49 protein-coding genes, 7 tRNA genes and 1 pseudogene (1 of these 57 only partly in view) are annotated in these 56,046 nt (G+C 64.8%); 24 read left to right on the plus strand and 33 right to left on the minus strand.

Annotated elements, in window-relative coordinates; all coding sequences use genetic code 11:
• Positions 1-188 (minus strand): hypothetical protein (locus ACX17K_RS07595; protein WP_493774346.1); only part of this gene is annotated, 188 nt, incomplete at its 3' end.
• A 736-nt stretch (positions 189-924) separates the two neighbouring features.
• Positions 925-3,207: pseudogene (rnr, locus tag ACX17K_RS07600) on the minus strand (ribonuclease R); the annotation flags it as partial.
• A gap of 73 nt (positions 3,208-3,280) precedes the next feature.
• On the opposite strand from rnr, the gene ACX17K_RS07605 reads away from it, so the two are divergent.
• The 4 genes from ACX17K_RS07605 (at position 3,281) to ACX17K_RS07620 (ending at position 3,772) form a co-directional block, all read left to right on the plus strand.
• Positions 3,281-3,367 (plus strand) — tRNA-Leu (locus tag ACX17K_RS07605).
• A gap of 51 nt (positions 3,368-3,418) precedes the next feature.
• A tRNA-Leu gene (locus tag ACX17K_RS07610) sits at positions 3,419-3,505 on the plus strand.
• A 32-nt stretch (positions 3,506-3,537) separates the two neighbouring features.
• Positions 3,538-3,624 (plus strand) — tRNA-Leu (locus ACX17K_RS07615).
• A 61-nt stretch (positions 3,625-3,685) separates the two neighbouring features.
• Positions 3,686-3,772: transfer RNA gene (locus ACX17K_RS07620), tRNA-Leu, on the plus strand.
• Between the two features lie 45 nt (positions 3,773-3,817).
• Here ACX17K_RS07620 and ACX17K_RS07625 read toward each other — a convergent pair.
• Both ACX17K_RS07625 and ACX17K_RS07630 read right to left on the minus strand, forming a co-directional pair.
• Positions 3,818-5,218 (minus strand): sensor histidine kinase, encoded by a 1,401-nt coding sequence (locus tag ACX17K_RS07625; protein ID WP_493774347.1) that lies wholly within the window; start codon positions 5,216-5,218, stop codon positions 3,818-3,820.
• Positions 5,211-5,891 (minus strand): response regulator, encoded by a 681-nt coding sequence (locus ACX17K_RS07630; RefSeq protein ID WP_493774348.1) that lies wholly within the window; start codon positions 5,889-5,891, stop codon positions 5,211-5,213. The genes ACX17K_RS07625 and ACX17K_RS07630 overlap by 8 nt, the downstream gene beginning before the upstream one ends.
• Before the next feature lie 120 nt (positions 5,892-6,011).
• Here ACX17K_RS07630 and ACX17K_RS07635 point away from each other — a divergent pair, with 120 nt between their 5' ends.
• From ACX17K_RS07635 to ACX17K_RS07645, 3 genes are all read left to right on the plus strand, one after another.
• Positions 6,012-7,097: an ABC transporter substrate-binding protein gene (locus ACX17K_RS07635; protein ID WP_493774349.1), complete on the plus strand. Its 1,086-nt coding sequence runs from the start codon at positions 6,012-6,014 to the stop codon at positions 7,095-7,097.
• Positions 7,098-7,163: 66 nt separating this feature from the next.
• Entirely contained in the window at positions 7,164-8,906 is a 1,743-nt protein-coding gene (locus tag ACX17K_RS07640) for an ABC transporter permease (protein ID WP_493774350.1), read from the plus strand.
• Entirely contained in the window at positions 8,899-9,978 is a 1,080-nt protein-coding gene (locus tag ACX17K_RS07645) for an ABC transporter ATP-binding protein (protein WP_493774351.1), read from the plus strand. Before ACX17K_RS07640 ends, ACX17K_RS07645 begins: the two co-directional genes overlap by 8 nt.
• A 47-nt stretch (positions 9,979-10,025) precedes the next feature.
• Here ACX17K_RS07645 and ACX17K_RS07650 read toward each other — a convergent pair whose 3' ends face one another.
• Both ACX17K_RS07650 and ACX17K_RS07655 read right to left on the minus strand, forming a co-directional pair.
• Positions 10,026-11,423 (minus strand): DHA2 family efflux MFS transporter permease subunit, encoded by a 1,398-nt coding sequence (locus tag ACX17K_RS07650; RefSeq protein ID WP_493774352.1) that lies wholly within the window; start codon positions 11,421-11,423, stop codon positions 10,026-10,028.
• A gap of 130 nt (positions 11,424-11,553) precedes the next feature.
• Positions 11,554-13,656 (minus strand): acid phosphatase, encoded by a 2,103-nt coding sequence (locus ACX17K_RS07655; RefSeq protein WP_493774353.1) that lies wholly within the window; start codon positions 13,654-13,656, stop codon positions 11,554-11,556.
• A 171-nt stretch (positions 13,657-13,827) separates the two neighbouring features.
• Between ACX17K_RS07655 and ACX17K_RS07660 the strand changes: the two genes are divergently transcribed.
• From ACX17K_RS07660 to ACX17K_RS07670, 3 genes are all read left to right on the plus strand, one after another.
• Complete coding sequence (locus ACX17K_RS07660; protein ID WP_493774354.1) at positions 13,828-15,069, plus strand: cytochrome-c peroxidase; 1,242 nt, start codon at positions 13,828-13,830, stop codon at positions 15,067-15,069.
• A gap of 62 nt (positions 15,070-15,131) precedes the next feature.
• The gene (locus ACX17K_RS07665) at positions 15,132-15,485 is read left to right on the plus strand and encodes a VOC family protein (RefSeq protein ID WP_347751903.1); all 354 of its coding nucleotides are present in this window, start codon (positions 15,132-15,134) and stop codon (positions 15,483-15,485) included.
• A 188-nt stretch (positions 15,486-15,673) separates the two neighbouring features.
• Positions 15,674-17,371 (plus strand): alkaline phosphatase D family protein, encoded by a 1,698-nt coding sequence (locus ACX17K_RS07670; RefSeq protein WP_493774355.1) that lies wholly within the window; start codon positions 15,674-15,676, stop codon positions 17,369-17,371.
• A gap of 74 nt (positions 17,372-17,445) precedes the next feature.
• Here ACX17K_RS07670 and ACX17K_RS07675 read toward each other — a convergent pair whose 3' ends face one another.
• The 15 genes from ACX17K_RS07675 to ndk all read right to left on the minus strand — a co-directional run bounded on the left by ACX17K_RS07675 (position 17,446) and on the right by ndk (position 32,794).
• Positions 17,446-18,741 (minus strand): adenylosuccinate synthase, encoded by a 1,296-nt coding sequence (locus ACX17K_RS07675; RefSeq protein ID WP_343479697.1) that lies wholly within the window; start codon positions 18,739-18,741, stop codon positions 17,446-17,448.
• A gap of 39 nt (positions 18,742-18,780) precedes the next feature.
• Entirely contained in the window at positions 18,781-19,932 is a 1,152-nt protein-coding gene (locus tag ACX17K_RS07680) for an ATP phosphoribosyltransferase regulatory subunit (protein WP_493774356.1), read from the minus strand.
• A gap of 97 nt (positions 19,933-20,029) precedes the next feature.
• Positions 20,030-20,914 carry a protease modulator HflC gene (gene hflC, locus ACX17K_RS07685; RefSeq protein WP_493774357.1) on the minus strand — a complete coding sequence of 295 codons (885 nt, stop codon included), beginning with the start codon at positions 20,912-20,914 and terminating at the stop codon, positions 20,030-20,032.
• Positions 20,911-22,137 carry an FtsH protease activity modulator HflK gene (gene hflK / locus ACX17K_RS07690; RefSeq protein WP_493774358.1) on the minus strand — a complete coding sequence of 409 codons (1,227 nt, stop codon included), beginning with the start codon at positions 22,135-22,137 and terminating at the stop codon, positions 20,911-20,913. The genes hflC and hflK overlap by 4 nt, the downstream gene beginning before the upstream one ends.
• Positions 22,124-23,254: a ribosome rescue GTPase HflX gene (hflX, locus tag ACX17K_RS07695; protein ID WP_046158347.1), complete on the minus strand. Its 1,131-nt coding sequence runs from the start codon at positions 23,252-23,254 to the stop codon at positions 22,124-22,126. Before hflX ends, hflK begins: the two co-directional genes overlap by 14 nt.
• A 99-nt stretch (positions 23,255-23,353) precedes the next feature.
• Positions 23,354-23,614 (minus strand): RNA chaperone Hfq, encoded by a 261-nt coding sequence (gene hfq / locus ACX17K_RS07700; RefSeq protein WP_011137080.1) that lies wholly within the window; start codon positions 23,612-23,614, stop codon positions 23,354-23,356.
• 91 nt (positions 23,615-23,705) lie between these two features.
• Positions 23,706-25,115: a ribosome biogenesis GTPase Der gene (gene der / locus ACX17K_RS07705; RefSeq protein WP_046166829.1), complete on the minus strand. Its 1,410-nt coding sequence runs from the start codon at positions 25,113-25,115 to the stop codon at positions 23,706-23,708.
• A 10-nt stretch (positions 25,116-25,125) separates the two neighbouring features.
• Positions 25,126-26,265: an outer membrane protein assembly factor BamB gene (bamB, locus tag ACX17K_RS07710; RefSeq protein ID WP_115617886.1), complete on the minus strand. Its 1,140-nt coding sequence runs from the start codon at positions 26,263-26,265 to the stop codon at positions 25,126-25,128.
• 4 nt (positions 26,266-26,269) lie between these two features.
• On the minus strand, positions 26,270-26,899 hold the full coding sequence (locus ACX17K_RS07715; protein ID WP_493774359.1) for a YfgM family protein: 630 nt from the start codon (positions 26,897-26,899) through the stop codon (positions 26,270-26,272).
• A gap of 17 nt (positions 26,900-26,916) precedes the next feature.
• Positions 26,917-28,188, minus strand: coding sequence for a histidine--tRNA ligase (gene hisS / locus ACX17K_RS07720; protein WP_070979509.1), 1,272 nt, complete (start codon positions 28,186-28,188; stop codon positions 26,917-26,919).
• Positions 28,189-28,223: 35 nt separating this feature from the next.
• The gene (ispG, locus tag ACX17K_RS07725; RefSeq protein WP_493774360.1) at positions 28,224-29,507 is read right to left on the minus strand and encodes a flavodoxin-dependent (E)-4-hydroxy-3-methylbut-2-enyl-diphosphate synthase; all 1,284 of its coding nucleotides are present in this window, start codon (positions 29,505-29,507) and stop codon (positions 28,224-28,226) included.
• Positions 29,508-29,520: 13 nt separating this feature from the next.
• Entirely contained in the window at positions 29,521-30,459 is a 939-nt protein-coding gene (locus tag ACX17K_RS07730) for a RodZ domain-containing protein (RefSeq protein ID WP_493774361.1), read from the minus strand.
• A gap of 2 nt (positions 30,460-30,461) precedes the next feature.
• Complete coding sequence (gene pilW, locus ACX17K_RS07735; RefSeq protein WP_231151302.1) at positions 30,462-31,175, minus strand: type IV pilus biogenesis/stability protein PilW; 714 nt, start codon at positions 31,173-31,175, stop codon at positions 30,462-30,464.
• Between the two features lie 32 nt (positions 31,176-31,207).
• Positions 31,208-32,302: a dual-specificity RNA methyltransferase RlmN gene (rlmN, locus tag ACX17K_RS07740; RefSeq protein ID WP_114059974.1), complete on the minus strand. Its 1,095-nt coding sequence runs from the start codon at positions 32,300-32,302 to the stop codon at positions 31,208-31,210.
• A gap of 66 nt (positions 32,303-32,368) precedes the next feature.
• Positions 32,369-32,794 (minus strand): nucleoside-diphosphate kinase, encoded by a 426-nt coding sequence (ndk, locus tag ACX17K_RS07745; protein WP_011137089.1) that lies wholly within the window; start codon positions 32,792-32,794, stop codon positions 32,369-32,371.
• A gap of 132 nt (positions 32,795-32,926) precedes the next feature.
• On the opposite strand from ndk, the gene ACX17K_RS07750 reads away from it, so the two are divergent.
• Together ACX17K_RS07750 and ACX17K_RS07755 are read left to right on the plus strand one after the other, a co-directional pair.
• Complete coding sequence (locus ACX17K_RS07750; protein WP_493774362.1) at positions 32,927-33,787, plus strand: SPOR domain-containing protein; 861 nt, start codon at positions 32,927-32,929, stop codon at positions 33,785-33,787.
• A gap of 557 nt (positions 33,788-34,344) precedes the next feature.
• A complete protein-coding gene (locus ACX17K_RS07755) occupies positions 34,345-35,268 on the plus strand; it encodes a LysR family transcriptional regulator (protein ID WP_493774363.1) in 924 nt (307 codons plus the stop codon).
• A gap of 7 nt (positions 35,269-35,275) precedes the next feature.
• Here ACX17K_RS07755 and ACX17K_RS07760 read toward each other — a convergent pair whose 3' ends face one another.
• Positions 35,276-36,475: a cyanate transporter gene (locus ACX17K_RS07760; RefSeq protein ID WP_493774364.1), complete on the minus strand. Its 1,200-nt coding sequence runs from the start codon at positions 36,473-36,475 to the stop codon at positions 35,276-35,278.
• A 532-nt stretch (positions 36,476-37,007) separates the two neighbouring features.
• Here ACX17K_RS07760 and ACX17K_RS07765 point away from each other — a divergent pair.
• From ACX17K_RS07765 to ACX17K_RS07790, 6 genes are read left to right on the plus strand one after another with little or no spacing between them, the layout of a single operon-like run.
• A complete protein-coding gene (locus tag ACX17K_RS07765; RefSeq protein WP_493774365.1) occupies positions 37,008-37,622 on the plus strand; it encodes a thermostable hemolysin in 615 nt (204 codons plus the stop codon).
• Positions 37,619-39,205 carry an AMP-binding protein gene (locus tag ACX17K_RS07770; protein WP_493774366.1) on the plus strand — a complete coding sequence of 529 codons (1,587 nt, stop codon included), beginning with the start codon at positions 37,619-37,621 and terminating at the stop codon, positions 39,203-39,205. Before ACX17K_RS07765 ends, ACX17K_RS07770 begins: the two co-directional genes overlap by 4 nt.
• A complete protein-coding gene (locus ACX17K_RS07775) occupies positions 39,177-40,061 on the plus strand; it encodes a TauD/TfdA family dioxygenase (protein ID WP_493774367.1) in 885 nt (294 codons plus the stop codon). The genes ACX17K_RS07770 and ACX17K_RS07775 overlap by 29 nt, the downstream gene beginning before the upstream one ends.
• Before the next feature lie 10 nt (positions 40,062-40,071).
• Complete coding sequence (locus ACX17K_RS07780; protein ID WP_493774368.1) at positions 40,072-41,217, plus strand: aminotransferase class III-fold pyridoxal phosphate-dependent enzyme; 1,146 nt, start codon at positions 40,072-40,074, stop codon at positions 41,215-41,217.
• The gene (locus ACX17K_RS07785; RefSeq protein WP_493774369.1) at positions 41,198-42,526 is read left to right on the plus strand and encodes an aspartate aminotransferase family protein; all 1,329 of its coding nucleotides are present in this window, start codon (positions 41,198-41,200) and stop codon (positions 42,524-42,526) included. Before ACX17K_RS07780 ends, ACX17K_RS07785 begins: the two co-directional genes overlap by 20 nt.
• Before the next feature lie 8 nt (positions 42,527-42,534).
• Positions 42,535-43,935 (plus strand): amidase, encoded by a 1,401-nt coding sequence (locus ACX17K_RS07790; protein ID WP_493774370.1) that lies wholly within the window; start codon positions 42,535-42,537, stop codon positions 43,933-43,935.
• A gap of 148 nt (positions 43,936-44,083) precedes the next feature.
• Here the strand turns inward: ACX17K_RS07790 and ACX17K_RS07795 are convergent.
• From ACX17K_RS07795 to ACX17K_RS07805, 3 genes are all read right to left on the minus strand, one after another.
• A tRNA-Thr gene (locus tag ACX17K_RS07795) sits at positions 44,084-44,159 on the minus strand.
• A 62-nt stretch (positions 44,160-44,221) separates the two neighbouring features.
• Positions 44,222-44,298: transfer RNA gene (locus ACX17K_RS07800), tRNA-Pro, on the minus strand.
• A 77-nt stretch (positions 44,299-44,375) separates the two neighbouring features.
• Positions 44,376-44,452: transfer RNA gene (locus ACX17K_RS07805), tRNA-Pro, on the minus strand.
• 96 nt (positions 44,453-44,548) lie between these two features.
• Between ACX17K_RS07805 and ACX17K_RS07810 the strand changes: the two genes are divergently transcribed.
• The 4 genes from ACX17K_RS07810 to ACX17K_RS07825 all read left to right on the plus strand — a co-directional run bounded on the left by ACX17K_RS07810 (position 44,549) and on the right by ACX17K_RS07825 (position 48,435).
• Positions 44,549-45,544: a recombination-associated protein RdgC gene (locus ACX17K_RS07810; protein WP_347371203.1), complete on the plus strand. Its 996-nt coding sequence runs from the start codon at positions 44,549-44,551 to the stop codon at positions 45,542-45,544.
• A 269-nt stretch (positions 45,545-45,813) separates the two neighbouring features.
• The gene (locus tag ACX17K_RS07815) at positions 45,814-47,259 is read left to right on the plus strand and encodes a catalase (protein WP_493774371.1); all 1,446 of its coding nucleotides are present in this window, start codon (positions 45,814-45,816) and stop codon (positions 47,257-47,259) included.
• Between the two features lie 111 nt (positions 47,260-47,370).
• Positions 47,371-47,547, plus strand: coding sequence for a hypothetical protein (locus tag ACX17K_RS07820; RefSeq protein ID WP_493774372.1), 177 nt, complete (start codon positions 47,371-47,373; stop codon positions 47,545-47,547).
• 108 nt (positions 47,548-47,655) lie between these two features.
• Complete coding sequence (locus ACX17K_RS07825) at positions 47,656-48,435, plus strand: DODA-type extradiol aromatic ring-opening family dioxygenase (RefSeq protein ID WP_493774373.1); 780 nt, start codon at positions 47,656-47,658, stop codon at positions 48,433-48,435.
• A 10-nt stretch (positions 48,436-48,445) separates the two neighbouring features.
• Here ACX17K_RS07825 and ACX17K_RS07830 read toward each other — a convergent pair whose 3' ends face one another.
• From ACX17K_RS07830 to ACX17K_RS07845, 4 genes are all read right to left on the minus strand, one after another.
• A complete protein-coding gene (locus tag ACX17K_RS07830) occupies positions 48,446-49,396 on the minus strand; it encodes a dihydroorotate oxidase (RefSeq protein WP_493774374.1) in 951 nt (316 codons plus the stop codon).
• Between the two features lie 142 nt (positions 49,397-49,538).
• Entirely contained in the window at positions 49,539-50,006 is a 468-nt protein-coding gene (gene bfr, locus ACX17K_RS07835) for a bacterioferritin (protein ID WP_046158145.1), read from the minus strand.
• Between the two features lie 47 nt (positions 50,007-50,053).
• Positions 50,054-51,823 (minus strand): ferrous iron transport protein B, encoded by a 1,770-nt coding sequence (gene feoB, locus ACX17K_RS07840; protein WP_493774375.1) that lies wholly within the window; start codon positions 51,821-51,823, stop codon positions 50,054-50,056.
• Positions 51,820-52,050: a FeoA family protein gene (locus ACX17K_RS07845; protein WP_070979531.1), complete on the minus strand. Its 231-nt coding sequence runs from the start codon at positions 52,048-52,050 to the stop codon at positions 51,820-51,822. Before ACX17K_RS07845 ends, feoB begins: the two co-directional genes overlap by 4 nt.
• 226 nt (positions 52,051-52,276) lie before the next feature.
• On the opposite strand from ACX17K_RS07845, the gene dcd reads away from it, so the two are divergent.
• Both dcd and ACX17K_RS07855 read left to right on the plus strand, forming a co-directional pair.
• The gene (dcd, locus tag ACX17K_RS07850; protein WP_493774376.1) at positions 52,277-52,849 is read left to right on the plus strand and encodes a dCTP deaminase; all 573 of its coding nucleotides are present in this window, start codon (positions 52,277-52,279) and stop codon (positions 52,847-52,849) included.
• Between the two features lie 271 nt (positions 52,850-53,120).
• Positions 53,121-53,597 carry a glutathione peroxidase gene (locus ACX17K_RS07855; protein WP_493774377.1) on the plus strand — a complete coding sequence of 159 codons (477 nt, stop codon included), beginning with the start codon at positions 53,121-53,123 and terminating at the stop codon, positions 53,595-53,597.
• A 62-nt stretch (positions 53,598-53,659) separates the two neighbouring features.
• Here ACX17K_RS07855 and ACX17K_RS07860 read toward each other — a convergent pair whose 3' ends face one another.
• From ACX17K_RS07860 to ACX17K_RS07875, 4 genes are all read right to left on the minus strand, one after another.
• The gene (locus ACX17K_RS07860; protein ID WP_493774378.1) at positions 53,660-53,974 is read right to left on the minus strand and encodes a hypothetical protein; all 315 of its coding nucleotides are present in this window, start codon (positions 53,972-53,974) and stop codon (positions 53,660-53,662) included.
• 245 nt (positions 53,975-54,219) lie between these two features.
• Positions 54,220-55,251, minus strand: coding sequence for a histone deacetylase family protein (locus ACX17K_RS07865; protein ID WP_493774379.1), 1,032 nt, complete (start codon positions 55,249-55,251; stop codon positions 54,220-54,222).
• Positions 55,252-55,345: 94 nt separating this feature from the next.
• Positions 55,346-55,753, minus strand: a complete 408-nt coding sequence (locus tag ACX17K_RS07870) for a YchJ family protein (RefSeq protein WP_493774380.1) — start codon at positions 55,751-55,753, stop codon at positions 55,346-55,348.
• A protein-coding gene (locus ACX17K_RS07875) for a hypothetical protein (RefSeq protein ID WP_493774381.1) crosses the window boundary here: on the minus strand, positions 55,753-56,046 show its 3' portion. It continues 180 nt past the right edge of the window; the window shows 294 of its 474 coding nt (coding positions 181-474); the start codon falls outside the window, past its right edge; the stop codon is at positions 55,753-55,755. The genes ACX17K_RS07870 and ACX17K_RS07875 overlap by 1 nt, the downstream gene beginning before the upstream one ends.

The following is a 56,046-nucleotide window of genomic DNA, read 5'->3' on the forward strand; positions in this document are numbered from 1 at the left end:
TCGTCTTCACCGGAACCGTTTCGTTTCCGCTGTTTCGTTCGCTGCGTCAGCTGAGGAGGCGAACTATACGCCCGGGCCCCACACCCGTCAACACCTTTTGCGAGAAAAAATGAACTTTCTTCGGCCAGCACGCGCAAGGCGTTGATTTGCAAGAAAAGCGGTCGGGAAGGATTTTCATCAAAACGCAAAACAACTCCCCCTGAGCCACATTCCAAAGCTGTCGCCGCCAAACAAAACCGGCTCGAATCATGGATTCGAGCCGGTTCGCTTATACCTATTAATATAGATAACAGCTGATCACTCCTCGCCAGCGCGCTTCTTGGCATTGCTCCTGCCGCTGCCGCGCTTGCGCGCCGCCGGCTGCGTTTGCGATGGTTCTTGAGTCGGCGCGACCGCCGGAGGAGCATCCTGGCCTCCCTTCGTCACCTGACGACGGACCGGCGGCTTGACTGCAGCCGGCGAAGCCTTTGCAGCCGAAGCGCCAGCCGGCGTTTCTTCGGCCGGCTTGGAGGAACGGACACGTCCTTTCGGCGCGGCCGGCGCGTTTGCGGGCTTGGAGGCCGCTCCTTCGGCTTTTGCTGCCGGCGCTTGGCCCTCCACTGGCTTGGCGGTCTGCCGGGCCGCAGAAGCCGGCGTCTTTCCGGTCTCGCCGATAGCCGGCTTGGCCGAGCGGGCGCGCCCTCTCGGAGCCGCAGGCAGACCCGCCGGCTTGGCAGCCGGAATGCTGGACTCAGGCGCCGCGCTCTCGGCTTTTGAAGCTGGCGTCTTGCTTTCAGCAGACTTGGCCGCCTGATCTGCAGCCGGCACAGGAGCAGCCCTGCCCTCTCCGGTCGGCTGGGCGGAACGCCTGCGTCCCGCCGGCGCCCGCGGCAAACCAGCCGGTTTCGATTCAGGCTGCTCGCTGCCCGCCGGCGCCACGATAGGAGCATGCGCCCCTGCGCTTCCTTCGGCTTTTCCGCCGCGACGGCGGCGGCTGGAACGGGTGGGACCCCGCTTCTCGACTGCGCCCTCGGTCGCCTCTTGCGCCGCCGGAGAGTCCTTGATCAGCGCGAAGTCCACCTGGGAGCTTTCCAGATTGGCGCCCATAACCTTGACGGTCAGCACATCGCCAAGCCGGTACTGAACGCCGCTCTTCTCGCCGACGATGGCTTGCACATCCTTCTTGAAATGGAAGTAGTCCTTGCCCAGCTCGGAGATGTGCACCAGTCCTTCGACATATACATCGTCCAGCAACACGAATACGCCGAAGCTGGTGACCGCGCTGATCTTGCCCTGGAAGATCTCGCCGACCTTGTCGCGCATATAGTAAGTCTTGAGCCAGGACTCGACATCCCGGCTGGCATCGTCGGCGCGCCGCTCGGTCATCGAGCAGTGCACGCCAAGCTGTGCCCACTTGCCCGGCTTGTACTTGCCGCCCTTCAACACCGCCTTGATCGCCCGATGGACCAACAGATCCGGATAGCGGCGGATAGGCGAGGTGAAATGGGTATAGGCTTCGTAAGCCAAGCCAAAGTGGCCGTGGTTGTCCGGGGTGTAGACCGCCTGCTGCATTGAGCGCAGCAACATGGTTTGCAGCACCGGCGCATCCGGGCGACCGTGGATCTGCTCGGCCAGCTTGCCGTAATCCTTGGCGGAGGGCTTGTCGCCGCCGCCCAGCACCAGGCCGACCAGCCGCAGATAGGTGCGCAGGTTTTCCAGCTTTTCCTCAGTCGGCCCCTCATGGACGCGGTACAGCGCCTTATGGCCGTTTTTCTGCAGGAAATCGGCGGAACAGACGTTGGCCGCCAGCATGCACTCTTCGATCAAGCGATGCGCGTCGTTGCGCACGATGGGCACGATGCGCTCGATCTTGCCCTGGTCATTGAAGATCATCTGCGTTTCCACCGAGTCGAACTCGATGGCGCCGCGCTTGGAGCGGGCGGCCAGCAGGATCTTGAACAGCGCGTACAGATCCTTCACGTGCGGCAGCATCGGATGATCGGTGCTGTTCTGCAGCCAGTCCCACACCTGGTTGTAGGTGAGGCGGGCCTTGGACTGCATCACCGCCGGGTAGAACTTGTACTTCTTGACCTCGCCCTTGGCATTGATCTGCATGTCGCAGACCATGCACATGCGCTCGACGTCTGGATTCAGCGAGCAGATGCCATTGGACAGCGCCTCCGGCAGCATCGGGATCACCCGGCGCGGGAAATAGACCGAAGTGCCTCGATCCAGCGCCTCTTTGTCCAGCGCGTCGCCCGGCTGCACATAGAAGCTGACATCGGCGATCGCCACCACCAGGCGGTAGCCCTTGCCCTGCTTCTCGGCATATACCGCGTCGTCGAAGTCGCGCGCGGTTTCGCCGTCTATCGTCACCAGCGGCAGTTCGCGCAGATCAACGCGGTCCTTGGTCCAGTCTTTCTTGCGCACCTTCTTCGGCGTTTCCTTGGCCTGAGCCAGCGCGTCATCCGGGAAACGGTGCGGCAGCGCGTGCTTGCGCAGCGCGATCTCGATCTCCATTCCCGGGTCGGCGTAGTTCCCCAGCACCTCGGCCACCTTGCCGACCGGCTGATGGCGGGCGTCCGGCTGCTGCAGAATGTCCACCATCACCACCTGGCCATCCTTGGCGCCGGCGTCGCCGCCCGGTTCGATCAGGATGTCGTGGTTGATGCGGCGATCTTCCGGCCGCACCACCCATACGCCGCGCTCATGCTGGATGCGGCCGACCAGCTTGGTCACCGCGTGTTCCAGCACCTCGACGATCCGGCCTTCCTGCCGGCCGCGGCGGTCGACGCCGGACGGCCGCACCATCACGCGGTCGCCGTGCATCACCTTCCTCATTTCGCGCTCGGGCAGGAAGATGTCGCTGCCCTTGCCTTCGCCCTCGTCAGGCATGGCGAAGCCGAAACCATCCCGATGGCCGGAAACCTTGCAGCGGATCAGGTCGAGTTTCTGGGCGACGCAAACCGCGCCTTTGCGATTAATGATGATCTCGCCATCGCGCTCCATCGCGCGCAGACGACGTTCAAAGAAGGATGATTCGTCGCCATGAATCGACAGCATGCCGGCCAATTCATCCGGGAATAACGGTACCCCCTGCTCGGCGAGAATCTGCATGATGAACTCGCGGCTGGGCAAGGGATTGGAATATTTGAGTTTTTCCCTCTCGAGGAACGGATCCTGTTCGCGGAGGGAAGGACTTTTTTGCTTTTTTGAGGTTTGAGCCATTGACACCCTCAGAATTATGTCTATAATTCGCTTCTCGTTGCAGCGATGCAACAGAATGATACCGCAAAGCGACGCCCAGGTGGCGGAATTGGTAGACGCACTAGGTTCAGGTCCTAGCGCCCGCAAGGGTGTGGAAGTTCGAGTCTTCTCTTGGGCACCAATCTTACTATTGTAAGCCCGTCGCTAAGCTGGCATCATGAAAATCTGGTTGGCCCAGGTGGCGGAATTGGTAGACGCACTAGGTTCAGGTCCTAGCGCCCGCAAGGGTGTGGAAGTTCGAGTCTTCTCTTGGGCACCAATACAGATTGATTAAAGCATCGCGAAACAAATGCCCAGGTGGCGGAATTGGTAGACGCACTAGGTTCAGGTCCTAGCGCCCGCAAGGGTGTGGAAGTTCGAGTCTTCTCCTGGGCACCAGATATTTAAAATTTGGTGCTTCCAGTTCCAGATTTTCAGCAGCGATACAATTTAGAGTTTTGCCCAGGTGGCGGAATTGGTAGACGCACTAGGTTCAGGTCCTAGCGCCCGCAAGGGTGTGGAAGTTCGAGTCTTCTCTTGGGCACCAAATTCGACGAAAACCCCATTGCTTCGGCAATGGGGTTTTCGTTTTTCAGCGCTCCGGAAAATGCACGCCCACCCGCAATCCGCCTTCCACCGCCTGGTCCAGCGACAAGCGCGCGCCATGCCGCCCCGCGATCTCCCTGACGATGGCCAAGCCCAATCCGCTGCCGTCCCGCTTCTCTCCCGCTAGGCGATAAAACCGCAGCAGCACCTTTTCCCGCTCCGCTTCCGGAATGCCTGGGCCGCTGTCTCTCACCTCCAGACAGGCATGCTGCTCATTCCGCACCGCCACCGTCACTACCGCCCCTTCTCCTGCGTAGCGCAAGGCGTTGTCCAGCAGATTGTTCAGCAACTCTCGCAGCAGGGCGCGATTGCCGCGAACGGAAACGCTGTCCTCACCCTCGTATCCCAGGTCCGCGCCGCGCTCATGAGCGGCAGCGGCCCACTCCAGCGCCACCTCGCGCGCCAGCGCCGCCGCGTCCACCATTTCCAGCTCGATGGGCTGGCCGTTGTCCGGCTCCAGCCGCGACATCTGCAGCAACTGCGCGACCATGTGCCCCGCCTGGCGCAGACCGGCCAGCAATCGACGGAGTTGCCGCCGCTGTTCGGCTGGCTCCTCCTCGCGCAAAGCCAGTTCCGCCTGGGTCTGCATCACGGCCAGCGGCGTCTTCAACTGATGGGCGGCGTCGTCGATGAAGCGGCGGCGGGCGGCGAACAAACGCTGCAGCCGCTCGCCGTGCAGATTGAGCGCGTCCACCAGCGGCGCCAGCTCGCTGGGCAGCCCCTCCTTGGGCAGAGGCTCCAGATCGTCTTCGTTTCTCGACGCCACCTCGGCCGACAAACGCCGCAAGGGCCGCAGCCCCCGGCTTACCGCCAGCGAGACGATCAGCAGCAGCGTCAACACCAGCAGGATTTCCTGCAGCAAAGAGCCCAACAACAGGCTGCGCGCCAGCTCCTGCCGCGACTCCGGCGTTTCCGCCACCTGCACCAAGACATCCTGGTCCCGCAGCGTGAGCATGTCCCGCACTGTTTGCCGCAGGCTGACCAGGCGCACCTCCTCGCCCAGATAGTCGGCGTCGGAAAACTGCAGCGTCGGCGCCCCCGCGCCTTTTCTCGCCGGCGCCGGCAAATCCTCGTAGCCGGTCAGCGCTCTGCCCTTCTCGTCGCTGACCCGGTAAAACACCTTGCCGGCGGCATTGCTCTCGAACATCTGCAAGGCGAAGTACGGGATGTCCACCCGGATTTCTCCGTTGTGGCTGCTGATGCCGTTGGCGATGGCTCGGGCCGAAGTGTGCAGCATGCGGTCGAATGCCGCGTTGGCGCCGGCCAGGCTGCGTTGATAAGTCAGATAGGCGTCCAGCGACAGCAATAGCAGCAAGGGCAGCAACAGCCCCCACAACAAGCGCAGCCGCAGGCTGTCCGGACGCCGCCAAGCCTGGCCGCTAGCCATGGCCGCCATCCATCCGCGCCAGCAGATAGCCCAGGCCACGCAAGGTGACGATGCCGACGTCGCCGTGCGCCAGCTTCTTGCGCAGCCGGTGCACGTAGATTTCCATAGCTTCCGCGCTGCCGGATTCGTCCAGGCCGAAAATGCGCTCGGACAGCGCCTCCTTGCTGATGGCCTTGCCGCCCTGCAGCATCAGCAGCTCCAGCACCGCGTGCTCGCGCGGAGTCAGCTTCAAGGCCTGGCCCGCCAGGGCGAACACCCGGCTGCCGCCGTCATAGCTCAGCCCGCCCACCGCCAGCAAATTGTGGTCATGGCCGTGGCTGCGGCGTATCAGCGCCCTCACCCTGGCCTCCAGCTCCACCAGGTCGAACGGTTTGGACAAGTAGTCGTCCGCCCCCATATCCAGCCCCCGCACCCGGTCCTCCACGGATCCGTGCGCGGTCAGGATCAGCACCGGCACCGACTTGCGGCGGGCCCGCAAACGCCTGAGCACTTCCCAGCCATCCAGCCTGGGCAGAGCCAGGTCCAGGATCACCAGCGCATAGTCCTGAGTATGCAGCACATGATCGGCGTCCTGGCCGTCATGCATCGCGTCGACGGCGAAACCCGCCTGCGTCAGGGCTTTGAGCAGGGATTCGGCCAGAGCCAGATTATCTTCCACCAGGAGAATGCGCATGACTTGCCAAGCTGAAAGCGGATTGAAAGGTTTACTCTAATACCATGCTTGCCAGACCGCAGCCAATAGAGCCGCGGAATCAAGACGGGCCCGGTCAGGGCTCCAACAGGAGAAGGCATCATGCAAGGCAAGCTGAAACTATCACTCTGCGTCGCGGCGTTAAGCGGCTCCGCCTGGGCGGCGCCGGCGCACTATCCGTCCAGCTATCAGAATCTGGAAGCTGCCGCGGCCAAGGAAGGCAAGCTGATCATCTATTCCGCCACCGACAGCGCCGTCGCGCGGCCGCTGCTCAAGGACTTCCAGTCGCTGTATCCGGCGGTGAAGGTGGAATACCACGACATGAACACCACCGAGATCTACAACCGCTTCATCAGCGAAAACGCGGCCAACAGCGCCAGCGCCGATCTGGTGTGGAGCTCGGCGATGGACCTGCAGGTGAAGCTGGTCAACGACGGCTACGCCGCCAGCTACGCCTCGCCCGAGACGCCCAATCTGCCCAAATGGGCCCACTACCAGCAACAAGCCTACGCCACCACCTACGAGCCGGTGGCCATCGTCTACAACAAGCGCCTGCTCAAGCCTGAAGAAATCCCGCAAACCCGGGCCGACCTGATCCGCATCCTGAAGGCCAATCCCTCGCGCTTCAAAGGCAAGGTCACCACCTACGACATCGAGCGCTCCGGCGTCGGCTTCAACTTCCTGACCCAGGACTACCGCTACAGCCAGCAAGGCGTATGGGACCTGGTGCGCGTGCTGGGCCGATCCGGCGTCAAGCTGCAGACTTCCACCGGCGCGATGATGGAGCGCATCTCCTCCGGCGAGAATCTGATCGGCTACAACATCCTCGGCTCCTACGCCTTCGCCAAGGCCAAGAAGGACCCGTCCATCGGCTACGTCTATCCCAAGGACTACACCCAGGTCGCCAGCCGGCTGGCCATCGTGTCCAAGAAAGCCAAGAATCCCAGCGCCGCCCGCCTGTGGCTGGACTACCTGCTGTCCAAGCGCGGCCAGGACATCCTCGCCAATCAAGCCGACCTGTTCTCGCTGCGATCCGACGTCGGCGGCGCCGCCTCCCTGTCCGCGCTGAACCAGCAATTGGGCAGCAGCATCAAGCCCATCCAGATCGGCCCCGGCCTGCTGGTTTACCTCGACCAGGCCAAGCGGCTGGACTTCATGCGCAACTGGCAGCAATCGCTGAAAAACTGAGCGCAGCCCCTCGCCCGGCGCGCCGCATCGTCTCCGCGCCGGACGCCATACTCCGGAGTCCACGCAATGCACACTTCCTCCACCGCCGCGGCATCGCCGCCGGCGCCGCCAACCGCGCCCGGCCGCCGACTGACGCGCCACCTATGCTGGCGCAATCTGATCATCGCCTGCGTCGCGCTGGCAGTCATGACGCCGCTTTCGCTGGTGCTGTACCAGAGCCTGCTCAACCAGCCCTTTTTCATGGCGGACAAAAGCCTGGGGCTGGGCGCCTACCGCTTCATTTTCGCCGACCCGGACTTCTGGTCCGCGCTGAAGAACTCGGTGGCCATCGCCGTCGGCATGGCGCTGATCGCCATACCTCTGGGCGGCGTGCTCGCTTTCCTGATGGTCCGCACCGACCTGCCCGGCCGCCGCTGGCTGGAGCCGCTGCTGCTGACGCCGGTATTCGTCTCGCCCATGGTGCTGGCCTTCGGCTACGTGGTGGCCGCTGGCCCGGTGGGTTTCTACTCGCTGTGGCTCAAGCAGCTGTTCGGCTGGGACGAGTTGCCGTGGAGCATCTATTCGCTGACCAGCATCGCCGTCATCGCCGGCCTCACCCATGTGCCGCACATCTATCTCTACGCTTCCGCCGCCCTGCGCAATCTGGGATCGGACGTGGAGGAAGCGGCGCGCGTGGCCGGGGCCAGCCCGTTCCGGGTGGCGCGCGACGTCAGCCTGCCGATGATCATGCCCTCGCTGCTGTTTTCCGGCGTGCTGGTGCTGTTTCTCGGCTTCGAGATCTTCGGCCTGCCGCTGGTGCTGGGCGACCCGGAAGGCCATCTGGTGCTGGCCACCTATCTCTACAAGCTCACCAACAAGCTGGGCATTCCCTCCTATCACCTGATGGCCGCGGTGGCGGTATGCCTGATCGCCATCACCTTTCCGCTGGTCCTGCTGCAGCGGCGCCTGCTGCGCAGCGCCAACCGTTTCGTCACGGTGAAGGGCAAGGCCGGCCGCCAGCACGCGCTGTCGCTGGGGGCCTGGCGCTATCCCGCCGTCGCCATCGTGCTGCTGTGGCTGCTGCTGACCGTGGCGGTGCCTATTTCCGGCATCGCGCTGCGCTCGGTGGTCAGTCACTGGGGTGAAGGCGTATCCCTGGCCGAGGCGCTGACCCTGGAACACTTCTCCCTGCTGTTCGAGGAAGACAGCATCGTGCGCGCCATCGTCAACACCCTGGGCGTGGGCGTGATAGGCGGCGCGCTGGCGGTGGGCTTCTACACGCTGGTGGGCTTCGCCGGCCATCGCCGCCATGATTGGGGCAGCCGCCTGCTGGACTATCTGGTGCTGCTGCCGCGCGCGGTGCCCGGCATCCTCGCCGGCCTCGCCTTTCTATGGGTGTTCTTGTTCGTCCCCGGCCTGCAGGGCGCTAAGAACAGCATGTTCTCGATCTGGCTGGCCTACACCGTGGTCTGGCTGGCCTATGGCATGCGGCTGGTGCAAAGCGCGCTGCTGCAGGTGGGGCCGGAATTGGAAGAAGCCGCCCGCAGCGTCGGCGCCAGCCCGCGCCGCGCCAGCCTGGACGTCACCCTGCCGCTGATCCGCTTCGGCCTGATTTCCAGCTGGCTGCTGATCTTCATGATTTTCGAGCGTGAATACTCCACCGCCGTCTACCTGCTGTCCCCCGGCACAGAAGTCATCGGCTCGCTGCTGGTATCGCTGTGGGCCACAGGCGCGGTGGACCAGGTGGCCGCGCTATCCGTGATCAATATTCTGATGGTGGGCGCCGGCTTGGCCGTGGCGCTGCGCCTGGGAGTGAAACTGCATGACTAAGCTCGTCGTCGACAATCTGTTTCTCAGCTATGACGCCACGCCCATCCTCAAAGGCGTGTCCTTCACCCTCAATGCCGGAGAAGTCGTCTCGCTGCTGGGCGCTTCCGGCAGCGGCAAAACCACGCTGCTGCGGGCCATCGCCGGGTTGGAGCAGCCCTCAGCCGGCTCCATCCGTCTCAATGAACAAACCCTGTACGACGGCGACGCCGGCCACAACCTGCCGGTGGAGAACCGCTCGCTGGGCCTGGTGTTCCAGTCTTACGCGCTGTGGCCGCACCGCACGGTGGCGGAAAACGTCGGCTACGGCCTCAAGCTGCGCAAGACCGGGCAGAAAGAGATAGCCGACCGCGTGGGACAGGTGCTGGAGCAATTGGGTCTGGGCGCGCTGGGCCAGCGCTACCCCCATCAGCTATCCGGCGGCCAGCAGCAGCGAGTGGCCATCGCCCGCGCCCTGGTGTACAACCCGCCGGTCATCCTGCTGGACGAGCCGCTGTCCAACCTGGACGCCAAGCTGCGCGAGGAAGCCCGCGCCTGGCTGCGTGAACTGATCATAGAGCTGAAACTGTCCGCGCTGTGCGTCACCCATGACCAGAGCGAAGCGATGGCGATGTCCGACCGCATCCTGCTGCTCAAGCACGGCCGCATCGAACAGGCCGGCACGCCGACCGAGCTCTACTCCCAGCCCGCCAGCCTGTACAGCGCGCAATTCATGGGCGCCAACAACACCTTGAGCGCCACCGTCGCCGCCAGCGAAGGCGACAGCGTCATTCTGAACGGCGACGGCTGGCAGCTGAGGGCCACCGCCCGCCAGCCCTTGCCGGCGGGAAGCCAAGCGCAGGCGGTGATCCGGCTGGAGCGGCTGCGCGTGCGCGACGAGCCCGGCCACAACCGACTGCCGGCCAGGCTGCTCACCTCGATGTATCTGGGCGACCGCTGGGAATACCTGTTGCAACAGGGGGAAAACCGGCTGCGCGCCTACGGCCAGGAAGCCAGGGCGGCTGGCGAATGCTGGCTGGAGTTCGGCGAGCGCGACACTTGGGCGTTCGGCCGGGAAGCCTCCAATCCAGCCTAGCTAGCCTCCTGCAAACAGCCGTTCCAGGCGCAAACCCGGAACGGCCGTCACTCATGCCCGCCCGATACCTGCCGTCCGGCATCCGGCTTCAACTTCAAAAACTGCAGGCTGGACAATATGGTCAGGCCGCCCATGAACAGGAAGGCATGGCCGAAATCGCCGGCGGTCAGCTGTTGATGTCCCTGCATCCAGGCGGCCCCTTGCAACGCGAACGCGCCCACCGTCACGCCGAAGCCGGCAGCCAGTTGCTGCGCGACGCTGGACAAGCTGGTGGCATGGCTAAGCCGTTCCTTGTCGACATCGGCGAAAGTGATCGCGTTCAAGCTGGTGAACTGCAGCGAACGCAAGCAACCTCCCAGCACGAACACCAACAGCAGCAGCCAATGCGGCGTATCCGCCTGAAACAGCGAGTACACCGCCACCGAACATCCCGCCAGAATGCTGTTCACCACCAGCACCTGCCGGAAGCCGAACCGCTGCAACACCTTGGAGACAATGGTCTTCATCCCGATCGCGCCCATCGCGGTGGAGCAGGTCAGCAGGCCTGACTCGAACGGAGAAAAGCCGAAGCCCAGTTGCAGCATCAGGGGCAGCAGGAAGGGAATGGTGCCGATGCCGACGCGAAACACGAAGCCCCCGGCCACGCCGGCATGGAACGTGGGCAGCCTGAGCAGCGACAGGTCCAATAACGGATGCGTCTGTCGGCGGTAATGCCGCAGGTAGATCAGCAGCAGCGCGGCGCCAAGCAGGCTCAGCCAGATGGATGCCGTGGCCGACAGCATGTGCTTGCCTTCGGTAGCCAGGCCCAGCATCAGCATCGACAGGCCGGCGCCGGTTAGCAGGAAGCCCCACCAATCCAGCCTGGGCACTTCATCCTCTTTCAGATTGGCGATGAAGCGCCCAGCCAGGGCCAGGCCCAGCAAGCCGATCGGGATGTTGATCAGGAAGATCCAGCGCCAGTGGAAATAAGTGCTGATGAACCCGCCCAGCGGCGGTCCTATCACCGGTCCCAGCAATGCCGGCACGGTCAGATAGCTGAGCGCCCGCACCAAATCCGCCTTGTCTATGGTGCGCAAGATCACCAGCCGCCCCACCGGCACCATCATCGCCCCGCCTATGCCCTGCAGGAAGCGCGCCAGAACGAAGCCGTGCAGGCTGCCTGTCATCGCGCACAGCAGCGAACCCAGCATGAACACCAGGATGGCGGAACGAAAAATGCGGCGGGCGCCGAAACGGTCTGCCATCCAGCCGCTGATGGGGATGAACACCGCCAGGCTGACCAGATAGGACGTCAACGCCAGCTTCAGCGAGATCGGGTCGACTCTCAAGTCCTGCGCGATCACCGGCAGCGAGGTTGAAATCACGGTGGCGTCCATGTTTTCCATGAACAGCGCCGTGGCGACGATGAGCGGCGTCAGCATGCCGGGAGCGATTTTCAACTGCATGACAAAAAGATATGAGCGGGAAGCGTTTCAGTTTATCACTCCGCAGCCATCTGCGTGCCGAATGTCATGAACGCTAACAAAAAGCCGCCCGACAAAGCGGGCGGCCTGGCAGTCCATGGAGCGTAGCCGCTCAGTTGAAGGTCAGCGCCGAAGTGAAGTCGCCCATCGGCTTGCCGCCGTTTCTCACCAAGGCGATATCGCGCGCGGCCACACCCGGCAAGGTCTGCAGACCGAAACGGCGGGTCAGGAAGCGCAGGATGGAGGCGGTGTCGTACTGGGTATGGTCGACATAACCCTTCCTGGCGAACGGCGAAATCAGGATGGCCGGAATCCGGGTGCCCGGCCCCCAGCGGTCGCCCTTGGGCACCGCCGCGTGATCGTAGAAACCGCCGTTTTCGTCATAGGTGACGACCACCAGCATGTTCTTCCACTGCGGGCTTTGCTGCAGCTTGGAAATCACCGAGGCGATGTGGGCGTCGCCGTCGGCCACGCTGGCGTAGCCGGCATGCTGGTTCAGGTTGCCCTGCGGCTTGTAGAACGCCACTTGCGGCAGCGTGCCGGCGGCGGCGGCGCTGAGGAAGTCCTGATCGAAATCCTTCAGGTGCTGGCCGCGATAAGCCGCCTGCTTGGACGAATCGAAACTGGCATAGTAGTTGAACGGCTGATGGTGGGCCTGGAAATTGGGCACGCTGCCGTTGTAGATCTTGCTGCGGTCGGCGATGGATTGCGCCCAGCCGCCGGCATACCAGGCCCAGCTGATCTTCTTGGCGTCCAATCGGTCGGCGATGGTCGCCTGGGTCTGCGCCGGCAAGGTGTTGGCCTTGGTCGGATCGGCGTAAAGACCGCTGGCGTCGCTGGAAGCCGGCGCGTTGCCGCTGGGCTGGAACGCCGGCTGCATGGTGTTGACGGCGTAGTACATGCCGGCCGCGTCCTTGGGCGTCAAATTATTGTCGTTCAGATACTTGGCCGCGCCGGAGAGCACGGATGCCGGCGTATTGGCCGCCGGCGTCAGCCGCACGAAATTGCCCTTGCCGTCGGTGTCGATCGCAGAGATGCTGCCCTTGGCCGGCGAAGCATCGGCATTCGGATACTGCGGCGCGCAGGCGCAGACCAGGTACTGGTGATTGAGGAAGGAGCCGCCGAAAGCGCCCATGAAGAAGTTGTCGGCCAGCGTGTATTGCTGGGCCAGCTTCCACATCGCCATCTTGCTGCCGTCGTAATAGCCCATGGACAGGCCGCCGGCGTCGGAATAAGCGGCGAACTTGTCGTTGGCGCCGCCATTGATCTGCATCTGGTTGTTGTAGAAGCGGTGCACCAGGTCGCGGGTGATCACCGATTGCGGCACCACCACGCCGGTGCCGTTCAAACCGCTCGGATTGTCGATCTGGAACGGCTTGTTGACGAAGCCCATGGTTTGCGCCTGACTCAGGCTCACAGCCTGGCCGCCCGCGGTCAAGCCTCCCCAGGTCGGCGGCAGCGCCGGCAGGGTCGAGTTGTCGAAATCCTTCTGCGCGACATAGCCCCCTCTGGAAGACGGGTTGACGCCGGGGATGCCGTTGGCGCCGGGGAACAAGCCATACAGATTGTCGAAGCCGCGGTTCTCGGCGTAGATCACCACCACGTTCTTGATATCCGACAGCGCCATCCGCTTGTGCAGGCTGCCTTTGACGTCGCCGCCGGCGCCCGCCTCTTTCACCGCGCCGGCGATGGCGTCGATGTTCTGGTTGATCGCTGCCTTCAGCGCCGCTTTGACATCGGGATCGCTTTCCTTGTTGTGGTCGCCCAGCAGCTTGTCCGCCGACACGCCCACGCGCGCGGCCACCGCGCTGCGCGCGCTGGATAGATCCATGCCGCCGTCCATCAGGTCGGCCACCTCGGTGGACAGCGAGCTGACCACGCCGCTGGCGGCGGCCGGAGCGCGGAATACCAAGGGATCAGTCACTGGCGCCGCGGTTTGGGTGTCGGGGTCGTACCGAACGGCATCGGTACCCACTTCCACCACCACACCGCCTTGGCCGCTCAGACGAAACGCGCCATTGTCGTCGGTATAGGTCGAGGGTTCGGTGGCATCGCAGCGGCCATTGCCATTGCGGTCCAGACAGACTTTGGCGTGGCGGAAATAACTGCCGGTCACCACCCCGCTGGTGGAGGCAGAGCCGCCGCCGCTGCCGCAGGCGCTCAATACGGCGGCGCCGACCAGGGTCAGCGCCAGGCCACAGGCTAAACGTTGCATCACGGATTTCCTTGCGATTTGACGGAAAGCGCGCAGTATCGCAACGGCATGTTACATTGCATTTACATTTGTTCAGTATTTTCCGCGCGCGTTACGCCTAAGCAATCATTTTTCATTTTTTTGTCATCAATCCGCAGTACAGTCCCGCCACCGCAAACCGACACCACCGCCATGCCACGCCTCCTGCTCTTCATCGCCTTCGCCCTCTCCGGACTTGCCCAGGCCGCGACGCCGGCCAAGCCCGCCTATCAAAGCGCCAGCTACGCGCCCGGCCCGCACCCGGCCAGCGCCAAACAGCTGGAGGAACTGGGCCGCCAGCTGTTCTTCGACCGCTCGCTGTCCGCCTCCGGCCAGATGTCCTGCGCCACCTGTCACAGCCCCTCCCATGCTTACGGCCCGCCGAACGGACTGGCCGCGCAACTGGGCGGCAAAGATGGCAAACAGCCTGGCACTCGCGCCGCGCCTTCTCTGCGCTACCTGCAAAGCGTGCCGCCGTTCAGCGAGCATTTCCATGACGACGACGGCAACGACAGCGAGGATGCCGGCCCCACCGGCGGCTATACCTGGGACGGCCGCGCCGACTCCGCCCATGCCCAAGCCTCGCTGCCGCTGCTGGCCGCCAACGAGATGGCCAACGGCACGCCGGCCGCGGTGGTCGACAAGCTGCGGCGCTCCGCCTCCGCCGCGCGCTTCCAGAAGCTGTTCGGCAGCGACATCTTCAGCCATCCCGCTCAGGCCTTCGACAAGGCCGCGCTGGCGCTGGAAGTGTTCCAGCAGAATCCGCGCGAGTTTTATCCCTACGACAGCAAATACGACGCCTTCCTGCGCGGCCAGGCCAAGCTGACCGCCAAAGAAGCGCGCGGGCTGAAGGCGTTCAATGATCCGGACAAGGGCAACTGCGCGTCCTGCCACATCAGCCAGCGCAGCGAGAGCGGCGCCTTCCCCTCCTTCACCGACTACGGACACATCGCCGTCGGCGCGCCGCGCAATCCGGAACTGGCCGCCAACCGCGACAGCCATTACTTCGACCTGGGCCTGTGCGGCCCGGCGCGCACCGACTTCAAGAACCGCGGCGACTACTGCGGTCTGTTCCGCACGCCGTCCCTACGCAACGTCGCCACCCGCAAGACCTTCTTCCACAACGGCGGCTTCCATGACCTTCGCCAGGTGCTGCGCTTCTACGCCGAGCGCGACACCCGCCCCGGCAAGTGGTACCCCAAAGGCAAGGACGGCAAGGTGGCCAAGTTCGACGACCTGCCGGCGCGCTACCAAGCCAACGTCAACATGGAAGCGCCGTTCGGCGGCAAGACGGGCGGCAAACCCATGTTCAGCGAGCGCGACATCGACGACATGCTGGCCTTCCTGAAAACGCTGAACGACGGCTACAAGCCGGCGGGCCGCGGCAAAAGCTGAGCCGCGGCGGCCAAGCTGCGGCTATGCTGAATGAGTCGATTCCATATCCCGGGGAGAGCTCGATGAAAGTGCAGCGCATCGTCGCCAATATCGCCACCGACACGCCGGCCGCGGCGGAACGCTTCTACCAAGATGTGCTGGGCCTGGAAATGGTCATGGATCACGGCTGGATCCGCATTTACGCATCCGACACCGCCATGCAGCCGCAAATCAGCTTCGCCAGCGAAGGCGGCTCAGGCACCCCGGTGCCGGAACTGTCCATCGAAGTGGACGATCTGGAGCAGGCGCTGGCGCGCGCGCAGAGCGCCGGCATCGCCATCGAATACGGGCCGGTGGTGGAGCCCTGGGGCGTGCGCCGCTTTTTCGTCCGCGATCCGCTAGGCAAGCTGGTCAACATCCTCCAACACTTGGACTGAGCCTTTCCCGCGACGGGCTCCGTACCTCTACTTAATCCGGCCAAACCCGCTCCCGCGACATCCGCTCCCGGCATATGTTTCAAACACGGACGGCTACAACGCCGCCGCGCAGATCATAAAAACAGCCGCATCCACGCACCCGCATCAGGAAAGGGACCGACGCGCCGCGTCCGGCCCCGGGAGCCCCCATGAGCAAACTCAGACCGGCCCAGCTCGGGCCCATCGTCGGCCACACCACCGCCAGCAGCGCGCGCATCTGGATACGCGGCTCCGCTGGCGACGAGGGCGCCGACATCGACGGCGAATGCCGCACCATAGGCGTGATCGCCATCGCTTGGGAAAATGGCCGCCGCCCGCGCCGGCGCCGCGTCCATTATTTCCGGCTGCGGCGGGAATACGACCGCACCGGCACCTTCACCCTGGGCGAGGAACTGGGCCTGAAACCGGTGGACAGCGCGCCCGCCCCGCTGCTCCCGGACACCGATTACATCGTCCGCGTCGGCACCCTGCTGCTGGACGATCCCGCGCCGGAAGACGACAGCCTGTCCCACGGCGAGCTGGCCAAGCGCCTGCCCGCCGCCGAAGTCTGGTTCGACGATCTGGAAGCGCTGCCGGCGGAAGAGTCTGAAGCCCGCTTCCGCACGTTCCCGGCGACGGACGCGCCCGCTGGCCGGCTGAGCTTCATCGTCGGCTCCTGCCGCTATCCCGGCCTGCTGTGGAAGACCAAGCAATCCGACGCCATCTTCGAGCCGCTGCTGCGGGAGACCAAGGGGCAGGATGGGCGCGACGCCGCCCGGCTGCTGTTGATGGTGGGCGACCAGATCTACGCCGACATGCTCAACCGCCACGTGCCGCTGGGGCTGGCCGATACCTTCGAGGAGTTCCAGCAGCGCTACCACAGCGCCTTCGGCTCCCGCCACATGCGCCGGCTGCTGCGCCAGTTGCCGGCCTATATGATCCTGGACGACCACGAAATAGAGGACAACTGGAGCCAGGACCGCGTCCGCCGCGCCGAGAGCCGGCGCGTGTTCAATCTGGCCATCGCCGCCTACCGCAGCTACCAGTGGGTGCACGGCCCCAGCTGCTACGGCCAGCGGCTGTTCTACCAGTTCCAGTGCGGCCGCTACCCGTTTTTCGCGATGGATTCGCGCACCCAGCGCTATATGGACGACGTGCCGGACAATCTGGACGACAACCACCTGCTGGGCCGCCCCAGCCTGGCCGACGAGGAACCCAGCCAGCTTGACCTGCTGCTGGCCTGGCTGGCCGATTGCCAGGACAAGCTGGGCGACGCGCCCAAGTTCATCATCAGCCCCAGCGTGTTCGCGCCCAATCCAATGAACGCCCGCAGCGGACGCGCCGGCTGCGCCGCGGACCAAGCCCGCTGGTGCGAGGCCACCGACTCCTGGCCCGCCTTTCCCGCCACCCGCGCCGCGCTGCTGCGGCTCATCGTGGAGAAGCGGGTGCAGAACGTGGTCTTCCTGTCAGGCGACATCCACTGCAGCAATATCGCCGAACTGAGCCTGAGCGGCTCCGCCGAAGCCGAGCGGCTGCGCGTGTTGTCGATCACCTCCTCGGCCTTCTACTGGCCCTTCCCCTTCGCCGACGGCGACCCGTCCGGCTTCGTCCACGACTCGCGCGCGCAGGGACAGGAAGACAGCTTCGACTTCACCGCCGGCGGCAAGCCGCACCGGATGGACTACCGCGCCTGGAACTTCACCCAGGAAGACAATTTCTGCCGCGTGGACGTCGATCCCGCGACGGCGAAACTGACCGTGACGGCTTTCGGCAACCAGGGACAGGTGCTGGAGAGCGGCGGCTGGTTCGGCCAAAGCGGCAAGCCGCTGCGCGCGGAATTGGCGCTGGCGCCGTGGACTGAGACTTGAGTCGAGCGCATCCAGGCAAACAAAAAGCCCACCGCGAACGGTGGGCTTTTCTCTGGCTGAAACCTGGGATCGGCTTACAGGCCGAACGGGTGGCGCAGCACGATGGTTTCTTCGCGGTCCGGACCGGTAGACACGATGTCGACCGGAGCGCCGCACACCTCTTCGATGCGCTTCAGGTAAGCCTGGGCGTTGGCCGGCAGGTCTTCCCAGCGCTTGACGCCGACGGTGGTGCCGGTCCAGCCCGGCAGGGTTTCGTACACCGGCACGCACTTGGTGACGGCGTCGGAGCCGAACGGCAGGATGTCGACCTTCTGGCCATCCAGCATGTAGCCGGTGCACAGCTTGATCTCTTTCAGACCGTCCATCACGTCCAGCTTCATCACGCACAGGCCGGACACGCCGTTGATCTGGATCGAGCGCTTCAGCGCGGCGGCATCGAACCAGCCGCAGCGGCGCGGACGGCCGGTAACGGAACCGAACTCGTTGCCGCGCTCGGCCAGGAAGGCGCCGATTTCGTTTTCCTGCTCGGTCGGGAACGGGCCGGAGCCCACGCGGGTGGCGTAACCCTTCACGATGCCCAGCACGTAGTTCAGCATCTGCGGCGGCACGCCCGCGCCCGGCGCGGCGGCGCCGGCCACGCAGTTGGACGAGGTCACGTACGGGTAGGTGCCGTGGTCGATGTCCAGCAGGGTGCCTTGAGCGCCTTCGAACAGGATAGGCGTGCCGGCCTGGTCCAGGTCGTACAGGGTGCGGGACACGTCGGCCACCATCGGCTTGATGCGCTCGGCCATCCTCATGGTGTCGGCCAGGATCGCTTCGTAGCTTACCGGCTCGGCCTTGAACAGATTGGTCAGCAGGAAGTTGTAGTAGTCTACGTTTTCCTTCAGCTTGGACTCGAAGCGGGCCGGATCGAACAGGTCGATCACCTTCAGCGCGCGGCGGGCGACCTTGTCTTCGTAGCAGGGGCCGATGCCGCGGCCGGTGGTGCCGATCTTGGCGTCGCCCTTGGCGGCTTCGCGAGCCTGGTCCAGCGCGATGTGGTACGGCAGGATCAGCGGGCAGCCTTCGGCGATCTTCAGGCGGGCCGAAGCGTTGACGCCGGCGGCCTCCAGCTCGTCGATCTCCTTCAGCAGCGCTTCCGGCGACAGCACCACGCCGTTGCCGATGAAGCACTCGACATCCGGACGCAGAATGCCGGACGGCACCAGGCGCACGACGGTTTTCTTGCCATTCACCCACAGGGTGTGGCCGGCGTTGTGGCCGCCTTGGAAGCGCACAACGGCACGCGCGTGGTCGGTCAGCCAGTCAACGATCTTGCCCTTGCCTTCGTCACCCCACTGGGTGCCAATCACGACAACGTTCTTGGACATTGGAAAAAACCTCTTCGTCAGTCAGATTCAAACAAAAATTCAATGAAACGGCGCCAGCTGCCAGCCATCGGCAGCGGGAACCAACTCTCGGTCGCAATTCAATGCGGCCGCGGATTCTCCCAGGTAATCCACCACCACCATCTCGCCGCCGGCGCGCAAGCGCGCCACCTCGGCCGCGGCCGCCGGCAGGTTGCGGGCGGACACGCGGATGCCGCGGCTGGGGTCGCGCTCCGGCAGGATGCGCAGCAGATCGCGCAGATCCAGGCTGAAGCCGGTGGCCGGACGGGCGCGGCCGAAACGGCGGCCGACATTGTCGTAGCGGCCGCCGCGGGCGATCGCGTCGGACCAGCCCGGCGCGTAGGCCGCGAACATCAGGCCGGTGTGGTAGAAGTCGCCGCGCAGCTCAGCCAGGTCGAAGCTCAGCTCCACCCTGCCCTCCATCGCGCGGGCGATGGCGGATAGCTGCATCAGACCCAGCTCCACCTCCGGCAGCGACGGCAGCCGGGTGCGCGCCTTCTCCAGCACCGCCGCCGGGCCGTACAGCTCCGGCAGCGCCAGGAAGGCGCTCTTGTAAGGCTCGGCCACGCCGGCCACCAACGCGGCGATGCCGGCGGCGTCCTTATTCTGCAGCAGGCCGAACAGCTCGCGGCTGACCTCGGGCGACAGGCCGGCCGCAGCCGCCAGGCCGCGGTAAATGGCGATGTGGCCGACGTCCAGCCGCAGCTTCTTCACGCCAGCTTTTTCCAGCGTGGACAGCATCAGCTCGATGATTTCCAGATCGGCCTCGATGCCGGCGTAGCCGTACAACTCGGCGCCCACCTGCAGCGGCTCGCGCGAGCTGGTCAGGCCGGACGGGCGGCTGTGCACCACGCTGCCGGCGTAGCACAGGCGCGTCACGCCGGTGCGCTCGCCCAGCAGGTGGGCGTCGATGCGCGCCACCTGCGGCGTGATGTCGGCGCGCAGGCCGAGCTGGCGTCCGGACAGCTGGTCGTCCAGCTTGAAGGTTTTCAGATCCAGCGTGTCGTCGCCTTCGCTCACCAAGGAGTCGATGTATTCGATCAACGGCGGCAGCACCAGCTCGTAGCCGGCCACGCGAAAGCCTTCCAGCATCGCGGCCTTGGCCGACTCCACCTGGCGCGCGGTGGCCGGGAGGATGTCAGCGATGTATTCGGGTAACAGCCAATTACGCATTTCGTTTCAACAGAATAAAAGGCGGGAGGGGACCCGCCTTGTCATCAGCAAACTGGCCAGGTCGCCCCGGCCAGTCTTCTCAAAAATCAATTGTCGCCTACTTGCTCTTGCCTTGCCCCGCCTGCGGATTCTTCAAATATTTGAAGAAGTCGCTGCTCGGATCGAGCACCATCACGTCGCTCTTGTTCTTGAACGACTCCTTGTACGCATCCATGCTGCGCCAAAAAGCGTAGAACTCCGGATTCTTGCCGTAGGCTTCGGCATAGATCGCCGCCGCCTTGGCGTCGCCCGCGCCCTTCAGCTCCTGCGCCTTGCGGTAGGCTTCGGCCAGGATCACGTCGCGCTGCTTGTCGGCCTCGGCCCGAACGCGCTCGGCGTCGGCGGAGCCTTCGCTGCGCAGCTGGCTGGCCACGGTGCGGCGTTCGGACTGCATCCGGTCGTAGACGGAACTGCTTATTTTATCCGGAAAATCGACTCGTTTTAAGCGCACGTCGAGAATTTCCACACCTATTTTACGCGCATCCGCGTCCGCGCGCTTGCGAACCGTCTCCATCACCTGGTCGCGCTGGCCGGAAATGACGTCAGAGACGGTCTTCTGGCCGAACTCGGCGCGCAGGCCGTCGTTGATGGTCTGCTTCAGCCGAGCCACCGCGCCAGCCTCGGAGCCGACGCTCTTGTAGAACTGCGACACATCCACAACCCGCCATTTGACGAAGCTGTCGACCAGCACGTTTTTCTTCTCGCGGGTGTTGAACAGCTCCGGCGCCTCGGCGTCTATGGTCTGCACGCGGCGGTCGAAATAGCGGACGTTCTGCAGCAGCGGGATCTTGAACTGGATGCCCGGCTCGGAGATCACCTTCACGACTTCGCCGAACTGGAAAACCAGCGCGTACTGGCGCTGATCGACGGTAAACAGCGACAGGCTGGCGACGAACAGCACGCCGACCACCGCCGCCAGGGTGGGAATCAGTCTTTCAGTCATCGCTCCGCTCCAAAGAAATCACGACCGCGCGACGCGTCGCGCCCGTTCTTCGCCGCGGGCGGCGAAGCCGGCTGGGCCGGGGCCTCGGGGGCCGGGGTTGCGGAGGGCTGCGCCGGAGCGGCGGTGCCCGGAGACGCCATCTGAGTGAGCTTGTCCAGCGGCAGGTAGAGCAGGCTGTTGCCGCCCTTCTGATCCACCAGCACCTTGCTGCTGTTGGTCATGATCTGCTGCATCATGTCCAGGTACAGCCGGTCGCGCATGACCTTGGGCGCCTTGTTGTATTCAGGCAACACTTGTTTGAAACGCTCGGCATCGCCCTGGGCGCGCTCCACCACCTGTTGCTGGTAGCCTTCGGCCTCCTGCACCAGGCGCGAGGCCATGCCCTTGGCCTTGGGCACCACTTCGTTGGCGTAGGCCATGCCCTCGTTGCGCAGCTTGTCCTTGTCCTGGCCGGCCTTCACGGCGTCGTCGAACGCCGCCAGCACGGCCTGCGGCGGCTGCACGTCGTTGATGTTGACCTTGGCGACGCGGATGCCGGCGCGGTAGCGGTCCAGCACGTCCTGGATCAGCTTGCGGGCGTCTGCGGCGATCTGGGCGCGGCCTTCGTTCAGCACGAAGTCCACCTTGTTGCGGCCCACCACCTCGCGGATCGCGGTTTCGGCGGCCTGTTTGACCAGATCCTTGCCGTCGCGCTCGCGCGCGGCGTTGTTGAACAGGAAGGCGCGCGCGTCCTTGATGTCGTACTGCACCGACAGCTGCACATCGATGATGTTCTGGTCCGAAGTCAGCATCAGCGACTCTTCCGGCACGCGGTTCTGCGCGCTGCCGCGGTAGCCCACTTCGATGCTGCGCAGCTCGGTCAGGTTGACGATCTCGGCCTTCTCGAACGGATACGGCGCATGCCATTGCAGGCCGGGCTCGGTCAGGCGGTTGTAGCTGCCGAGGCGCAATACCACGCCCTCTTCGCGGGCGTCGACGATGTAGAAGCCGCTGGCCAGCCACAAGGCGGCCAGCACGCCGACCACGACGGCGGCGCCGCCCTTGTACGACGGCGGCGTGAACGATGCGCCGGGGCGGCCGCCCTGATTGCCGCCCTGGCCGCCCTTATCGGGCTTGCCGCCCAAGAGGCGGGACAGTTTTCGGTTCAGATCACGGAACACTTCATCGAGGTCCGGTGGCCCATTCTGGCCGTTGCGGCCACGGTTCGGGTCATTCTGCGACATGCTCGTATGGTTCTTTATGGTTGTTTGCGAAAGGTTGCACCCGTTCGGCAATCGCCTCGCGCAAGAGTTCCAGGCCTTCGCCCTTCAACGCCGACACGCGCACCGAGACGATCACGCCCTCCTCGTCCCGCTCGATCTCCGGCGGCAGCTCGCGCAGATCGCTCTTGTTCCACACGATCAGCTGCGGGATGCCATCGGCCTCGATTTCGGCCAGCACCTTATTCACTTCGTCTATCTGCGCGTCACGCGTATCGTTGGCGCAGTCCACCACGTGCAGCAGCAGATTGGCCTGCACCGTTTCCTCCAGCGTCGCGCGGAACGCCGCCACCAGCGTATGCGGCAAATCGCGGATGAAACCGACGGTGTCCGATACTACGACAGAAGCCTGGTGATGGAGGAACAGCTTGCGGCTGGTGGTGTCCAGCGTGGCGAACAATTGATCGGCGGCGTAGATGTTGGCCTTGGTCAGCGCGTTGAACAGCGTGGACTTGCCTGCGTTGGTGTAGCCGACGATGGACACCGAGGCGACGCCGGCGCGGTTGCGGCTCTTGCGCTGGGTGTTGCGCTGCTTTTGCACCTGCGCCAGCCTGTCCTTCAGCGCCTTGACCCGGATGCCCAGCAGCCGGCGGTCGGTTTCCAGCTGCGTTTCGCCCGGGCCGCGCAGGCCGACGCCGCCCTTCTGCCGTTCCAAGTGGGTCCAGCCGCGCACCAGGCGGGTGGACAGATGCGACAGCTGGGCCAGTTCCACCTGCAGCTTGCCTTCGTGGCTGCGCGCGCGCTGGGCGAAGATGTCCAGGATCAGGCTGTTGCGATCAATCACGCGGCACTGCAGCGCGCGCTCCAGGTTGCGCTCCTGGCCCGGCGACAGCGCGTGGTTGAAGATCACCACGTTGGCGCCGGAGGCCCTCACCATGGAGGCGATCTCCTCCACCTTGCCCTTGCCGGCGAACAGCGCCGCGTCGGGACGCTGCCGCTTGCCCTGCACCATGCCCAGGATTTCCACCTTGCTGCCGCGCACCAGCTCGGCGCACTCCGCGACGCTTTCCTGGTAGTCGGCATCACCAAAATCCAGGCTGACCAGGATGGCCTGGTCGCCTAAGTCGGGACGATCAAACACTGTTTGCTAACCATATTGAGTACGGCGATAAATGACAAAGGCCGAATGGCCGCATCCAGGGATGCGGCCAATCGGCCCGATCGGCGAAGCGAAGACGGCTTAAGCGTCCTGCGCCTGTTCCTGCTTTTGCGCCGGGTGCTCGTGCGGGATGTTGACCGGGCGGGCCGGAACCACGGTGGAGATGGCGTGCTTGTAAACCATCTGCGTCACCGTGTTCTTCAACAGAACGACGTATTGGTCGAAAGATTCAACCTGACCTTGCAGCTTGATGCCGTTAACCAGATAAATGGAAACCGGCACGTGTTCCTTGCGCAGGATATTCAGGAAGGGGTCTTGTAACATTTGCCCTTTAGAGCTCATTCGTTTTTCTCCGAATCGTTGATTGTTGTATTAACTGTCCAGCGAACAGCGCGGCGGCCTGCTTATTTTTAGCAGAAAACATTCCGCCGTACTATTTCTTGCTGTTTTTGCCGTAGCGAACTTCCTTTTCCCTGCCCCGCATCTTGGACATTGGCTTGGCCTTGGCCCGCGGCTTGTCCTTTTCATCGTTGTCGAACGGATTATCCGACGACTTGTACTGCACTCTCAGCGGCGTGCCCTGCAGCTTGAACACTTTACGGAAAGTGTGTTCCAGATAGCGGGTATAACTGGCCGGAATGCTGTCCAACGCGTTGCCGTGCACCACGATTATCGGCGGGTTCTGGCCGCCCTGGTGCGCATAGCGCATCTTGGGGCGGATCAGGCCGGAACGCGGCGGCTGCTGACGCTCCAGCGCCACCTGCAGCACGCGGGTGAGCTTGGGCGTCGCCAGCTTGGCCATGGCCGCGCGGTAGGCTTCGTCGATGGACTTGAACAAGTCTGCCACACCGCGGCCTTCGATGGCCGAGATGTAATGAAACTTTGCGAAATCCAGGAAATTCAGCTTGCGGGCGATCTCGCGGCGCACGTTTTCCTTCTGCTCGCCGTCCAGATTGTCCCACTTGTTCACCGCCACGACCAAGGCGCGGCCCGCTTCCAGCGCGAAGCCGGCGATGGTGGCGTCCTGCTCGGAGATGTCCAGCTGCGCGTCCAGCACCAGCACCGCGACGTTGGCGTCTTCGATCGCCTTCATGGTCTTGATGACGGAAAACTTCTCCAGCATCTCGTTGACCTTGGCTCGGCGGCGCACGCCCGCGGTGTCGATAATGGTGTAGGTATGGCCTTCGCGCTCAAAATCAATATAGATGCTGTCGCGCGTGGTCCCGGCCTGGTCGAAGGCGATCACCCGCTCTTCGCCGAGGATGGCGTTCACCAGCGTGGACTTGCCGACGTTGGGGCGGCCGATCACGGCGAACTTCGGATGGCGGGTGTCTTCTTCTTCCACCTCGTCGGGGAAGCCTTCCAGCACCAACTCCATCAGCTCGCGCACGCCGTCGCCGTGGGCGGCGGAGATCACCAGCGGTTCGCCCAGCGCCAGTTCGTGGAACTCGGCGCCGGCGATCGCGTGCTTCATGCCTTCCGCCTTGTTGACGGCCAGGAATACCGGGCGGTCAAGCTGGCGCAGGCGGTTGGCGATGATCTTGTCCTGCGGCGTCAGGCCGGAGCGACCATCCACCAGGAACACCACGGCGTCCGCCTCGTCGACGGCCTGCAGCGTTTGCTTGGCCATCTCGAACAGAATGCCTTCGTCCACCACCGGCTCGAAACCGCCGGTGTCGACCACCAGATACGGCTTCTCGCCGACCCGGCCTTGGCCGTAGTGTCGGTCACGCGTCAGGCCCGGCTGGTCGGCGACCAGCGCGTCGCGGCTGCGAGTCAGCCGGTTGAAAAGGGTCGACTTGCCCACATTGGGGCGGCCGACCAGCGCTACGGTAGGTTTCATCTAAAACTGCTTATCCCAGATTCAGCATCGCCAAGCGGCCGTCCTGTCCCTGAATCAGGGCGGAGGAGCCTAGCGACACCGGTTGATTGACCGGCCCGGTGGTACCGATCTTGTTGCGTCCGACGATGCCTCCGCTCTCGTTGGACAGCAGATGGGCATAGCCCTCGCCGTCCACCACCAGCACGAAACGTCCGATCATCGCGGGACCGGAGACGCCACGGTATTTGAGGTCGTCGTTTTTCCATACATTGCGGCCGCTCTGGCGATCATACGCCCAGATCGAGCCATCTTCCGCCGTCACGTAGACATTGCGGGCATCCACAGCCACGCCGCGGCTGGACGACACCTCGCGCGCCCACTGCAGGCTGCCCGAACGGGCGTCGAAGCATGCCACGCGGCCCTGGTAGGCCACGGCGCACACCTGGCCGCCGTCGAAGACCGGGCGGCTGGTGACGTCGGTGACGCGCTCCAGCTCGGTGGCGCCGCGCGGCGTCGCCACCGCGCCCTGCCAGATTGTGTTGCCGGTGAGCGGACTGACGATGTCGACGCGACCGCCGGCCTGCCCCACCATCACCGCTTCCTTGCCCACCGACTGCATCGAGCCGTTGTTGCGCACAGTCAGTTGCGGCAGCACGTTCACCACCGACCATTGCTGCTTGCCGTCGGCCAGGCTGAAGCCGGTCAGGCGGGCGTCGTTGGTGCGGACCACGGCGATGTCGCCGGCGATCTGCGGCGCCTCCAGCATCAAGCTGGTCAGCGGCTGTTCCCACAGGATCTTGCCGCTGGTGCGGTTGACGGCCAGCAGCTTGGCGTCCTGCGTGCCGACCAGCACGGTGTCGCCGGCGACGGCAACGCCGCTGGCCAACGCGCGCTTCAGCGACACGTCGGACTGCGCGCGGCCGGACAGGGCGTCCACGCTGCGGATGCGGCCTTCCACGTCGGCGGTCACCACATTGCCGTTGGCATACACCGGCAGGAAGCTGGCAGCCGGCGCGGCCTGCTGCAGCGTCCATTTTACGTCCAGCGTCTGCAGCGGCTTGATCGCCGCCAGCGGCGTCGGCTGGAACTGGGTGGAGCCCTCGAACCAGCTGGCGCAACCGGCCAGCAGCAGCGAAGAGGTCAGAGCGGTAAGCAACAGTTGGCGGCGCATGCGGTCAGCCCCCCAACGCGTCGAGCTTGGTTTGCGCCAGCTGGCGGCTCGGGCTGTCGCCCAGCATCTTGGCCAGCGCGGCCTTGTAGGCGTCGCGCGCGCCGCTGTTGTCGCCCTTGGCGACGAACACGTCGCCCTTCAGCTCCAGGAACTCGGCGTCGAAAGCGGCCGGATGGGCCTGGTTCAGCTCGCCGATCGCGCCGTCGAACTTTTTCTGGTCCAGCAGCAGCGAAGCCAGACGCAGGCGGGCGATCGCCTGCAGCTCCTCGTCCTTGCCGTTCTTCAATACCCACTCCAGCTGGCTGGCGGCCAGCGCCGAATCGTTCTTGTCGAACGCGGCCTTGGCCAGCACCAGCGCGGCGCGGCTGGCGTAGAGGGTGCCGGCGTATTCGCCCTGCAGTTGCTGCGCGGCCGATTTCAGCTTGGCGATGTCCTTGGCGGCCACCGCGTTGTCGACGGCCTCGTAGGCGGTGGCGGCCTTCTCGGACTGGCCGCGTTCGTACATGCCGAAAGCCTTGTAGCCCAGGTAGCCCAGGCTAGCCGCCAGCACTACGCCGCCGATCAGCTTGCCCCACTGTTGCCAGAATGCCTTCAGAGAATCGATCTGTTCCTGTTCCTGCAAGTCGAACGCCATCGCGTTCCCCCTTCCTATCAAGCTTTCAGAGTGGCGAGGGTGGCCAGAACCGCATCGGCCGCCACGGTCTGCTGGGCGGCTTCGGCGCGCAGCGCCTTCACCACCACCTGACCGGCCTGGATTTCGTTTTCACCGACGATCAGCGCGAACTGCGCGCCGCTGGCGTCGGCCTTTTTCATTTGCGACTTGAAGCTGGCGTCGCCCAGATGCTGCACCACCGAATAACCGGCGGCGCGCAGGCTCTGCGCGAGTTTCATCGAATACAGGCCCGCGCCCTCGCCCTGGTTGACCAGGAAGACGTCGACGCTGCGCTGCGCCGGCAACAGGCCCTTGTCCTGCAGCAGCAGCAACACGCGCTCCATGCCCATGCCGAAGCCGATGCCGGAGGCGGCCTTGCCGCCCAGCTGCTCGATCAGGCCGTCGTAGCGGCCACCGGCGCAAATGGTGCCCTGGGCGCCCAGCTCGGAGGTCACCCACTCGAACACCGAGCGGTTGTAGTAGTCGAGGCCGCGCACCAAACGCGGATTCTCGATGTACTCGATGCCCAGCGCGGCGATCATCGCCTTCCAGCCCTCGTAATGGGCGCGCGATTCCTCGCCCAGGTAGTCGGACAGCTTGGGCGCGGCGTTGGCCATTTCCTGCAGCGCCGGGTTCTTGGTGTCCAGCACGCGCAGCGGGTTGGTGTGCATCCGGCGCTTGCCGTCCTCGTCCAGGATGTCGACGTGGCGCTCCAGATAAGCGATCAGCGCCTCGCGGTGGGCGGCGCGCTCTTCGGCGTTGCCCAGCGAGTTGATCTCCAGACGCACGTACTGGCTGATGCCCAGGCGGCGCCACAGATCGGCGGTCATCGCGATGATTTCGGCGTCGATGTCCGGACCGGCCAGGCCCAGCGCCTCCACGCCCACCTGATGGAACTGGCGGTAGCGGCCCTTCTGCGGGCGCTCGTGGCGATACATCGGGCCCATGTACCACAGCTTGGGCGTGGCGTTGTACAGCAAGTTGTGCTCGACCACCGCGCGCAGCGTGCCGGCGGTGCCTTCCGGGCGCAGCGTCAGGCTGTCGCCGTTGAGGCTGTCGACGAAGGTGTACATTTCCTTCTCGACGATGTCGGTCACCTCGCCGATGGAGCGCACGAACAGCGGCGTGCCTTCGACGATGGGGGTGCGGATGTTCTGGTAGCCGTAGTCGGCCAGCAGCTTGCGCAGCGCCTCTTCAAAGTATTCCCACTGGTAGGATTCGGCCGGCAGCACATCGTTCATGCCCTTGACCGCTTGGTATTTCTGAGCCATTGCTATCTTCTTGTATCAGCTGGATTCTGGTTTCGTCAGACGCTCACCGAACGGATCGGAATGATGCGATTGCCATCCTCGCGGCGCTTGGCGCCGCCCTCCCCGTAACGGGTCTTCACGTATTCGTCGACGATGGCGGTGAACTCCGCGGGAATGTTGTCGCCTTTCAGCGTCACATCCTTCTGGCCGTCAACGTAAACCGGCGCCACCGGCACTTCGCCGGTGCCGGGCAGCGAGATGCCGATGTCGGCCAGCTTGGATTCGCCCGGCCCGTTGACCACGCAGCCCATCACCGCCACCTTCATGTCCTCGACGCCCGGATACTGCAGCCGCCAGATCGGCATCTGCTCGCGCAGATAGTTCTGGATGTGGTCGGCCAGTTCCTGGAAGAAGGTGCTGGTGGTGCGGCCGCAGCCCGGACAGGCGGTGACCAGCGGCGTGAAGCTGCGCAGGCCCATGGTCTGCAGCAGTTCCTGCGCGACCATCACCTCCTTGGTGCGCGCCTCGCCCGGTTGCGGGGTCAGCGAGATGCGGATGGTGTCGCCTATGCCTTCCTGCAGCAAGACCGCCAGCGCGGCGCTAGAGGCGACGATGCCCTTGCTGCCCATTCCGGCCTCGGTCAGGCCCAGGTGCAACGGGTAGTCGCAGCGGCCGCCCAATTCGCGGTAAACGCTGATCAGGTCCTGCACATTGCTGACCTTGCACGACAGGATGATGTTGTCCGGCGACAGGCCGATCTCCACCGCCTTGTCGGCCGACTCCAGCGCCGACACGATCAGCGCCTCCTGCATCAGCTTGGGCAGCGGCAAGGGATTCGCGACGCGGTTGTTGGCGTCCATCATCCGCGCCAGCAGCGCCTGGTCCAGGCTGCCCCAGTTGACGCCGATGCGGACGGCCTTGTCATGCTCCATCGCGGTGCGGATCATGAAGGCGAACTTGTCATCGCCCTTGGCGCCCTTGCCGACATTGCCCGGATTGATCCGGTACTTGGCCAGCGCCTTCGCGCAATCGGGAAACTCCTTCAGCAAGCGGTCGCCGTTGAAGTGGAAATCGCCGACCAGCGGCACGTCGCAACCCAGGTCGTCAAGCCGCTGGCGGATTTCCGCCACGCGGGCCGCCGCTTCCGGCGAGTTGACGGTGATGCGCACCACTTCGGAGCCGGCCTGCGCCAGCTGGTATACCTGCTCGGCCGTGCCCGCCGCGTCGGCGGTGTCGGTGTTGGTCATCGACTGCACCATCACCGGCGCGCCCGAACCCACCAAAACATGTCCCACCCGCACCAGGCGGGTGGGACGGCGCGCGATGTTCACGCTATCCATTCGCTACCCTGCATCACTTGAGTTGAATCTTGGCGGTGGTGCCTTTGATCTTGTCGGCCAGGTCCACCGGTTTGCCGTTGTAGCTCAGCTCCACCTGGCTGGCGTTGCCTATCACCACCTTGAACGGCGCAGTGCCGACCACCTCGGCCGGATCGCCCGGCTGCATCACCTTGTAAATCAGCCTGCGGCCGTCGGCGTCCTGCACCGACACCCAGGCGGCGTCCTTGACGTTGACGCTGACCTTGTCGGTGCCTTGGGACTGCGGCGCGCTGGCCGCCTGCGTCTTGGCCACCTTGGCCGGCGCGCTCGCCGCCGGTTTCGCGGCGGCCTGGGCAGCGGACGCCACGGGCTTCGCCGCCACGGCTGCCGGCGCCGAGGCCGGCTTCGCGGCCTGAACGGCGGCTTTCGCCGATTCGGAAGCCGCTGTCTTGGCGGCCGGGGCCGACGACTGCTCGGTCAGCATCGGCGCCAGCTCGTTGGCGGCGCGCTCCGCCGGTTTCTCAGGCGAGCCATCGCGATTGGCGTACCAGTAAGCGCCGCCCGCCACGGCCACGCCCAGCAACAGCAGCACCACCCACTTGCCGACGCCGGCTTCCGTGGTTTCCTCCACCGCTTCCACCGGATCGGGCGCCTGTTCGCGCGCGGTGGTGCCCTTGACCAGATTGGCCACGTCGTTCACCGCCGACGGGAAATGCTGCTCCAGCGCCTTCATCAACGGTTCGGAATCCACTTCCAGGAAGCGGGCGTAATTACGGACGAAGCCGCGGACGAAGGTGGCGCCGGGCAGCGAGCCGAAATCGTCGCGCTCTATCGCTTCCAGCTGCCTGAGCGACAGTTTCAGCCTGTCCGCCACTTCCCCCAGGCCAAGGCCGGCCGCTTCCCGGGCGGCCTTCAAGGTTGCGCCGATGCCGCTGGGCCTCGGCGTGTCATGATGTTCGATTTTTTCTTCCATCCTCAGCTTCCACTCAACAACAGTTGTGTTTCCCTAGAGTCCGGAAACCGGTTCTTTAGTTCATTCTCGCATGCGCGTTCCTGCGCCGCGTTACCGGTTTTGCGGGCGATCCTGGCGCCCAGCCACAGCTCGGCGGCGCCCAGGCCGTCCATCCCGCCGCCGCCGCGCAGACGCTCGAAATAGAACGCCGCCAGCTTGGCGTTGCCCAGGCCCAGATGCATTTCGGCCAGTTCGCTCAACGCCGGCCCGTAGTTGGGCGCGACGCGCAAGGCGCTCAGCAAATAATCGTTGGCCTGATCCGTCCGCCCCAGCTTGGCGCTGCAGCGGCCCAGATTCAAATAAGCCGATTGTGGCGAATCATACAACGGATTGGCCAGCGCCTTCTGGAACAGGGCCAGCGAATCCTGCTCCCTCCCGTGCTCGCACAGGAACAAGCCATAATTATTGTTGGCCTGCGGATTGCCGGGCTCCAGCCGCAGCGCCTGCTGGTAGTCCTGCTCCGCCCTGCCGTCCATCTGCAGCAGGCCCAGCACGTAAGCCCGGCTCAGATAGCCGGTCACATAGGCCGCATCCGCCGCCACCGCCTGGTTGGCGTTGTCCAGCGCGGACTTGAGATTGCCTATCCTGGCGTACTCCACCGCCAGCTGGCTGCGGATCTTCGCCACTTCCGGCGGATTGCCATCCGCCGCGGCGGGAGCGACTACGCCAAATGCCAACAGCCATCCAGCCCATCTCCCCCGCCATGACGTCATGATTTCCTGTCCTCGATGATCTGCGTCCACTTGGCCTGGCGCCGCGTCTTGTCCTGCACCTGGCCGGCCAGCTGGCCGCAGGCCGCGTCGATATCGTCGCCGCGGGTCTTGCGCACGGTCACCACGTATCCTTGTTCTTGCAGAATTTCACGGAAAATGCGAATCGCGTTGTTGCTGGAACGATCATAACCCGAGTTCGGGAACGGGTTGAACGGGATCAGATTGAACTTGCAAGGCACGTCCCGCACCAGCTCCAGCAGCTGGCGAGCATGTTCCGGCCTATCGTTGACCCCGTCAAGCATCACATATTCAAAGGTGATGAAATCGCGCGGCGCCTTTTCCAGATAGCGGCTACAGGCGGCCATCAGTTCGGAAAGCGGGTATTTCTTGTTGATCGGCACGATCACGTCGCGGATCGCGTCGTTGGGCGCGTGCAGCGACACCGCCAACGCCACCGGGCACTCTTCGCGCAGCCGGTCCATCTGCGGCACCAGGCCGGATGTGGACAGCGTCACGCGGCGGCGGGACAGGCCGTAGCCGTGATCGTCCAGCATGATCTGCATCGCGCTGACCACGTTGTCGAAGTTGGCCAGCGGCTCGCCCATGCCCATCATCACCACGTTGGACACCACGCGCTCGTTCTTGGGCGTCACGCCCATCGCCTTGTTCGCCCACCACAGTTGGCCGATGATCTCGGCGGTGGACAGGTTGCGGTTGAATCCCTGGCGGCCGGTGGAGCAGAACGTGCACTCCAGCGCGCAACCCACCTGGGATGACACGCACAAGGTGCCGCGGTCGTCTTCCGGAATGAACACGGTTTCCACACCGTTGCCGGTGCCGACGTCGAGCAGCCACTTGCGGGTGCCATCACTGGACTCCTGCCCGGTCATCAGCGACGGCACGCCCACCTCGGCGCGCTCGTGCAGCTTGGCGCGCAGGCTCTTGGCGAGGTCGGTCATCGCGTCGAAATCGTCTTCGGCCATCTGGTGCATCCAGCGCATCACTTGCTTGGCGCGGAACGGCTTCTCGCCCATCTCGGCGAAATGCCGGGTGAGCTGGTCCAGATTGAAGTCGAGCAGGTTGGTTTTCATGCAATCCTCAGCAGGCAAAAGAGGCCGCCGGCAGCGGCGACCTCCGGTCATTCAACTACTTTTGAATCAGCGGGAGCTGATTTCGGAAGCGGCGAAGAAGTAAGCCACTTCGATGGCAGCGTTTTCCACGCTGTCGGAACCGTGAACGGCGTTGGCGTCGATCGATTCGGCGAAGTCGGCGCGGATGGTGCCGGCTTCAGCTTTCTTCGGATCGGTGGCGCCCATCAGTTCGCGGTTCTTCAGCACGGCGTTCTCGCCTTCCAGCGCCTGGATCATCACCGGGCCGGAAACCATGAAGTCAACCAGGTCCTTGAAGAAAGGACGCTCTTTGTGCACGGCGTAGAAGCCTTCGGCTTCGGCGCGGGACAGTTGCTTCATCTTGGCGGCGACGATCTTCAGGCCCGCGGACTCGAAGCGGTCGTAGATTTTGCCGATAACGTTTTTGGCTACTGCGTCCGGCTTAACGATGGACAAGGTGCGTTCGATTGCCATATAAATTCTCCCTAACGACAAGACAAGTGGCTAAACTTGAGTATTATTACGCCACTCGGGTTACCCAATTCTGACGAACCCGCTATTTTAGCAGCGTTTTCAATCACGTGCTGCATATTCCGATCAGGCACCATGCGCGAACAAAACCAACAGCAGCAGCCGTACGACGGCGAAGACGAATCCAATCTCAGCGGCAAGCTGAAAAAACGGCTCTGGATCGCCGGCGGCCTGGTCGCCGTCGCGCTGGCGGCCATCCCGCTGATGGACGCGCTGACCAAGCCCAAGGTGGAAATGAGCAGCGACGCGCAAAGCCCCAGCTCCGGCAAGATCATCAAACCGGCCTCATCCGCCGACGCCGGCGCCATCAGCGTCCAGATCAAACCCGCCAGCGCGCCTGCCGCGCAAAGCAGCGCCCCGGCAGCCGAAACCGCCAACCGCGCGCCCGCTTCGCCGGCCGAGACCATTCCGGCGACGCCGGACCTGAGCAAGACGCCGGCCGTCGCCAATCAACAGCCCCCGCATCGCGCCGCGCCGCCGACCGCCCACGCCCAGCAACAGGCCGCGCCCCAAACCCCGGCGGCGAAACCCGCCACGCCCCCGTTCCGGGAAGCGCAGGCCAAGCCGCCAGCGCAGCGCGCCGCCGCGCCGCGCGCCGAAACCGCGGCCGCCGCGCCACAAAGCGCCGCCGCAACCCCGCAAAGCGCCGCGCCGGCGCCGACAGAGACCAGCCCCGCCCCGACAGCGGCCACCCCCAGTCCGGCCAAGGCAGAGCCGGCGGGCAGCTCGGTCGGCTATCAAGTCCAGCTGGGCCTGTTCTCCAGCATGGGAAACGCGCAAAAACTGGTCAGAGACCTGCAAAAACACGGCATCGCCGCCCATACCGTCACCCGCGTGCAGCTGGGACCGTTCAAAAACCGCGCCGAGGCGGACGAAGCGATGAAGAAGCTGCGCGAGCTCGGCTATTCGCCGCTGCTCGCCGCCGGAGGACAGTAAGGCGCCCGAAGACAAAGCCCGCGACTCGGCGGGCTTTCCCCTCGCAGACAGCGGAAATGCAAAAAGCCCCAGGCTTCCGCCTGGGGCTTTTCACGTATTCTGGCAGGCAGTACAGGGCTCGAACCTGTGACCCTCGGAATCAAAATCCGATGCTCTACCAACTGAGCTAACTGCCAACACTTCTCAAATCGCGCTGCGTTTCGAGAGAGGAGAAATATACCTTGCCCCATTAAGCCTGGCAAGCCTTTTTAGAAAAAATTTTCATGTCATCCGCTTGGCCGCCAGCTCGTCCGCCGCATCCGTTTTCACTGCGACCTCTCCATAGCGGAATATTCCTTCGCCGAAACAGAATGATGGCACAGTCAGCATGATCTTTGTCATAATATACGAGCAAAATAATATGCATTTATCATGCAAATTCTTTGCTCGCTCAGCTTTGCAGCCACCCACGCACCGACGCCGCAGCCAGCCGCAACCACACGGCCAGCTCCGCTTAGAAAAACAAATGATTCCCGTTAGCGAACCCGCCTACGGAATCCATCCGGGATCAACAAGCCATGCTGCTCAACAACCGAGTCCGCAAGCTCGACTTTCAGGATCTGGTCATTTTCCAGCTGATCCACAAGCACAGAAGCGTCACAGAAGTGGCGGAACAGCTCAGCGTCAGCCAATCCACCATCAGCTACTGCCTGAAACGGCTGCGCGACTGCTTCGACGACGAACTATTCATCAACTCCCGGCTCGGCATGAGCCCGACCCAACGGGCCGAAGCGCTGTCGCCCCGCATCCAGAACATCCTGAACCAGATGGCGGAATGCGTGCAGGAGGACACCGCCTTCAATCCCAATGCGGACACATCCTCCTTCACCATCTACGCGCCGGAATACTTCGAGATACTGGTGATGCCGGAGCTGATGAAAAACATCCTGGAGGCCGGCTACCGGGTCTCGATCAATATCAAAAAACCGGAAAAAGACCTGCCCTACGCCGACATCGTCGGCGGCCAGATCGATCTGGCCATCTTCTTCGGCCCCGGCTTCTATCGCACCTACCCCGGCCTGGCCACCCAAACGCTGTTCCGCGACCATCTGCTGGCCGTGCAAGATGGGGAGGACAACCCGCAGCCCTTGCCGCTGGACGACATGCTGGAGAGGCGGCACGTGTTTCCAACCCCCTGGATCTCCGACAGCAATATGGTGGATGGCTGGCTGCGCTCCCAAGGCCGCAACCGCACCATCGCGGCGCGGGCCAACAGCTATTATTCGGCCATCGAGCTGCTGCCCGGCACCGATCTGCTGCTGATGCTGCCGCGGCGGATACACGAGCGGGTGAAACGCCAGCAACCCAATATCGGCGCGCGCCCGGTGCCCGACGGCATGCCGGACTTCACGCTGGACATGGTGTGGAGCGCGGCGCTGGCCAGCAGCCAGGCCAACATCTGGCTGCGCCAGCAACTGATCCGCGCCTGCTCCAACATCTAGCCCGGACTCAGCGCCGCCCCGCCTGAACCGCGAAGTGCCGCGGATATTCGGCCGGGCGGAACCGCGCCACCATCGCAACCATGCCTGCCGACACCAGCGCCAGCAGCAGCCAGGCCTGAGTGAAGCTGGAGGACACGTCCTTGATGTAGCCGGCGATCAGCGGCGACAGCGCGGCGATCAGATAGCCCACCCCTTGCACGAAAGCCGTCAGTTGGCCGGCGCGGCGCGGTGCGTCCATGTGGTCCATCGCCACGATCAGGCTCATCGGGAACAGGCCGCCGATGCCAAAGCCCAGCAGGCCGGCCCAGACGATAGGATAGGCGGTCGGCGCCAGGATCAGGCCGGAGAAGCCGGCGATCACAGAAGCCAGCACCAGCAGCAGCACCGGGCGGCGGTCCAGGCTGCGGCTGGCCAGCGCCGGCGTCACCAGGCCGGACACCACCTCCATGCTGGTCAGATAGGCCAGCAGCAAGCCGGCGTGCGTGTCCTGCCAGCCCTGCTCCACGTAGAACGGCGGCAGCCAGGCCAACACGCAGGTATAAGACGCGGTGCCCAGGCCGAAGAAGATGCCCAGCAGCCAGGCCCTCGGACGGCCGGAGAACGATTCCGCCGGCGCAGCCGCGCCCTGCTCGGCCGCGGAGAACGACACGATCTCGCCCCGGATCGCGTACCACGCGGCCAGCGCCACCGCTGCCAGCGCCGACCAGGCGGCCAGCGCGTGCTGCCAGTCGCCCAGCCAGCCACCGATGAAAGGCGACGCCGAGGCGGACAGCGCGGCGCCGCCCATGATGGCGGTGACATACACCCCCATCAGCAGCGCCACCGCGTCCGGAAAGCGGCTCTTGATGATGCCCGGCATCACCGATTGGATCACGGCGATGCCCGCCCCGGCCACCACCGCGCTCAGGATCAGGTCGAGCGCCGTCGACGCATACAGCCTGGCCAGGCTGGCCAAGCCGATCACCAGCAAGGAAACCGCGATGGCGCGGTGTTCGCCCCAGCGCGCCGCCAGCCGCGCGCCGCGGAACATCGCGAAACCCATCGCCAGCACCGGCAGCATGGTCAGCAGCGAAATCAATGTGTAGCTCAAGGGAATACTGTTGCGGATCGAGGTCAGCAACGGCCCGATGGCGGCCATCGACGGCCTGAGATTCAGGCCGACCAGCACCAGCGCCAGGATCAGCGGCGCGCGGGAAGGTTGGTTCATGTTCTAACTCCATGCATTTCGAGATGACTTAAGCATTGAATAGCTGCAGGCAATTAAATGCAATTCAAAGTTTCGAATCGACTATCGGTTTTTTCGCAAACTCCCCGCCAAGCTGCTGAATACACTGCCGTCATTTCCGCCGCGCAGCCCGCAGCCATGACTGCCATCCATCCGCGCGCCGCCCGCCAGCACCGAATCGCCCTGATACAGAAGCGCGCCCGGCAGCCATTGCCATTCTCGCCTAGGCAAGGCTTGTCCGAACGACGAAACGCGGCGAGCTTTCACTCACGCCGGCAGTCCGCCAATCAAGTTTGCAATGAAATATGAAAAACTAGAAATATCCACGCATGATCCAATACCGGCCCAGCCGGTATTTTTACAAGAAACTTACATTATGGAATATTGCATGCATTACCTAACTATTTAAAAGATTCGAGAATTTAAATGTGCGAATCGAATTAATACAGCATGACAATGTCACAAGCCATCCATCATAGCCCTGTCGATTTTCGGCAAACCTACGGGAGATGTGATGAAGATCCGAGTTGCGAAGCACGGAACTGCTTTATGGAATCTTGCCGCAAGCGCCGTGCAGAAGAAGTATCACAGCGCCTATGAAGCGCAAGTTGAACCGAACCCTGAAAATTTCGTTGTCGCAATAGACAATGACCAGAATATCCTGGCTTGCGCGGGAATTACATTCGCCGAACGCGCACCATTATTTTCAGAACAATATCTGGAAAAACCAATTGAATTGCTGACCCGTGAAATATGGCAGCGCGAATATTATCGTAGCGACATTGCTGAAATAGGCAATCTGATTTCCAACGATAAAAACGCGTCGGTCAGCATCATCAAACTGGTGCCGCTATTGGCATGGTGCATGGGCGCCAAAGCGCTGCTCTGCACCATCACGCCCAAGGTGGCCGGCCTGCTGAAAGCCTGCGACATCGTGTTCGAACCAGTCTGCGAAGCCGATCCGTCCAAAGTGGCTGGCGGCGCGCGGGCCTGGGGCAGCTACTACGAAAACCGCCCGATCACCGGCCTGATCCACGTCGCCAACCACCGCGCGCTGTTCCACAGCCTGACCACTTCGATGGATTTCATCCGCAGCAACCACACAAGCCAACTGGAGACCGTGTCGTGAGCCTGAGCCGTCAGCTGCACCAACAATTGCTGCGCCAGCCGGAACAGACCGCCTGCGTCGATCACTACGCCGACGGCGGCATCCGCCGCAGCCTCAGCCGCCGCGAGCTGGCTGATGCCGCCCACGCCCTGGCCGCGCGGCTGCAGGCGGAATTGCCGGCCGGCCGCGCGGAATCGCGCCCGGTCGTCGGCATCGTCATCCGCAACAGCATCGACTGGCTGATCGCCGATCTGGCCTGCCTGTTCGCCAATCTCACCAGCCTGCCCCTGCCCCAGGCCTTCACCCGCGCCCAGGCCGAGCACCTGGCCGCCAAGTGCGACTTCTTCCTGGTGGACGAAGCCGGCGAAACCATCCTGGAGCAGCGCTGGGGGCTGCGCCCCACGGCCGGACGCAAGCTGCGCGTGGACCTGTCGGCGCCGACGCCTGGCGCAGCCGCCGAGGCTAGATTGGCCGCGCCGGACGGCGGCTGGATCTGCAAGATCATCCACACCTCCGGCACCACCAGCCGCCCCAAGGGCGTCTGCCTGTCCGAAAACGCCATCGCCGCCACGCTGGCCAGCCTCGGCGAAGCGCTGCCGGCCGAGTGCCATCGCCGCTATCTGTCGCTGGTGCCGCTGAGCCTGTTGCTGGAACAGATCACCGCCGCCTATCTGCCGCTGCTGTCCGGCGGCGCGGTCCACTTCCTGCCGGAGAGCGTGCCATTGCTGGGCGAGCCCGGCGGCAATGCCGACAAGATGATCGACTGGCTGGTCCAGACCCGCCCCAGCGCCTGCACCGTGCCGCCGGTGGTGGTCAACCGCCTGCTGGCGCGGCTGGAGCAGGGAGACGCCGAACTGGCCGGCTACCTGGCCGCCGGCGACGCGCCGCACATTACCTGCGGCGGCGCGGCGGTCAGCGTCGACGTGCTGGCCAAGCTGTCCGCCCTTGGCGTGGAGGTGTTCCAGGGCTACGGCCTCAGCGAGAACGCCTCGGTGGTCAGCGTCAACACCCGCGCGGCCAATCGCGCCGGCAGCGTCGGCCGTCCGCTGCCCCACGTCCAGGCACGCATCGCCGCGGACGGCGGCATCCAGATCCGCAGCGCCTCGCTGTTCAGCCACTACTCCGGCGAAGACCCGAGCGCCTGCGCGCAAACCGCCGACGGCTGGCTGGACACCGGCGATCTGGGCGAGCTGGACGCCGACGGCTACCTGTTCATCAGCGGCCGCAAGAAGAACGTGATCTGCCTGCCCAACGGCCGCAACGTCAGCCCGGAGCAGGTAGAGCTGGAATTGCGGCAGCTGGATGGCATCCACGACGCCGTCGTCTTCCTTGACGAGGAAGACGGGCTGGTCGCCCTGCTGCACACCGCCGAGGCGCGCGAAGCCGCGCCCTGGCTGAGCTGGATGGCGGACAACCTGTCCGACATCGAGCGCCCCGCCCGGCTGTGGCTGCTGCCCCGCGGCAGCGAGCTGCTAAGCCGGCTTTACACCGTCACCGGCCGCCCCCAGCGCGGAGACATCGCCCAGGCTTACGCCGCTCGCCGCGGCGCCCCTTCATCCAACGAGGAAAACCACAATGAACATGGCCGTCTTGTCGCAGTCTGAAACCACCGTCAAACGCCTGGCCGCCGCCGACATGCGCAGCCTGGACACCGAAGAGCTGCTGTCCGAACTGGCCGAAACCGGCGTGCTGCTGTTCCGCCACGGCGCGGAAACCGTCGACGAGTTCTGCGACTTCGTCAAACGCCACAGCTCGCGGTTGAGCCTGGACCCTGCCCGGGCCATGGAGGGCGGCGCCGCCCAGCTGGTGGACGCCGGCACCGACGCGGTCGGCCTGCATTGCGAGAACGGCAACTCGCCGTTCTGGCCGGACCTGACCTGGTTCTACTGCAAGGAAGCGCCGCGCAAAGGCTCGCAGACCACGGTGTGCGACGGCGCGGTGGTGCTGGAACAGCTGTCGTCCCGCACCCGCGACTTCTTCCTGCAGAACGAAATCCGCTACTCGCGCAACGTTCAGGCCGACAAATGGAAGCGGTTGACGATGCACTACACCGCAGGCCTCAACCACCTCGACGAAGTGAGCTTCGAACACCTGCAGCGCATCATCGGCGACGATCCGAACACGCAGATCACCTACAACCCCGCCGACGAATCCATAGGCTACGACTTCACGGTGTCCGCGGTCCTGGTCTCCGCCATCAGCCGCCAGCCGGCCTTCGCCAACAGCATCCTCGGCCCCTCGTACAACTACGAGAAGCCGCGCATCACGGTGGCGGCCAGCGGCCTGCCGATTCCGGCCTCGATGATGGACGAGATCATCCGCGTCAGCGACGCCGCCACCATCCCAGTCAACTGGGACGACAACGACTTCGTGATGATAGACAACCGCCGCGTGATGCACGGCCGGCGCGCCATCATCGACACCCGACGCAAGATCTTCAACGCCCTCAGCTATCTGTAAGGAGAACGCCATGACAGCACGCGACGCCCTGCCCGCCGTACTTGGGCAGATACTGAGCGCGGAGGGAGCGATCCTGACCGACGCCGGCGGCCGCCGCATCATCGACCTGGCCAGCGGCGGCCTGGGCTTCGGCCTGCCGGACATCATCGGCAAGGTCCGCGAGCAGGCCGCCGTGATGGGCCTCTCCAACCGGGTGATGATGTCCTCGCCGCTGCTCACGCTGTGCCGCGAACTGGCCGGCATGCTGCCGCCCGCATTGTCCAACGCCTATGTCTGCAGCTCCGGCGACGAGGCCTTCGAAGGCGCGCTCAAACTGTGCAAGGGCCTGCGGCCGCAACTGCGGCGGCTAGCCCACATCCGCGGCAGCGAATTCGGCTCGCTCAGTTACGGCCGCTGCCTGGAGGAGCCGGAAGGCTACGGCCAGCTGCGCCGCTTCCTGGGGCTGGAGACGCTGACGGTGGAGCGCGACGGCGCGCTGCCGTCAATCGCCGAGCTGTCCCAGTGCTATGCGCTGTGCTACTCGCCGCTGGTCCGCCAGAGCGACGGCTCGCTGGCCGTCCTGCCGCCGGAACGCCTGCTCGCCATCGCCGCGCTGGCCCGATCGGCCGGCGTGCCCCTGATCTGCCAGGCCAGCGAAACATGCCTGGGCGCCGCCGGGGCGATGTTCGGCCACGAACTCTCCGGCGTGGCGCCCGACATTTTGGTGCTGGGCGGCGCATTGGGCGGCGGCGCGGTGCCGATAGGCTGCTACTTCACCTCGGCGGAGCGCGCCTATCAGGTGTACGGCTGCAGCTCCCCCGCCAAGCACGGCAGCACCACCGGCGGCAATCCGCTGTCCTGCACCGCCGCGCTGGCGGCGCTGGAGCACGCCGCGCGGCACAAGACCCCTGAACGCTTCCAGGCGCTGGGCAAACAGATCGCCGGCGCGCTGCCGGAGTACGTGTCCGGCGTGGTCGGCGGCATCGCCAACCTGCGCCTGCCGGACGGACTTGACGCCGCCGGACTGCCCGACCGGCTGCTGGCCGCCGGCGTGCTGACCCGCCCGCCGCGCGGCCGCACGCTCACCCTGCACCCCTCGGCCGCCACCCGCCCCCAGGCGCTGGACGCCGCTCTCGACATCATCAGGAGGACATTCGATGACCACCGCCGCCATTGACCGCCGGCAATTGCTGGACGACTGCGAAAAACACTGGGGCGCGTCCGCCGCCAAGCTGTACCGGATCGCCGGCAGCCAGGTGGAAGCGGAAGCCTCCGGCTGCGAGGTGCGCGACCATACCGGCCGCCGCTACCTGGACTTCGCCTGCAGCTACGGCGTCTTCATCGTCGGCCACCGCCACCCCGCCGTGCAGCGCCGGGTCGACGCCCAGCTGGCTCAGCTGGCCTGGACGCCGCGCGGCGCGGCGCACCCGGTGCAGCAGGAGCTGACCGAACGCCTGAAAGCGCTGGCGCCCGGCGACTGGGGCGACGTCCGCTACATGCTGTCCGGCGCCGAGGCGGTGGAGCATTCGCTGCGCTACGCGCTGGCCGCCAACGCGCCGCGCCGGCGCATCGTCATCACCGCCGGCGCCTATCACGGCAAGACGCTGGCGGCGATGAGCATACTCGGCCAGCGCCAGCACGAGGCCAGCTTCGGCAAGCTGTCGGCCGACGTGGTCATCGTGCCCTACGGCGACATGGCCGCGATGCGCGAGGCCGTCGGCGACGGTGCCTGCGCGGTCTACCTGGAGCCGATACTGGGCGGCGCCCACCTGCGCATGCCGCCGCTGGGCTATATGGAGGACATCCGCGCGCTGTGCGACCGCACCGACACCCTGCTGGTGGCCGACGAAATCCAGACCGCCTTCGGCCGCTGCGGAAAGATGTTCGCGGTGGAATACGCCAACATCGAGCCCGACATCCTGATCCTGTCCAAGGGACTGACCGGCGGCTACGCGTCCATCGCCTGCGCGATGTACCGCAAGCAAACGCTGGAGCGGCTGCCCGCCCCGGCGGACGACCACGACAGCTGCGGCGGCCACCCCTTCGCCTGCGCCGCCGCGCTGGCCGCGCTAGACGTGATCGAGGAGGAAAACCTGCTGCAGGCGTCGGTGGAGCGCGGCCAGCAGCTGCGCCAGGGCCTGATGCAACTGGCCCGCCGCTTCCCCGGCATCATCGAGGACGTGCCCGGCATCGGCCTGATGACCGGCCTGCGGCTGAAGGGCGCGGTGTACGAATCGCTGCTGTCGATGGAGCTGGGCAAACGCAACGTGCACACCGGCCACTCGATGAACGAGCGCGCCGAACGCCCGGTGCTGCGCTACTACCCGCCGCTAAGCGTCAGCGCCGACACCATAGACGAGGCGCTGAAGCGCACCCGCGAGGCGCTGGAAGCCGTGGCCGCGCTGCCGGCATGGAAGATCTCGGTGATGCGCCGCGTCACCCGCTCCATGTACCGCCTGCCCAACGCGCTGCTGCGCAAGATGTGAGGATGCCCATGCACGATATCGACGCCCTGAGCCTGCGGGAGATGGCGGACCTGCAGCGGCGCGGCCGCCTGGCCAGCCGCGACCTGGCCGAGCACTACCTGGCGCGCATCGCCGAGCGCAATCCGCGGCTGAACGCCATCATCGAGCAAACGCCGCCTGAGCGCCTGCGGGCTAAAGCCGACGCCGCCGACGCCGCGCTGCGGCGCGGCCGCCTTCTGGGGCCGCTGCACGGCGTGCCGCTGAGCCTGAAGGATGCCTGCCACGTCCGCGGCTTCCATCCCAGCCGCGGCGTGCGCGAGCTCCACGGCGCGGCCAGCGAGCGCAACGCCACCGTGGTCCAGCGATTGTTCGACGCCGGCGCCGTCGCCCTCGGCCTCAGCAATGTGCCGGAAATGTGCATGGCCTTCGACACCGACAATCTGCTGTACGGCCGCACGCTCAATCCGCACGATCCCGAGCGCTCGGCCGGCGGCAGCAGCGGCGGCGAGGCCTCGGCCATCGCTTCCGGCATGAGCCCCGGCGGTCTGGCGTCCGATGCCTGCGGCAGCGTGCGCGTGCCCGCCCACTTCAACGGCGTGTGCGGGCTCAAGCTGACGCAGTGGCGCGCGCCGCTGACCGGCCAGTTCCCGCACGACCGCTCCGGCCTGTTCCACCTCAGCTCCTCGTTCGCGGTGATGGGGCGCGGCGTCGACGACATCGCGCTGCTGGGCCAGCTGATCAGCGGCCCTGACGGGCAGGACCCGGACACCGTGCCCGCGCCGTTCCGCGACTACCGCGAACAACCGCTGTCCTCGCTGCGCATCGGCATCTGGCAGGAAAACACGGGGCCCGCCCGCCCCTCCCCGGCCACCGGCGCGCTGCTGCGGCATGCGGCGGCGCTGCTGGACGGCGCCGCCGCGTCGGTGACGGAAGTCGTCCCGCCGATGATGGACGAGGCTTTCGATGTTTTATGGAAAGTGCTGGTGCTGGGCGGCGACGGCGGCCGCGGCTGGACGCAGTTGTTCGGCCGGATGGGCAAGACCGCGTTCTCCGCGCCCATCGCCCAGTTGCTGGAGTGGAGCGCCGAACTGGAAATGAGCGTGGACGAGCTGCGCGCGGCGCTGGTGATGCGGGACACGGTCCGCCACCGGCTGGCCATGATGTTCCGCGACATCGACGTGCTGATCTGCCCGGTCTATCCGGACGTCGCCTTCCGTCACGGCGAATCGCTGCGCGAGCCGGGCGCCTACCGCTACGTGTTCCCGTTCAGCCTCAGCGGCTCGCCGGCCGCGGTGATTCCGGCCGGCCGCTGCCCGGACAGCGGCATGCCGATCGGGCTGCAACTGGTGGGCCGCCATTGGGACGAACACCAGCTGCTGGCCGCGGCCGCGCACCTGGAGCGATTGCTGCCGGCCTGGCATCCGGTTTAGGCAAATCATTCCCGCCAATAAAACAACGGGCCCGTTTTGAATTCCAGATCCAATATCCGGCGATTCAAAATGGGCCCTGTTTATATTTGGGCAAAAAAGCGGGCAATAAAGAAAGGGCTTAGTCTTGCGACTAAGCCCTTGATCTTTATGGTGCCGGTAAGAGGAGTCGAACCCCCGACCTTCGCATTACGAATGCGCTGCTCTACCAACTGAGCTATACCGGCGAACCAATCTGTAAAAAAAGCCCTGATTCTCTGAATTTGAAAATCAAGGCTTTTTTGAATTCTGGTCGGAGTGAGAGGATTCGAACCTCCGGCCTCTACGTCCCGAACGTAGCGCTCTACCAGGCTAAGCTACACTCCGATTTTGCTGCTTTTCGACTTGCGTCGAGGGAAGCTACTTTACCTCAGACTTCATTTTCTGACAAGCAATTTGTTAACTGGTCGGAGTGAGAGGATTCGAACCTCCGGCCTCTACGTCCCGAACGTAGCGCTCTACCAGGCTAAGCTACACTCCGACGACCGCTTACAAACTGCTTGTCTGAAAAACTGCTGCTGCATCGCTTGCTGCGGTACAATCAGCGGCTTCAGAGGACGCGCATTATGGAACAAATATGTGGTTTAGGCAACTATCTTTTTATCGTTTGAGCGGCGAAAGCCTGGTGGACGCCGATAAGCTGTTGCAGGCATTGGAAAAACGTCCGTTTCAACCCTGCATGGGCCTGGATTGGTTCAGCGAAGGCTGGGTTCCGCCCGCCGGACACCTGGAAGCGCCGGTCTACGCCGCACGCGGCAGCCTGATGGTTTCCATGCGCCGCGAGGACAAGGTTTTGCCGGCTTCGGTGATCCGCGACTTCGTCGAAATGAAGGTGCAGGAGATCGAAGACAAGGAGCTGCGCAAGGTCGGCCGCAAGGAAAAGCTGGCGCTGAAGGAGCAGATCACCGACGACCTGCTGCCGCGCGCCTTCGTGCGCAGCGGCCGCACCAGCGCCTACCTGGACATCGCCCGTGGCTGGCTGATGGTGGACTCCGGCTCGTCCAGCAAGGCCGAGGCGCTGGTCTCCAAGCTGCGCGAGGCGCTGCCGCCCTTCCCCGCCGCGCTGCCGCGCACCCAGATCGCGCCGCACACCGCGATGACCGACTGGCTGGCCGCTGGCGAAGCGCCGGGCGGCTTCGAGCTGGACGCCGACTGCGAACTGAAGGACGGCAGCGAAAACGGCGCGGTGGTGCGCTGCAGCCGCATCGACCTGACCAGCGACGAGATCCGCCAGCACATCGCCACCGGCAAGCAGGCCACCAAGCTGGGCCTGATCTGGAACGAGAAAATCCGCTTCCAGCTGACCGACACCCTGCAACTGAAGCGCATCCAGTTCCTGGACATGCTGCAGGACGAGGCCAGCCAGGCCGGCGACGACCGCGAAAGCCTGTTCGAGGCCACCTTCATCCTGATGAGCGAAGAACTGGGCGAACTGGTGGAAGCGCTGGTGGAGGCGCTGGGCGGCGTGGAAGACAGCCAGGCGCAGCCGGCGGCCCCCGCGCCGACGCAGACGCAAGCTCCGCAATCGGCCTCGTCCGACGCGGGCAGCGCCGTCGACGTGCCCTGGGACTGATCCCTCATTCCACCCGCGAACAACCCGGCCCCGCCGGGTTTTTTTGCGCCCGCGCGCGGCCCATTTTCCGTCATTAAGAAAAACTAACTATCAACTTAAAATAATTGATTTAACAAAACTATCAAACTTGCGGATACTGCGAGCGTCAACTATCGGGAGAGAGTCATGAAACAAAACTGGCATCAAACCTTGCTGGAAATGTGGTCCGGCTTCGCCTGGCTGCAATGAGTTCCCTTCCGTCGATTCGCCCCACTCAAGGAGAAAGCAGGATGAGCAAGCACAACCTCACTACCGCCGCCGGCGCCCCGGTTGTCGACAACCAGAACGTGCAGACCGCCGGCCCGCGCGGTCCGATGCTGCTGCAAGACGTCTGGTATCTGGAGAAACTGGCCCACTTCGACCGCGAAGTGATTCCGGAACGCCGGATGCACGCCAAGGGTTCCGGCGCCTTCGGCACCTTCACCGTCACCCATGACATCAGCCGCTATACCCGCGCCGCGCTGTTCTCCCAGATCGGCAAGAAAACCGACCTGTTCCTGCGCTTCTCTACCGTGGCCGGCGAGCGCGGCGCGGCCGACGCCGAGCGCGACATCCGCGGCTTCGCCGTCAAGTTCTACACCGAGGAAGGCAACTGGGACCTGGTGGGCAACAACACGCCGGTATTCTTCCTGCGCGATCCGCTGAAATTTCCCGACCTCAACCGCGCGGTGAAACGCAATCCGTACACCAATATGCGCGACGCCAACGCCAACTGGGATTTCTGGACGCTGCTGCCGGAAGCGCTGCACCAGGTCACCATCGTGATGAGCGACCGCGGCATTCCGTCCAGCTACCGCCACATGCACGGCTTCGGCAGCCACACCTTCAGCCTGATCAGCGCCAAGGGCGAGCGCCACTGGGTCAAATTCCACTTCCACACCCAGCAGGGCATCCAGAACCTGAGCGACGCCGAGGCCGAAAAGCTGGTAGGCCAGGATCGAGAAAGCGCGCAGCGCGATCTGCTGGAGAGCATAGACCGCGGCGATTTCCCGCGCTGGACCATGTACATCCAGGTGATGACCGAAGCCCAGGCCGACGCTTGTCCCTTCAATCCCTTCGACCTGACCAAGGTGTGGTCGCACAAGGCCTACCCGCTGATCGAAGTGGGCGTGCTGGAACTGAACCGCAATTCGCAGAACTACTTCGCCGACGTGGAGCAGGCCGCGTTCAACCCGGCCAACGTGGTGCCGGGCATCAGCTTCTCGCCCGACCGCATGCTGCAAGGCCGCTTGTTCGCCTACGGCGACGCCGAGCGCTACCGGCTGGGCGTCAACCACCACCTGATCCCGGTCAACGCGCCGCGCTGCCCCTTCCACAACAGCTATCACCGCGACGGCTCGATGCGGGTGGACAGCAATGCCGGCGCGACCATCGGCTACGAGCCGAACAGCCAGGGCAAGTGGCAGCAGCAGCCGGCGTTCGACGAGCCGCCGCTGGCGCTGCAAGGCAACGCCTACCACTACGACTTCCGCGCAGACGATGACGACTACTACAGCCAGCCCGGCGCGCTGTTCCGGCTGATGACGCCGGCCCAGCAACAAGTGCTGTTCGACAACACCGCCCGCGCGATGGGCGGCGTCGACGAGGCGATCAAGCGCCGCCACATCGCCAACTGCGCCAAGGCCGATCCCGCCTACGGCGCCGGCGTGGCCAAGGCGCTCGGCCTGAAGATCTGACGCTGAGCTGAACGGCCGGCCGGGCGAAAGCTCCGCCGGCTTTTTCTTCCCTCTTGATTTAAATGATAATCATTATCATTATTATGGAAAGCCATTCACGTGAGAGCCGCCATGCAAACCGTCAGCCCCTTCCCATCCCGCCACAAGGCCAACAAACCTGCCTCTGCGCCGCGCCGCCGCTGGCGGCGTTGGCTGGGTCTGGCCATCTTCTGCGCCGGCTGCCTGCTGTGGCTGCAACACGGCGTAACCCCCGCGCCGCGCCCCGTGGCGGCGTCGGCCGCGCGTTGAGCCGAGATTTATTGAACCAAAGTAAACAATTAAGTGAGAAAACCAGCGTTTTTTTAACCGCCATGCCGGCGTAAGCTGTTGCCATACCCTCATTGCAGGCAACAGATCATGACAACCCGACAACCCTCGCTGTTCATTTCCCACGGCGCGCCGACGCTGCCGATAGAAGACAGCCCCACCCGCCATTTCCTGGAACAACTGGGCCGCGACTGGCCGCGCCCGCGCGCCATCGTCATCGTATCCGCCCACTGGGAGACGCGCGCCCTCACCGTCAATCTGCAGCCCCGGCCCGATACGATGTACGACTTCGGCGGCTTCCCCCCGGTGCTGCGCACGCTGCGCTACCCTGCCGCCACCGACACAGCGCTGGCCGAGCGCGTGGTCGGCCTGCTGGACCAAGCCGGCCTGCCGGTGGCCGCCACCGCCGAGCGGCCGCTGGACCACGGCATGTGGACGCCGCTGCTGCTGATGTTCCCCCAGGCCGACATCCCGCTGGTGATGATCTCGCTGCACCACAAGGCCGGCGCCGCCGAGCACTACGCGCTGGGCCAGGCGCTCAAGCCGCTGCGCGACGAAAACGTGCTGCTGATGGGCAGCGGCAGCTACACCCATAATCTATGGGAGCTGAGCCCGGAAGGCAGCGAACGCGCGCCCTGGGCGGCGGGCTTCGCCGACTGGATGGACCAGGCGCTGCGGGAAAACCGCCGCGACGACATCGTCCGCTGGCAACAGCGCGCGCCCTACCCGAACGAGAACCACCCCAGCGACGAGCACTTCCAGCCGCTATTGGTGGCGCTGGGCGCGTCGGACGACGACGCGGTGCCGGTCAAGCTGCACGACGACTGGCGGATGGGCTCGCTGTCGATGGCCTGCTGGCGCTTCGATTGAGGAAAACCGCCTACAGGGTGCGCAGCCTGCCGCGGAACGCGTCCAGGCTGCGATAGCCCTTGACCCGCATCAGCATCGCCAGCTCGCCGGCGATGCGGGAGAAGGCGCCCGGCCCCTCCTGGTACAGGCAGGTGCCCACCTGCACCGCGCGCGCGCCGGCCAGGATGTGCATGAAAGCTTCGCGGCCGCTCTTCACGCCGCCGCAGCCAACCACATCCTTGCCCGGCAGCCGCCGGGAAAACTCCCGCACATTGGCCAGCGCGGTCGGCAGCACGTAATCGCCGCCCAGCCCGCCCAGGCCGTCCTTGGGCTTGATGACCACCACCTCGCTGTCGATGTCCACCACCAAGCCGTTGCCTATCGAATTGATGCAGGTGACGAAGGCCAGCCGCGGGTGGCGGTTCAGTATCTCCGCCATCGCGGCGAAATGGGCGGGATCGAAGTAAGGCGGCAGCTTGACGCCGTACAGGCCGGAATAGGCGGCGTCGAAAGCGACCAGCGCCTCGGCCGTCGCGGCGAAGTCGTAGCCCAGCTGCGGCTTGCCCGGCACATTGGGGCAGGACAGATTGACTTCCGGCACCGCCGGCAAGCCCTCCTCGGCCAGACGCCTCAGCATTTCGCAATTGTCGTCCAGCGACAGGCCGGACAAGGACAGGAACAGCGGTTTGCCGCTGCCGTAGCGATAGCAGCGCGCGTAATCCAGGTAGTAGTCGAAGCCGCGGTTGGGCAGACCCATCGAATTGATGCTGCCCAGGGGCGTCCGGCAATAGCGCGGCTCGGGGTTGCCGTCGCGCGGCGCCAGCGTGGCGCTCTTGGTGATCACCGCGGCGGTGGCGGAAGCGAGCACCGCCTCCAGCTCATCCTCCTCGCGGCACCAGACGCCGGAGGCGTTGTACAGGCAACCCGGCATGGTCTGGCCCAGCCAGGTGACGGACAGGTCGATCGCGTGGTCATCGGACATTTGAAGCTTTCGGCTGAAAGTGGAATGTCCTTGATTGTGCGGAAAAATGCCGGCGGCGATGCTGAGCAGGGTCAAGGCCTCCTCGCGCGGCAAAGAAAATGCCCGGCTTGCGGCCGGGCATTTCATCGATGGCGATCAGCGCTTACATCTGCGCCTGCTGGTAGTTTTCCACGCCCATCAGCTCGATCAGCTTCAGTTGCTGCTCCAGCCAGTGCGCGTGGTCGTTTTCGGTTTCTTCCAGCAGCACCATCAAGCCGTCGCGCGTCACGTAGTCGCGCACGCTTTCGCTGTGGGCGATCACTTCCTTCAACAGCGCGCCGACGCGGTATTCCACTTCCAGATCGGCCTTCAGCATCGCCGGCACGTCTTCGCCCACCTTGATCGGCACGCGGCGGGCAACGTCGGGGCGGCCCTGCAGGAACAAGGTGCGGGCGATCAGCGTGCGCGCGTGCTCCAGTTCGTCCTCGCGCTCGTGGTCGATGCGCTCGAACAGCTTGTTCAGCCCCATGTCCTTGTACATCTCGGCATGGATGAAGTACTGGTCTGCGGCGGACAGCTCTTCGGCCAGGAGGTCGTTGAGCAGCGCTATGGTCTTGGGATCGCCCTTCATGTTTTTATCCTGTGGTTCCGGGTCATGCAAACCGTCATTCTAGGCGTTCAGCGCAGCAGATGCACGCCCTGGTAGAAAACGAAAGACAGCGACCAAGCCAGCAGCACCGACCAGCCGACCGACATCGCGGCGAAGCGCCAGCTTTTCGATTCGCGGTGCATCGCCGCCACCGTGGACAGGCAGGGCACGTACACCAGCGTGAAAATCAGGAAGCTCATCGCCGACACCCAATCCAGATGCTGAACCAGCACCCCGCCCAGGCCGGCCTCGGACACGCCGTAGATCACCGCCAGGCTGCCCAGCAGGATTTCCTTGGCGATGAAGCCGAACAGCAGCGCCACCGCCAGCTCGGCGCGTATGCCTATCGGGTCCAGCACCGGCGACAGCGCCGCGCCCAGCGCGTAAGCCAGGGTCTTGCCGTCGCCGGCCGGGATGTGGGTCAGCAGCCAGACCATCACCACGCCGGCCAGGATGAAGGTGGAGGCCAGCCGCAGAAAGGCGCTCACCTCGCCCGCAGCCCGCGTCAGCATGTGGCGCGCGCCCGGCAGCCGGTACGGCGGCACTTCCAGAAGAAAAGCCTCGTCGCCGCGGTAGCGATGCTTGAACACCCAGGCGGTGACGATGGCGGCGACGAAGGTCATCAAATACAGGCCGGACACCACCCACGGCGCCTGGCTCTTGCTGAACAGGATGCCGGCGAAGAACACCACCACCTGCAGCCGCGCCGAGCACAGCGAAAACGGAATCACCAGCATGGTCAGCAAACGCTGGCTGCGCTCGCGCATCACCCGGGTGCCCATGATGGCCGGCACATTGCAGCCGAAGCCCATCAGCTGCATCACGAAACCGCGGCCGTCCAGCCCCAGCTTGGCCATCATCGCGTCGGTGAGAAAGGCGGCGCGCGCCAGATAGCCGCTGTCCTCCACCATCGCCATCAGCACGAAGAACACGAACAATATCGGCGCGAAAGTCAGCACCGTAGCCACGCCCTGCCACACGCCGTCCAGCAGCAGGCTTTGCAGGATGGCGGGCAAGGACACGATCGCCGGCGCCAGCGCGCCGTCCTTCACCCAGTCGAGCAGCCCGCTCACCGCGTCCTGCAACGGCGTGCCGATCTGGTAGGTGAGATTGAACAGCAGCGCCATGAAGGCGAAGAACAATGGCAGGCCCAGCCACGGATGCAGCAGCCAGCGGTCCACCTTCTCGGAGAGCAGCGTCGGCAGCACCGGCGGCAGCCGCCAGCAGCCGTCCAGCTGGCGGCGAGCCTGGTCTATCGCCTGTTGCGACTCCGGCACGCTCTCCAGCTGCGCGTGAACAGCCGGTCCGGGCCTGGCCGCCAGTCGATTCAACTCTTCGTTCAGCCTGGGCCAGCCCTCCATCCGTTTGGCCGACACCAGCGCCACCGGCGCGCCCAGCCTTGCGGCCAACGCCTCCACATCCACGGAAATGCCCAACAGCCTGGCCTCGTCGGCCATATTCAGCGCCACCAGACAAGGCAGGCCGCTGGCGATCACCTGCAGCGCCAAAGGCAATTGGCGGTCCAACTGGCTGGCGTTGAGCACCAGCACCGCGCCGTCGAACGGCGTGGACAGCAGCACATCGCGCACCACCGCCTCGTCGTCGGTATAGCCGGTGAGGTCGTTGACGCCGGGCAGGTCGATCAGCTCCACCATCTTGCCGCCCAGCAGCAGCCGTGAGCTGATCAGCTCCACGGTCAGCCCCGGCCAGTTGCCGACCCGCTGCGACATGCCGGTTAGCCTGTTGAACAAGGTGGACTTGCCGGTATTGGGCAAGCCTATCAGCGCGAAACGCTTCATGCCGCCGCCCTCACCTGAATATGGCGGGCCAGGCTGCGGCGCAGCAGAAAGCGGGTGGCGCCCACCTCCAGCAGCAGCGGGCCGCCCCAGGGCGCGGCGCGGCGCAGATGAAAACGGCTGCCCGGCACCAAGCCGAAGGCGGCCACGCGGCGAAACGCCTCGTCGCTCAGGTCCAACCGGTCCACGACGCCGCAGGCGCCGGCCGGAAAGCCATCCAATGACTGCATAGCAATTCCCAGATAATGCGAATAGTTTGCATTAGTATATCGAAGCCCCTCCCGCCGGCCTGCGGCATATTGCCGCAATCCGCCTGGCGCTTGACCTCGGTCAAGCCTGCCTCCCCTTCGCGCAACGCCCCGGCGCTTCCGCCCCGCGGATTTCAGCCACCCGACATGGCGCGAAGCGGGTAAAATCGCGGGCATCGCACACATCGACACTAACGGGCCTACGACCATGAGCATCAAATCGGACAAGTGGATACGCCGGATGGCGGACGAGCACGACATGATCGTGCCGTTCGAGTCCAACCAGGTGAAAATGGCCGCCGACGGCCAGAAGCTGATCTCCTACGGCACCTCCAGCTACGGCTACGATATCCGCTGCGCCGACGAATTCAAGGTATTCACCAACATCAACAGCACCATCGTCGACCCGAAAAACTTCGACCCCAACTCCTTCGTCGAAGTGTCGGGCAAGGGCTACTGCATCATTCCGCCCAACAGCTTCGCGCTGGCGCGCACGGTGGAATACTTCCGCATTCCGCGCAGCGTGCTGACCGTCTGCCTGGGCAAATCCACCTACGCCCGCTGCGGCATCATCGTCAACGTCACCCCGTTCGAGCCGGAATGGGAAGGCTACGTGACGCTGGAGTTCTCCAACACCACGCCGCTGCCGGCCAAAATCTACGCCAACGAGGGCGTGGCCCAGGTGCTGTTCTTCGAGTCGGACGAAGTCTGCGACGTGTCCTACAAGGACCGCGCCGGCAAATACCAGGGCCAGGTTGGCGTCACGCTGCCGCGCCCCTGACCAGCGGAAGCGCACGCGAGAAAAGGATGGCTTCGGCCATCCTTTTTGTTTGCGCCGCGCGCAAAAGCCGCTCGCAATTTCCGGCATCTGTTCTAGGCTAAACAAAGGGTTAGCTGACATCCCGGTTGTGCCGACCCTTTGCACAGCAAGCTGTTTCTTCTTGGGGCGTCGCGGTTCCCCCTTGCCGCTGCGCCCCCTTTTTATGCCCCGTCCGCTTGCCAGCCCGCCGCGCCGAAGCCATCATCGTTTTTTGTTCTCCCCCACGTCATCCATGAACATCTACGACTTCACCTTCCGCCGCCTGGACGGCGGCGAACAGGCGATGGCCGACTACCGCGGCCGCGTGCTGCTGCTGGTCAACACCGCCAGCCGCTGCGGCTTCACCCCCCAATACGCCGGCCTGGAGACGCTGCACCGCCGCTTCGGCGAGCAGGGCCTGACGGTGATAGGCTTTCCCTGCAACCAGTTCGGCGAACAGGAGCCTGCCGCCGCGGCCGAGATCGGCGCCTTTTGCCAGAAGAACTACGGCGTGGACTTCGAGATGGCCGACAAGATAGACGTCAACGGCGCCCGCGCCCACCCGCTGTGGCAATACCTGAAACAGCAGAGGCGCGGCCTGCTAGGCCGGCCGGTGCGCTGGAATTTCAGCAAATTTCTGGTGGACCGCCAGGGACGGGTGGTGGCGCGTTTCGCCCCGTTCACCCGGCCGGAAAAACTGGCCGCCCGGATCGAGGCGCTGCTGCAATGAAAAGAGCCGGGCGCTGCCCGGCTCCGTTGCCGCCTGCATGGCGGCGCTGCGGGTCTCCCCGCCTATGCGCATGAATCGATGTTGCGTTTGGCGACCGCCGCCAACAAGTCCAGATCGTCGTCCAGATGTTCCTGGATATCCATCAGCGCCGCGCGCAATACCGCCGCGGCCAGCTCGGACTGATCGCCGTTGAACACATGGGCCAGCACCCTCAATTCGCGGCACGCGGTGATATCCAACGGCACCTCCAGCCTGCGCACCACTGTCAGCTCCATCTCGGCCGCCGCTTCCGGGCAAGCCGCGCGCTGGGCCTCCAGATCCGCCAACAAGGTTTTCAAGGCCAGTCCCATTCTGTCCTCCCCTGCTCTCTCGTTCATCTTCGCCGGGTCCTGCCCGACCCCTGCGGCCTGTGCCTCCCCGCGCCCGCCGGCCGCCAGCCGGGCCCAGTCGTTTCATTCCTCGGGGCCTAGACATCCCCGTCATCCAGCCGTCGCCGGCGCGCCCTGGCAACGCGCCACATCAGGTCGTCCGACGTCACCTAACACGCGATTCAAGCGCCGGAGGCGCCCGCCTCCAGGCAGCGAAAGACTCTTTGAGCATAGGCCAAAGCCCGGCAAAAAACTCAGCCGCGTGCCTCGAAACCGGCCAGCACATTGACCACATTGGTCCCGATCGGGCCTACCGCGTAGCCGCCCTCCAGGCAGAACAGCGTCGGCAGTTTCAGTCCCGCCAGCCGCGCGCCCAGTGTGACGAAATCGGCAGAATCGAGCTGGAAGCGCGAGATCGGATCGCCGCGGTAGGTGTCCACCCCCAGCGACACCACCAGCGCCTCGGCGCCGAAGCGGGCGATCTGATCCAGCGCGCAATCCAGCGCCACGAACCAGGTGCTGACGCAAGAACCGGCAGGCAGCGGGAAGTTGAAGTTGTAGCCCAGCCCCTCGCCTTCGCCCTTCTCATCCGCGAAGCCGAGGAAGAACGGGTACTCGGTGCGCGGATCGCCGTGTATCGACAGGAACAGCACGTCGGCGCGGCGGTAGAAGATGTCCTGAGTGCCGTTGCCGTGGTGGTAGTCGACATCCAGCACCGCCACCCTATGCATGCCCCGGTCGCGCAGCGCCTGGGCGGCGATGGCGGCGTTGTTGAGAAAGCAGTAGCCGCCGCAATAGTCGAAGGCGGCGTGATGGCCGGGCGGCCGGGTCAACGCGAACACAGCCCGCTCGCCGCCGATCAACCTGTCGGCTCCGGTCAGCGCGGTGTCGGCGGCCGCGGTCGCCGCCGCCCAGGTGCCGGCGGTGATCGGCGTGCCGCAATCCATAGAGTAATAGCAGAGCTGGCCCTCCACGTGATCGGGAACAGCCTCCCTCAGACGGCGGACCTGCCACATCTTGGGCAGTGCGTCATAGTCGCGGCCCATATCGCTCCAGCGCTGCCAGGCGGTTTCCAGAAAGCGCGCGTAGTCGGCGTCGTGCACGCGCAGGATGGGGTCCAGGCCGTGGCGGCGCGGATGGATGATGTCGCCCAGCTCGCGCTCGCGGACGGCGGCCAGCACCATATCGGCGCGCGACGGGGTTTCGAAACAGGGTTTGAGGGTGCCGTCGATCAGCTCGGACTGGCCGTGCTGCAGGCGGTGGGAATCGGAATAGACGGTGAGCATGGCGTTTTCCCGCAGAGGAATGCCTTATGCTCCCGCCATGGCGCCGCGTGGTCAAACATTGATGGGCGCGAACTTGCGCCAGGACAAGCGCCGCTCAGACCACCAGGCCGGACACGTAGTACCAGCGGCCGTCTTCGCGCAGGAAACGGCTGGTCTCATGCATGCGCTCGGCCTTGCCGCCCACCTTGCAGCGGGCGACGAACTCCACCACGCCCTCCCCGTCCGCCTCCAGTCCGGCTTCGCAGCGCTTCACCTCCAGGCCTATCCACTTCACCACGCCGGCATCCTCATCCAGATGCAGCGCCTCCGGCCGGGTGGACGAATGCCAGGTGGCCAGCAGGTAAGCCTCCAGCCCTAGCGCGTAGGCGCTGTAGCGCGAGCGCATCAAGGCCTGCGCGGTCGGGGCCGGCGGCGCGTCCGGACCAAGGTAGCGGCCGCAGCAGGCCGCCAGTTCGCCGCCGCCGCAGGGGCAGGCGGCGTTCGCGTGTTTCTTCGACTTCATCAGTAACCCAGAGGCGGCAGGCCGTACAGCTTGAGCAGGAAATTGGAGAACGCCGGATCGGCCGGCTTGGGCGAGTATTTGGGCCAGCGCCGCATCCACTCGCGCAGATGCGCTTCCAGCTTGGCGCGGAAGGCGTCGGAGTCGATGCGGCCGGCGTCGCGCTCCACCGTCAGCTGGCGGTAGACGGCGAAGTTGTCGTTGTCGACCGGATTGCCGCCGGCGATGCGCAGCCGGGCGGCGCCTAGCTGGTCGGCCGCCGCGGTGCGGGTCAGCTCGCCCGACTTGACCTTGTC

This window comes from Chromobacterium sp. INPA-IVC (genome assembly GCF_059047085.1).

What these genes read in the sequence shown, in the direction of transcription:
- hfq (WP_011137080.1), bottom strand. Translation starts at nt 23,614, where the DNA reads ATGAGCTCTAAAGGGCAAATGTTACAAGACCCCTTCCTGAATATCCTG.
- ACX17K_RS07675 (WP_343479697.1), bottom strand. Translation starts at nt 18,741, where the DNA reads ATGTCCAAGAACGTTGTCGTGATTGGCACCCAGTGGGGTGACGAAGGC.
- dcd (WP_493774376.1), top strand. Translation starts at nt 52,277, where the DNA reads ATGAGCATCAAATCGGACAAGTGGATACGCCGGATGGCGGACGAGCAC.
- ACX17K_RS07855 (WP_493774377.1), top strand. Translation starts at nt 53,121, where the DNA reads ATGAACATCTACGACTTCACCTTCCGCCGCCTGGACGGCGGCGAACAG.
- ACX17K_RS07665 (WP_347751903.1), top strand. Translation starts at nt 15,132, where the DNA reads ATGAAAGTGCAGCGCATCGTCGCCAATATCGCCACCGACACGCCGGCC.
- ACX17K_RS07650 (WP_493774352.1), bottom strand. Translation starts at nt 11,423, where the DNA reads ATGCAGTTGAAAATCGCTCCCGGCATGCTGACGCCGCTCATCGTCGCC.
- hflK (WP_493774358.1), bottom strand. Translation starts at nt 22,137, where the DNA reads ATGTCGCAGAATGACCCGAACCGTGGCCGCAACGGCCAGAATGGGCCA.
- ACX17K_RS07775 (WP_493774367.1), top strand. Translation starts at nt 39,177, where the DNA reads ATGAACATGGCCGTCTTGTCGCAGTCTGAAACCACCGTCAAACGCCTG.
- ACX17K_RS07870 (WP_493774380.1), bottom strand. Translation starts at nt 55,753, where the DNA reads ATGAAGTCGAAGAAACACGCGAACGCCGCCTGCCCCTGCGGCGGCGGC.
- ACX17K_RS07755 (WP_493774363.1), top strand. Translation starts at nt 34,345, where the DNA reads ATGCTGCTCAACAACCGAGTCCGCAAGCTCGACTTTCAGGATCTGGTC.
- hisS (WP_070979509.1), bottom strand. Translation starts at nt 28,188, where the DNA reads ATGGCTCAGAAATACCAAGCGGTCAAGGGCATGAACGATGTGCTGCCG.
- ACX17K_RS07670 (WP_493774355.1), top strand. Translation starts at nt 15,674, where the DNA reads ATGAGCAAACTCAGACCGGCCCAGCTCGGGCCCATCGTCGGCCACACC.
- ACX17K_RS07765 (WP_493774365.1), top strand. Translation starts at nt 37,008, where the DNA reads ATGAAGATCCGAGTTGCGAAGCACGGAACTGCTTTATGGAATCTTGCC.
- bfr (WP_046158145.1), bottom strand. Translation starts at nt 50,006, where the DNA reads ATGAAGGGCGATCCCAAGACCATAGCGCTGCTCAACGACCTCCTGGCC.
- ACX17K_RS07645 (WP_493774351.1), top strand. Translation starts at nt 8,899, where the DNA reads ATGACTAAGCTCGTCGTCGACAATCTGTTTCTCAGCTATGACGCCACG.
- hflC (WP_493774357.1), bottom strand. Translation starts at nt 20,914, where the DNA reads ATGACTGAAAGACTGATTCCCACCCTGGCGGCGGTGGTCGGCGTGCTG.
- ACX17K_RS07810 (WP_347371203.1), top strand. Translation starts at nt 44,549, where the DNA reads ATGTGGTTTAGGCAACTATCTTTTTATCGTTTGAGCGGCGAAAGCCTG.
- ACX17K_RS07730 (WP_493774361.1), bottom strand. Translation starts at nt 30,459, where the DNA reads ATGGAAGAAAAAATCGAACATCATGACACGCCGAGGCCCAGCGGCATC.
- ACX17K_RS07655 (WP_493774353.1), bottom strand. Translation starts at nt 13,656, where the DNA reads ATGCAACGTTTAGCCTGTGGCCTGGCGCTGACCCTGGTCGGCGCCGCC.
- feoB (WP_493774375.1), bottom strand. Translation starts at nt 51,823, where the DNA reads ATGAAGCGTTTCGCGCTGATAGGCTTGCCCAATACCGGCAAGTCCACC.
- ACX17K_RS07625 (WP_493774347.1), bottom strand. Translation starts at nt 5,218, where the DNA reads ATGGCTAGCGGCCAGGCTTGGCGGCGTCCGGACAGCCTGCGGCTGCGC.
- ACX17K_RS07715 (WP_493774359.1), bottom strand. Translation starts at nt 26,899, where the DNA reads ATGGCGTTCGACTTGCAGGAACAGGAACAGATCGATTCTCTGAAGGCA.
- ACX17K_RS07815 (WP_493774371.1), top strand. Translation starts at nt 45,814, where the DNA reads ATGAGCAAGCACAACCTCACTACCGCCGCCGGCGCCCCGGTTGTCGAC.
- ACX17K_RS07830 (WP_493774374.1), bottom strand. Translation starts at nt 49,396, where the DNA reads ATGTCCGATGACCACGCGATCGACCTGTCCGTCACCTGGCTGGGCCAG.
- ispG (WP_493774360.1), bottom strand. Translation starts at nt 29,507, where the DNA reads ATGGATAGCGTGAACATCGCGCGCCGTCCCACCCGCCTGGTGCGGGTG.
- bamB (WP_115617886.1), bottom strand. Translation starts at nt 26,265, where the DNA reads ATGCGCCGCCAACTGTTGCTTACCGCTCTGACCTCTTCGCTGCTGCTG.
- ACX17K_RS07750 (WP_493774362.1), top strand. Translation starts at nt 32,927, where the DNA reads ATGCGCGAACAAAACCAACAGCAGCAGCCGTACGACGGCGAAGACGAA.
- der (WP_046166829.1), bottom strand. Translation starts at nt 25,115, where the DNA reads ATGAAACCTACCGTAGCGCTGGTCGGCCGCCCCAATGTGGGCAAGTCG.
- ACX17K_RS07785 (WP_493774369.1), top strand. Translation starts at nt 41,198, where the DNA reads ATGACCACCGCCGCCATTGACCGCCGGCAATTGCTGGACGACTGCGAA.
- ACX17K_RS07865 (WP_493774379.1), bottom strand. Translation starts at nt 55,251, where the DNA reads ATGCTCACCGTCTATTCCGATTCCCACCGCCTGCAGCACGGCCAGTCC.
- ACX17K_RS07860 (WP_493774378.1), bottom strand. Translation starts at nt 53,974, where the DNA reads ATGAACGAGAGAGCAGGGGAGGACAGAATGGGACTGGCCTTGAAAACC.
- ACX17K_RS07825 (WP_493774373.1), top strand. Translation starts at nt 47,656, where the DNA reads ATGACAACCCGACAACCCTCGCTGTTCATTTCCCACGGCGCGCCGACG.
- ACX17K_RS07635 (WP_493774349.1), top strand. Translation starts at nt 6,012, where the DNA reads ATGCAAGGCAAGCTGAAACTATCACTCTGCGTCGCGGCGTTAAGCGGC.
- ndk (WP_011137089.1), bottom strand. Translation starts at nt 32,794, where the DNA reads ATGGCAATCGAACGCACCTTGTCCATCGTTAAGCCGGACGCAGTAGCC.
- ACX17K_RS07845 (WP_070979531.1), bottom strand. Translation starts at nt 52,050, where the DNA reads ATGCAGTCATTGGATGGCTTTCCGGCCGGCGCCTGCGGCGTCGTGGAC.
- rlmN (WP_114059974.1), bottom strand. Translation starts at nt 32,302, where the DNA reads ATGAAAACCAACCTGCTCGACTTCAATCTGGACCAGCTCACCCGGCAT.
- ACX17K_RS07640 (WP_493774350.1), top strand. Translation starts at nt 7,164, where the DNA reads ATGCACACTTCCTCCACCGCCGCGGCATCGCCGCCGGCGCCGCCAACC.
- ACX17K_RS07630 (WP_493774348.1), bottom strand. Translation starts at nt 5,891, where the DNA reads ATGCGCATTCTCCTGGTGGAAGATAATCTGGCTCTGGCCGAATCCCTG.
- ACX17K_RS07780 (WP_493774368.1), top strand. Translation starts at nt 40,072, where the DNA reads ATGACAGCACGCGACGCCCTGCCCGCCGTACTTGGGCAGATACTGAGC.
- ACX17K_RS07680 (WP_493774356.1), bottom strand. Translation starts at nt 19,932, where the DNA reads ATGCGTAATTGGCTGTTACCCGAATACATCGCTGACATCCTCCCGGCC.
- ACX17K_RS07820 (WP_493774372.1), top strand. Translation starts at nt 47,371, where the DNA reads ATGCAAACCGTCAGCCCCTTCCCATCCCGCCACAAGGCCAACAAACCT.
- ACX17K_RS07660 (WP_493774354.1), top strand. Translation starts at nt 13,828, where the DNA reads ATGCCACGCCTCCTGCTCTTCATCGCCTTCGCCCTCTCCGGACTTGCC.
- ACX17K_RS07760 (WP_493774364.1), bottom strand. Translation starts at nt 36,475, where the DNA reads ATGAACCAACCTTCCCGCGCGCCGCTGATCCTGGCGCTGGTGCTGGTC.
- ACX17K_RS07790 (WP_493774370.1), top strand. Translation starts at nt 42,535, where the DNA reads ATGCACGATATCGACGCCCTGAGCCTGCGGGAGATGGCGGACCTGCAG.